Origin of the sequence: Haloferax sp. KTX1 (genome assembly GCF_902410085.1) — an archaeon.
Taxonomy (GTDB): domain Archaea; phylum Halobacteriota; class Halobacteria; order Halobacteriales; family Haloferacaceae; genus Haloferax; species Haloferax massiliensis.
Genome location: NZ_CABPRH010000013.1, coordinates 1 through 56,137, shown reverse-complemented (window position 1 = coordinate 56,137; position 56,137 = coordinate 1). Strand labels below are relative to the sequence as shown.

The window sequence follows — 56,137 nt, the reverse complement described above, 5'->3', positions numbered from 1 at the left end:
CTCCGCGGCCTCGCTCACGTCGCGCATCACGTCGATGGCCTCGTCGGCGGCGTCCTCGCCCTCGGCGGCGCGCATGGCGGCGTCGGCGCTGGTCCGCTCGACCTCCTCCGCGGTCGCCGCGATCTCCTCGACGGTCGCGCTCATCTCGGACACCTCGGCGGCGACCGTCGCCATGTCCTCGGCCTGCGCCCGCGCCGTGGTCTCGATGTCGTCGGTTCGCTCCGTGACCTCCTCGGAGCTCCGCAGGAGCGACTCGACGGGGTCGCTCACGTCGGCTTCGACCTCGTCGGCGAGCGCCCGCCGGCGCTCGGCGGCCTCGCGCGCCGCCCGACTGTACGACTGGATGTACGTCTCCATCGCCACCTGCTGGTCGAGAGACAGGAGCTTCAACACGGGGAGGATGCGCTCGACGACCTCGTCGACGGCGGCTTCGACCCGGTCGTCGCCGCCGCGGAGACCGCTCGAAACGCCGGACGCGCCGCCGAGAAGTCCCGAGAGCAGGCCGCCGTCGCCGTCGCCTTCGAACTCGGTGTCGGCGTCGCCGCCGGTGAACTCGGCTTTCACCTCGTCCGCGACGGCACCGATGATGCCCTCGTAGTAGACCGAGTACGCGCCGAGATAGAACTTCGGCCCGAGGTCTATCATATCGTGTAACTTCCCGATGCGCGCCCGCTTTGCGAAGTAGTCCTCGTCGTACTCGCCGCGGCCGAGTTCGCGGAGATACGCCGCCTGGTCGGTCCGCAGCATCTCCGTGGTCTTCGTCGAGCGACCGAAGAACTTCGTCGTCGCGTGCTCGCCGAGGTGGTCGTAGAACGCCGCCGCGAACTCGTCCGCGAACTCGTCCAAGAGCGGTTCGAGGTCGCTCAATCGTCGCTCGTCCGCCGCCGAGAGCCGAACGAACGATTTCCGGCGGTCGATTTCCGCCGCGTCGATATCCAACCGCGAGAGGAGCCTGTCGCCGTTCACGCGCGCTCGCGCGCTCGCGTCGACTGGTCCCGAGGAGTTCGTCATATACGTTCCTCAGCGGTCACCGATATTTCAACCCTCTCCGCTGAATATCACTGATGATACCAAAATGATTGCAGAGGGAATCCGGCGCACGTTGGCCGGGGCGAACGTTCACGTGACTGGCGGACCGACTGGCGGTATGGACGTCGATTCGTTCCGCGAGTCAGTCGAGACGGCGAAGCGAACCCAACTCGACCGGCTCGGCTCGTCGAAGCTCCTGTTGGCGCTGACGGGGGCGGACCTCTCCGAGCCGGCGGTGCTCCGCGCCGCCGCGTACTCCGAGCACGCGGCCCGCGGGACGTTCGCGGCGTGGGCCGCAGACGAGGCCGACGACGAAGCAAGAGCCGCGTTCGAGGCCACCGCGACCCAAGAGGCCGACCACCTCGACCGCGTCCTCGACGCCCTCGACGAGGACGTCGACCTTCCCGACGAATCCGGTGTGATGCACGCGTACCTCCGCGGGCGCGAGGACGCAGTCGAGCGCGCCGCCGCCGGCATGGTCGGCCGCGGCCTCGTCTCGGTTCGCACCCACGCGCAGGTCATCGGCTTCTTCGTCAACGAGGCGGACGAACCGCGGGCCGACCTCTTTCGCGAGTTGAAAGCCGAGACCGAAGAGACGCTTGCGGCCGGGTTGGACCTCCTCGCCGACCGCTGTGCGACCGACGACGACTGGGAGCGCGCCCGAATGGTCGCCGAGTACGTCGTCCAACTGGCGTACGACGACTACGCCGACGGCCTCGCCGAACTCGGCGTCGACCCCAAACCGCTCTGCTGAGTCGCCGCCGTGACGCCCGGGCCGACGCGTGTGGCCGGCCCAACCTATTCGTGTCCCCGAGTGGTAGCCGGAGGTATGACTTCCGAGGTTCGCGGGCGCGTCGAGGCGCTGTACACCGCGCCGTCGAAGGCCGAGTCGATGGGCTCCCACGAGACCGTCTCGGTCGCGCCGGGCGGCATCGAAGGCGACCGCTACGCCGACGGCGACGGCTTCTACTCGGCGACCGACGGCTGTCCGGTGACGCTCGTCGACGCCGCGGTGCTGGACGACGCGGCGCGCGAGTACGACCTCGACCTCGCTGACGGCCAGCACCGTCGGAACGTCGTCGTCCGCGGCGTCGACCTCGCCGACCTGCTCGACGCGACGTTCGAACTCGGCGGGGCCGAACTCCGCGGGACGAAGCTCAGGCCGCCCTGCGCGCACCTCGCGGACCTCGTCGGCGACGACGACGTGAGTGACGCGCTCCGCGAGTCCCGCGGCGGCATCTGCGCGGACGTCCTCGCGCCCGGCCGGGTCGCGGTCGGCGACGACCTCCGCGTGACCGAGGCGAACCCGCGCGAGATGGGTCGCCAGCTAGCCGAGCGACTCGGCGGCGAGCGAGTCGCGGACGGGGACGAAGCCGCGACGAGCGACGAGGAACCGCACGGGAGCGGACGCGAATGAGCCGCGACGCCGACGGCGCGAACACGGGGACGCCGAACCAGGTCGAACGCGCGACAGTCGCACTCGACGCGGCGTTCGGCCCCGACGGCGACGCCCCGAGTTCGAGGTCGACGTCGGCCCCGACCGTCGCCGTCGCCCCCGGTCGGGTGAACCTCGTCGGCGGCCACACCGACTACAACGACGGGCTCTGCCTCCCGATGGCCGTCGACCGCCACGTCGCGGTCGCGGCCCGGCCGAGAAGCGACAACCGACTCCGCGTCCGCGCCGCCGACTTCGACGAGACGGCCGAACTCGGCCCCGACGACGACCCCGACGGGTGGGCCGCCTACGTCGCCGCGGTCGCTCGCGTCCTCCGCGAGGACGGCCCGGTCGCCGGCGCGGACCTCGCCATCGCCTCGGACGTTCCCACGGGCGCGGGACTCTCCTCGTCGGCCGCGCTCGAACTCGCGGTCGGTCGCGCGCTCCTCGCGGTCTCCGGGCGCGACCGCCCCGCCGCCGACCTCGCGCTGGCGTGCTGGCGGGCCGAACGCGAGGGCGTCGGCGTCGAGTGCGGCATCCTCGACCAGTTCTCGGCGGCGCTGTGCGAGGCCGACTCGGCGCTCTTTCTCGACTGCCGGAGCCGCGAGACCGAGTCGGTCCCCCTCGGCGACGGTATCGGCGTCCTCGTCATCGACACCGGCGTCTCTCACGAACTGACCGAGTCGGGCTACAACGACCGCGTCCGCGAGTGCGCGGCGGCGCTCGACTCCCTGCGCGACGTGGACCGCGGCCTCGACTCCCTGCGCGACGTGGACCGCGGCCTCGACTCCCTGCGCGACGTGGACCGCGGCCTCCTCGACGCCCACGCGGACGCGCTCGAACCGGTGTCCCGCCGCCGGGTTCGACACGTCGTGACCGAAAACGAGCGCGTCCGCCGCGCCCGCGACGCGCTCGCCGCTGGCGATCTCAGAGGCGTCGGCGACGCGATGCTCGCGGCCCACGAGAGCCTCCGCGACGACTACGAGGTGAGCTGCCCGGAACTCGACGCGGCGGTCGAACTCGCCGCCGAGACGCCGGGCGTCTACGGCGCGCGAATGACCGGCGGCGGCTTCGGCGGGAGCGCGGTCGCGTTGGTCGACGGCGACGCGCTCGACCGGGCCGAGCGCGCGATTCGAGCCGCCGCCCCCGAGCGCGTCGGCCCCGACGCCGACGTGTTCGCCTGCCGCCCGTCGGCCGGCGTTCGACTGGTCGGCGAGGAGTGAGCGCGAGCCGACGGCTCCGCGTGGTGTCTCGGGAAAAATCGGAACGCGGGTCCCGTGCGTTCTGCCGTGGTTTCGGTTCGGCTTACGCCTCGTCGAACGTAACAGACGCTACGCGTCTGCTGGCTCGACGAGTCGTTTCACTCCTCGTCGAATACTGTCGAGCGAAGCTCGACTGATTCGACGTCGGCTTACGCCTCGTCGAACAGCGTCTCGCCGTCGACCATGTGTTCTTCGACGGTGTCCATGTCCAGCGTCACGCCGAGCCCCGGCTTCTCCGGAATTTCGATGTACCCGTCCTCGATGACCGTCTCCTCGACGAGGTCGCCCCACCAGCCCAGCTCGTAGGAGTGGTACTCGACCGCCAGCGAGTTCGGAATCGCCGTGCCGACGTGCGCGGAGGCCATCGTCGCCACCGGCGACGACACGTTGTGCATCGCGACCGGCACGTAGTACTGGTTCGCCACGTCCGCGATCTTCTGCGTCTCGCGCATCCCGCCGACCTTCGGCATGTCGGGCGCGACGATATCCACGGCCTGGTTCTCGATGAGCCGGCGCAGTTCCGTCACGCGGTAGCGGTTCTCGCCGACCGTGATGGGCGTGAGCGTGGACTTCGTGACCTCCTCCTGCACGTCGAGGTTCTCCGGCGGCACGGGGTCTTCGAGCCACCACACGTCGTAGTCTTCCAACTCGGCGGCCAGTCGCTTTGCGCTGCCGCCCGAGAACGTCCAGTGGCAGTCGAACGCCACGTCCGCCTTGTCCTTGACGCGCTCTGTCACTTTCTCGACGATTTCGGCCTTGTGCCGAATCTCGCCGGGCCGCAGGTGGCGGTTCGCGCGGTCCTTCTCGAAGCCCGACGGCACGTCGAGGTCGAACTTCAGCGCGTCGTAGCCGAGTTCGTCGACCACGCGCTCCGCCTCGTCGGCGCACGCTTCGGGGTCGGCTTCCTCTTCGGTGTGGCAGTCGCAGTAGACCCGCACCTTGTCGCGGTACTTCCCGCCCAGAAGCTGGTAAGCGGGAATGTCGAGAATCTTGCCCGCGAGGTCGTGCAGCGCGATTTCGATGCCCGCGATGGCGGTGACCGTGACGCCCTCGACGGAGCCCTCGCCGGACATCTTCTGGATGAGATGCTCGTACAGGCGGTCGATGTCCAGGGGGTTCTCGCCGATGACGAACGGCTTCATGCGCTCGACGATCTCGGGCACGCCCGCGCCCCAGTAAGCCTCACCGGTGCCGACGACGCCCGCGTCAGTGTAGATACGGACGAGCGTCCACGGGAAGTTGCCGTCGACCATCGTCGTCTGCACGTCGGTAATCTCGACGTCGCGACCGCCGCCGCGCTTGGCCGTCACGCCCATCGTCTCCCCCGACAGCTCTCGCATCGTGTACTCCGCGTTCGGATCGTGTAACTCCGCGTAGTTCTTACCCATGCAGAGTAGTTTACTCGGACGTTAGTAAAGTTTTTCCGGACGAGACATGTCCCCGCTCGGGACTCGCGGGTCCGGGGTCAGACCGTCGCCCATCGGTCGAGCGAGTCGCGGAACGTCTCTCTGACGAGCGCGTCGAGGTCCGCCGGAAGGCCCAGTCGACGGAGGTCGGTGTCGGGGTCCGTCGCCGGGTCGAGATCGACGCCGCGGCGGCGGAGCGCGAGCAGTCGCCAGAGATACGCGAGTCTGAGCAGACGCATCGCGTCGGGGACGTCGGCGTCGCTTCTGACGCGGTAGGTCACCCACGCGGAGTCGGGCAGGACGTGGTGCGGGTCCGCGAGTCCGTCGGTGAGAAGCACGTCGCGGACGCGCCTCGTGAGCGCGAGGTCGACGACGCCGGCGTCGTGGACGTGGCCGATTTCCCTGCCGGCGACGACGAACTCCGTCCCCCCGAAGCGGTGCGGCGCGGTCTCGACGCCGGGCCAGCGCGAGACGCGCGCGATGATTCTGTCGATGGAGGCGGTCATTGGGAGACTGTACGCGCCCCGAGAAGATAACTACAGAGCCAGAGGACCCGAGACGCGGCGTCTCGCGGCCCGAGTTCGACACCACGTAGCCCGACGATAACCACAGGGTTTCCAGACATTCTGTTCACGGAGAGTGTCGGTCGAAAATAGACCCTCAGATCGGCGTGGTATTCGCGGATTAACAGGGGTTAGGAACGCGGATGGTCGCATCCGGTGACGGATTCGGGGCGCGCCCCCGCGGGTCGGCCCGCCCCCTATCGGGCGAAATCCGGGGCACGACGCCGAGCGGTAGACGATTCGTAACGAAGCCCTCGGAACGCAAATAACAGGTCGAACCATGTCCGTGACCCCCACCAGCGTACCAATCCCGGGAATCGACTCCGACCACCGGGAGGTCAGGCGATGAATCTCGGCCAGTTCGTCGTTGGCGTCGTCGTCCTCGTCATCGTCGTGTTCGCCCTCCTCTCCGGGGGCGTGAACACCCCCGAGACGCCCGCTCCGGCCGTCGACGCCGACAGAAGCATCGGCGCAGACGTGACCGGCCCCGACGCGGACGACACACAGACCGAGGACCCCGACCCCGGAATCGAAGCCGAACCCGCCGTCGCCGACGACGACGGGGCCGACGACTCGGGCGACGACGGGTCGGACGACGCCGAAAGCGAAGTCGGGACGTTCGAGACGGTCGAGACCGGCGACGACGACACCGACTCGGCGACGAGGACGACCAGGCCGCGCGGGAGCCCGGTCGGCGTCTCGAACTACGATGACGATGGCGACGGCTCGTCCGACGACTCGTCTTCGGACGATGCGAGCGACGACTCGAACACCGACGACAGCGCGGACGATTCGACCGACGACAGCACCGACGACTCGTCTTCGGACGATTCGAACACCGACGACTCGTCATCGAACGATTCGAACACCGACGACTCGTCATCGAACGATTCGAACACCGACGACACCGGCGACGGTTCGAACGGCGACGGCTCGGGTGACGACATCGGGGTGTGCGCGGTCTGAGCCGCCTCGATCACCCCCGAGAGCTCGTTTTACTTACCTGTAGAGACCGGACACAGCGACGACGCGACCCGCTCAGTCGACCAAGAGATTGAGGGCGTAGGCGGTTCGGAGCACCGACGCGGCGTCGCCGCGGGGGAACACGAGTTCGTCCGTCTCGCGGACGTGTTCGAGCACGCCCGGCGAGGAGTGTTCCGGGGCCGCCGCGAGTCCGCAGTCGTTTTCGGCGGCCCACCGCATCACGTCGAGGTCGGACTTCGAATCGCCCATCACGAGGACGAACGGGTCGTCCACCCCGAGCACGTCGAGGGCCGCGCGGACCCCCGCCGCCTTGTTCAGGTCGACCGCGGAGAGCTCCGCGGCGTCGGCGTGGTAGTACGCGACCGTCACGCGTTCGAGGGTCCGTTCGACGTCCTCGGGAATCTCCGTGTCCGAGTCGGGAAGCGCGTCGCGGTCGTCGAGCACGTCGCGTATCTCCGGGTCGCGGTCCGCGAAGTACGCCCGCGCCCAGTCGGGGCCGTCGGGGTCGTCGGTGAGCGCCTCGCCGAGGAGGTCGAGCAGGTAGACGAGCGCGCCGTCGATGACCGCCTCGGCGTCGTCGCTCCCGGTCTCGAAGTTCGGCTTGAGCGTGACGTTGAACTCGTTGCCCTGCAGGTGGACGCCCCCGCGGAGCGCGTCGGGCAGGTCGCTGATGACCCGTCCGCGGACCGACTCGAAGACCGACTGCACCGAGTCGTCGAGGGTCTCGTAGAGGAGGCGCTTCGTCTCGGAGCCGTGGCCGGGGGTGAAGACGCCGGTGCCGGCCTCGTAGACGATGCTCACGTCCCCCGAGTGGACGAGTTCGTTGCCGAGTCCCTGAATGGCGAAGCCCTTGACGTTCTCCAAGGTCTGGCCGGTGCAGATGACGATGGGGACGCCTCGCTCGTGGAACCGGGTGAGGAGGTGCAGCACCTCGCGGGGAATCTCGTTGTCCGTCTGGCCCGCGGAGCGCAGCGTCTCGTCCACGTCGAGGACGAGCGCGTTCACCGCCCGCCCGTACTTCGTGTAGAGGTCGAGCGCGGTGAACGCCTGGTCCCGCGTCGCGCGCGCGGCGAGTTCGGCGTAGCGGTCGCCGTCCGAAAGCGCCCGGCGGATGCGGTCTTTCTTCGCCGAGAGTTCGTCGTCGACCGCCTGCCAGTGCGACAGCGCCACCGGCGAGCCGAGCGGCGGCAAGAGGTCGACGAAGTCCTGTGCGTCCCGGACCGCGTCCGCGTCGAAGTTCCCGTACAGTCTGTACAGGAGGTCGTACCGCTCCATGACTCGGGGTCGTCACCCAACCGCATTAAACCCGCGTGGGAGGCGGGTCGCGCTGTGGCGTCTCGCCGGCGGGGAGACGCGCCGCCGACGGTCGGTCTGCCCCGCAACTCTGATACCGACCCGCCGACGACGTGTGCACATGGCACATTGGACCGACAGCATCGTCGGCGACCGGATGACGGTGGACCGCGAGTTCAACGAGCAGGTGATGAACTCCCGGTTCAACAGTCAGGAGTGGGGATTGATCATGACGGCGACGGAGTTCGAAATCGAGAACGCGGACGACCCCGAGGCGGCGCGCATCGTCGCCGACACGGAGAAGGTCCCGCAGATTATCCCCGAACTCGACAACATCCGCAGTCAGATGGGCGGGATGGGCGGCGGCGGAGACGACTCGTCGTCCGCCGGCGGCATCGTCGACTCCATCAAGGGCGCGCTCGGGATGGGCGGCGGCGGCAAGAAGGGCGAACAGGAGAAACTGGAGGCCGCGGAGCGACTCACACAGGAGTACGCGGACGCGCTCCAGGACCACCTCGAAAAGAAGGGCAAGTGGAATCAGGTCCGGGTCAGCTACCTCGAATAACGGGCCGTTCGACCGGCTGCGGCGACGGCGCTCACGTGGGGGCCGAGGGTGACATTCGGTTTGAAGGCCACAATTAGTAACAGGCCGGGGCGCGACTGCCTCGCTAGATGAGACCGTCAACGCTGGTCTTCGCGTTCGGTGGACTCCTGTTCGTGCTTCCGATTCCCGGCACGTTTATCGCCGGCGCACTGGTTCTCCTCGCGGGAGCGGTCGCGCGGTGGCTCGGGTTGTAACGGGTCACAGAGAACCGACCGCACAGACGCCCGAGCGGCGGTGCCGAGGTCAGTACTCGTCGCCGGCGTGGAACAGCGTCCGCTCGCTCGCCTCGTAGATGTTCATCAGCTCGTTGATGAGTTCGTCGTACTCCTCGTCTTCCTCGCGGAGCGCGTCGAGTCGGGCGACCGTCTCGTCGTCGAGGTGAATCTGCGGCATACCTACACCCACGCCGCGTGACACCTTAAGCGACGTGGGGAACCGGGATTGACCCCTCTCGACCCCGAGAGCGCCGCCGCTGGGGGAAGCGTCCCGAAACGAAAAAACCGGCGGTGTGCCGGGTGGAGACGACGGCCGGTGCCGGTCCGCGACGCGGACGCGACGAGCGCTCGACGGCGAGCGAGTCACCGCCCGCGCGGCGTTACTTGAACAGCGACTGGCCGGCGCTGCCGGAGACCTCGGTCAGGTCGGCGTGCACGTCGGCGATGCGCTCGCGGATGTCGCGGCCGGCGACGCGGGGGTCGAACACGTCCTTGTTCGGCGACCAGTCGGTCTCGTTGAAGAACGTGTCGCGGGCGTCCACGACGCCCTCGGGCGGGACGATGGCGTTGGGTTCCTCGGTGTAGCGGTCGTAGGCGGTGCGCGTGTACTCGTACTGGTAGCGGGTGTCCTTGTTGACCTTGCAGATGCCGTGTTTGAGCATCTCCTGCAGTTGGTCGGGCTGGACGCCCGAGGAGCCGTGAAGCACGAGCGGCGTGTCGAGGCCGTGGTCGCGCAGGGCCTGTCGGATGTCGTTTGCGAGGTCCGGGCGGAGTTCGAGGTCCTTGCCCTTGGCGACGCCGTGCTGCGTGCCGACGGAGATGGCGAGCAGGTCCGCACCCGTCTTGTCGACGAACTCGACGGCCTGCTCGGGGTCCGTGTAGAACGCCTCCTCGGCCTCGATTTCGTCCTCGACGCCCTTGATCTGGCCGAGTTCGGCCTCGATGAGGACGTCGGAGTCCGCTGCCTCGACCATCTCGACGACCTCGCGGCTCGTGGCGACGTTCTCGTCGAACGGCTCGTGGGAGGCGTCGATCATGATGGACGACGGGATGTCGAGTTCGATCTGCTGTTCGATGAACTCGATGTCCGTCTGGTGGTCCATGTTGAGGAAGACGCCGATGTCGTACCGCTCGGCGATGGTCTCGATGTAGTTCCCCATGGCTTTCAGGCCCGCGACGGCGTCGCCGTCGCCCGCGAAGCGACAGGCCCCGCCGCTCATCTGCAACAGGAGGTCCGAGTCCATCCGGTCGGCCCCCTCCATGAGACCCATCATAATGTTCGGCTCCGCGATGTTACTCGCGATGAGGCCGAATCCTTCGTCGAGCGCCTCGTCGTACACTGTGGCGAGTTCCTCCCCGCCGTAGAACGGCATTATGCGTTCACCTCGGTTTCGTCAACGACTGCGAGACTAATAATGTATGGGAAGTGAGTTTCGATTCTGCACGTTTTCGTTTGTTCGCGTTCGAGTTAATTTTCATCGGCGGACGGAGCGCCGCCGCTCGGAGACGGGAGAAAAACGGGAAACCGTCGGCGGGAGTTACGAGAACAGCTTCTTCAGGCGGGCGAACAGCCCCTTCTCGGGGTCGCCGCCGCGGCGCACGGGTTCGTCCGGTTCCGCGTCGTCGCCGGACGACTCGTCGGTGTCGGATTCGGCGTCGGCGTCCTCGCCGTCGTCGCCGCTTCCGAACGTGACCGAGCCGGTCTTCCCGGCCTCGGCGAGTTCGACGGCCTTCTCCACGACGGCCTCGGCGTTGTTCACGCCGTCTTTGACCGTCCCCTTGAGGACGAGTTTGCCGTCGAATCGGTCGCGGCTGACCGAGGTGTCCGAGGTGATGATGACCGCGTCCGCCTCGGCGATGGCGTCCGCGGACAGTTCGTCCTGCGTGCCCATCGCGCCCTGGACCTCGACGTCGATGTCGTGGCCGAGGCGCTCGCCGGCCTGCAGGAGGTTCTCGGCCGCCATCTGGCTGTGTGCGATTCCGGTCGGACAGGATGTGACTGCGACGAGTTTCATAGCTCTAGTGTAAGGATTTCCGCGACTTCAGCCTTGGTGTCGGCCTGCAGGACGCGCTCCGCGAGTGCGCGGGCGTCCGCGGTATCGGTGTCCGCGACGGCCGCCTTGACCTGCGGCACCGTCACGGCGCTCATGCTCAGTTCGTCGAGGCCGAGGCCGACGAGCAGTTCGGTGAGGTCCGGGTCGCCGGCCATCTCGCCGCACATGCCGACCCAGCAGTCCTCGCCCTCGGCGGCCGAGACGGTGGCGTCGATGGCGCGGAGGACCGCCGGCTGGCGGTAGTCGCCGAGCTCGGAGACGCGCTCGTTGCCGCGCTCGGCGGCCATCACGTACTGCGCGAGGTCGTTCGTCCCGATGCTGAAGAAGTCGACGTGCGGCGCGAACCGGTCGGCCATGAACGCCGCGGCGGGCGTCTCGACCATGATGCCGAACTCGGGAAGCTCGTTTGCGACGCCCTCGGCGTCGAGGTCGGCGGCGACCGACTCGAACCGCTCGCGGCCGGCGCGAAGCTCCTCGACCGTCGAGACGAGCGGGAGCATCACAGACAGGTTCGCCCCGTCGGCGCTGGCCGCCGCGCGAAGCAGCGCGCGGACCTGCGTCTCGAAGAGGTCGGCGTCCGGGCCGAGCGACCGGCGGATGCCGCGCTCGCCGAGGAACGGGTTCTCCTCGTCCGGCAGGTCGAGGTACGGGACCGGCTTGTCGCCGCCGATGTCGAGGGTGCGGACGACGACGCGGCCGCCGTCGAACGATTCGAGCGCCTCGACGTACGCCTCGTACTGCTCGTCTTCGTCCGGCGGCGACTCGCGGTCGAGAAACAGGAACTCGGTGCGGAACAGGCCGACGCCGTCGGCCCCGCGGTCGACCGCGGGGCCGAGGTCCGCCAGCGTGCCGATGTTGGCGGCGACCTCGATGTCGACGCCGTCGGCGGTCTCGACCGACTCGTGTCGGATATCGACGTCTGCGGCGGCCGCGGCGGCCTCCTTGCGCTCGTCGGTCGGGTCGACCACGAGGTCGCCCGACTCGCCGTCGACGACGACTTCGGTGCCGTCCTCGACGGACTGGAGCTCCTCGCCCACGCCGACGATGGCCGGCAGGGCGAGCGAGCGCGCGAAGATGGCCGCGTGGGAGGTGCGGCCGCCCGTCACGGTGACGAAGCCGGCGACGCGCTCCGGGTCGAGCTGCGCCGTGTCGCTCGGCGTGAGTCGCTCCGCGACGACGACGCTCCCCTCCGGCAGGGACGAGAGGTCGACGCGCTCGCCGTCCGAGAGGACGCGCACGAGTCGGTCGCGCACGTCGCGGAGGTCGTCGGCGCGCTCGCCCATGCGACCGCCCATGTTCTCGAACTGCTCGACGAACTCGGAGAACGTCTCCTGCACGGCGTGTTCGGCCGGGAGCCCGCCCTCGATGGCGTCGGTGACGCCGTCGGTTATCTGCGGGTCGTTGAGGAACTGGACGTGCGCGTCGAACACCGCGGCCTCCTCCTCGCCGACGCGCTCGGCGGTCCGCTCGCGCTCGGCTTCGAGTTCGTCCTCGGCGGCCGCGCGGGCGTCCTCGAAGCGCGCCAGTTCGGCGTCTTCGTCCACGTCTTCCGGGGCCGGCGGTTCGGGGAGGTCGGCGTCCGGTCGGTACCAGACGACGGTGCCGACGCCCGAAAGCGGTGTCACGCCGATGCCGGAGAGGGTTCGTTCGGTCATGGCTTACTGTTTGGCTTCGGGCGTCGAAAGGATATCCTCTAGGGCGTCGAGTGCCGCTTCCGCGTCGTCACCCTCGGCGACGAGTCGGACGGACTCGTCGTGGCCGACGCCGAGGCCGGTGACCGCGAGCATGCTGGCGGCGGGGACGAGGTCGTCCTCGTCGGCGCGGCCGAGCCGGACGTCGGCGTCGAACTCGTTCGCGGTCTCGACGAACTGCGAGGCCGGGCGGGCGTGAAGCCCGTCTTCGGGGACGACCGTGACGGTCCGCTCCATCACTCGACCACCTCGGCGAGCACGTCCTGAACGGTCTGTTTGCTCTCGGCTTCGAGGAGCTTCTCGCGGACGTCCTCGTGCATGAGGGATCGCGAGAGGGCGCTCAGAATCTGCAGGTGGTCCTCGCCGCCCGCCGCGGGGACGAGAATCATGAACAGGAGCTTCGCCGGCTTGTCGTCCATGGCGTCGAAGTCGATGCCCTCGGTCGAGCGCGCGAAGGCGACCGTCGGCTTCGAGACCGCGTCGGTCTTCGCGTGCGGGATGCCGATGCCGAAGCCGACGCCGGTCGTCGCCTCTTCCTCGCGTTCGAGGAGGGCGTCGAGCGCGGCGTCGCGGTCGTCGACGCGGCCGGCGTCGACCGCGAGGTCGAGGAGGAACTCGATGGCTCCCTCCTTCGTCGCCGGCGGCTCTTCGAGCGAGATCAGTTCGAGCGGTGTGATGGTGCTGATGTCAGTGACGTCCATTGTATTGTGCTTCGTTCGGGTCTGGAAAGATTAGTTCGGTGTGGTCAGTCGTCGGAGCTCTGGGCCGCCATCTTGGCGTCGAAGTTCGGCTTGATGGCCGTCGCGATGACGGCGGTCACGATGGAGCCGAGCAGGATGCACGCGATGAACATGAACGGCTGGTTCGACAGCGGAACCACGAAGATGCCGCCGTGGGGAGCCGGCATGTTCACGCCGAGCGCCATCGAGGCCGCGCCGGCGACGGCGCTGCCGGCGACGACGCTCGGGATGACGCGGGCCGGGTCGGCGGCCGCGTACGGAATCGCGCCCTCAGTGATAAAGGAGAAGCCGAGGAGCACGCCGCTCTTGGCGTTCTCGTACATCTCGGCCGCGTACTTCTGCGGCGCGATGAAGTTCGACAGCGCGAGGCCGATGGGCGGGACCATACCCGCGATCATGACCGCGGCCATCGGCGCGGTGACGCCCTCGGAGATGAGGCCGACGGAGAACACGTAGGCGACCTTGTTGATGGGACCGCCCATGTCGGCCGCCATCATCGCCCCGAGGATGGCCCCGAGCACGATGGCTTGGCCGCCGCCCTGCATGTTGCTCAGGAACGCGGTGAGCCCCGCGTTCGCGATGGAGATCGGAACGCCCAGCACGAACAGCATGACGGGCGTGAGCACCGCGGTGGTCGCCACCGGGATGAGGAGCACGGGCATCATCGGCGCGATGAACTCGGGCACGTCGCGCTGCTTGAACCAGCGCGCGACGATGCCGGCGAGGAACCCGGCGACGATAGCGCCGAGGTAGCCCGCGCCGGCGGAGCCGCCCTGAAGGCCGATGACGTCACCGGCGGCCTGCAGGACGTTGCCCTGCTGGATGATGTACGACAGGATGAACCCCGGTGCGAGGCCCGGTCGGTCGGCGATGGCGTACGCGATGTACGCGCCGAGGACCGGAACCATCAGCGTCAGCCCAGCGACGCCGATCTGCGCGAGGAACCAGCCGGCGGTCCCCGTGCTGTTGAATACGTCTTGTACGTTGTTCGAAAGCGAGGCTACCGCGTAGCCCAGCGCCAGGAAGATTCCGCCGATAGTCACGAACGGAATCATGAACGATACCCCAGTCATCAGGTCCTCCTTCACCGAAGTGAGGTAGGACCGAACCGCGTCTTCTGCGTCGTTTGCCATAGTGTTGCCACCCCTACGAAAGAACGTACGCAAATGTGCTCAAAAACCCTTTCGAATATGAACGTTACTGAGCGTTTTGGTCGTTAACAAACGTTCATACGAGAATCACCGACTCCGAACGGTCGTCACCTCGACGCGCGTTTCGTTCGTCAGCACGTCTTCGAGGTGCGGGACGCGGGTGCCGGCGACGCCGACGACGCGCGCGGCCGTCAGGACGCCCATTCGGAGGGCGTCGGCGTCCGAAAGCCCGTGTTCGCGCGCGGCGAGGAAGCCGGACATGACCGCGTCGCCCGCGCCGACCGTGTCCACGACCTCCACGTCGAGCGCGGGCGCAGACAGGACTTCGTCGTCGGTGACGAGGAGCGCGCCGTCCGCGCCGAGCGACGCCAGCACGTACTCGAATCCGCGCGCGTGAAGCTCCTCGGCCGCCTCGACGGCGTCGGATTCGGTCTCGACCGTTCTGCCGGTCGCCGCCGCGAGTTCCGAGCGATTGGGTTTGCAGACGTAGTAGTCGGCGTCCAGTTCGGCGAGGTACTCGCCGCCCATGTCCACCGCGATTTTCCAGTCGCCCGCGCGGGCGAGCCTGTCGACGTCGGAGAGCGACATCCCCGGCGGGAGGCTGCCGCCGACGAGGAGCGTGTCCGGCTCGTTCGCCTGTGCGGTTTCGACGAGTTCGTCCACGTCGGCTGCGCGAATCTGCGGGCCGTTGTGATTGAGTTTGTACTCGCCGTCCTCCGCGAGGACGGTCGTGTTCAGACGGGTGTCGGCGTCGATGGTGACGAAGTCCGAGGCGATGCCGTCGGCGTCGAGCCGGTCGCGGACGAACTTCCCGAAGTGGCCGCCGAGGAAGCCGGAGGCGGTCGCGTCGGCGTCGAGCGCAGAGACGTACTTGGCGACGTTGATGCCCTTGCCGCCGGCGGTGAACACCGCGTCGTCGGTCCGGTGGACGACGCCGGGCTGAAGCGGTTCGTCGAAGTGAATCGTGTGGTCGACTGCTGGGTTCGGGGTGACTGTGAGAATCATCGTGCAACTCCGTCGACGACGGTGACGCCCGCGCTCTCTATCTCCTCGCGCGAGTCGGCGTCGAGTTCGCCGTCGGTGATAAACAGGTCAATCTGTTCGAGCGATGCGAACTGAACGAAGCTCCGTCGGCCGAGCTTCGAGAGGTCCGCGACGAGGACGACCTTCGCGGCCTTCTCGACCATCAGTTCCTTCATCCGCGCCTCGTCCTCGTTCGGGGTCGTGAGGCCGGATTCGACGTCGAACCCGTTCGTGCCGAGGAACAGCAGGTCGAAGTTCGTCCGCTCCATGAACGACTCCGCGGTCGGCCCCACGAGCGCCTTCGTCCGCCGGCGGAGCGTCCCGCCGGTGAGTTTGACCTCGTTGTCCTCCTCGTTCAGTTCGATGGCGAGCCGCGGCGAGTTGGTGACGCCGAGTATCGTCCCGTCCTTCGGGACCTTCCGCGCCACCTCCATCGTGGTCGTCCCGGCGTCGAAGAACACGACCTGCCCCTCGGCCAGTTCCTCGACCGCGCGGTCCGCGATCGCGCGTTTGCCTTCGAGATTCTGTACTTCCTTCTGCCCGTAGGTCTGCTCGCGCCCGACGGAAGTCACGGGGACGGCCCCGCCGTGCGACCGCTCGATGAGCCCACGGTCTTCGAGTTCGCGCAGGTCGCGCCGTATCGTGGCCTTCGAGTAGCCGAGGTGTTCTGACAGCGACTCGACCGACCGGCCGTCCGAGTCGGAGACGAGTTCGACGATGCGGCGTTTGCGCTCTGCTGGTAACATCGGTGGCGATTCCTCGTTACGAGGAAGATAGGTCGGGGAGTAGTGTTAATTGTTTATGTTGGATTCCGCCCGTATCTGTTCGAAATGGACGGATTCCACACAGGAACGAAAACGGGGTGTTCGTGGGTGAGAAAACGATCAGAAACGAAAACGAGCGCGTTCGAAACGAACGTCGAATCGCCGGTTCGGCGCGTCGCCGACGCTCAGAGGCGGGCGAGGACCGCGGCGGTCACGTCCTCCGTGGAGGCGTCGCCGCCGAGGTCGGGCGTGCGCGGCCCGTCGGCGAGGACGCCCTCGACGGCCGACCGAACGCGGTCGGCTTCGCCCTCGTAGTCGAGGTAGTCGAGCAGCATCGCCGCGGACAGAATCGTCGCGGCCGGGTTGGCGATGCCCTCGCCGGCGATGTCGGGCGCGGAGCCGTGAACCGGTTCGAACAGCGCGGCGTCCGGGCCGATGTTCGCCGAGGGGAGCAGTCCGAGGCCGCCGACGAGGCCGGCGGCGAGGTCCGACAGCACGTCGCCCGCGAGGTTCGGACAGACGACGGTGTCGAACTGCGTCGGGTCCAGACAGACGCGCGTCGCGAAGGCGTCCATCAGGACCTCCTCGGCCTCGACGCCGCGCTCGTCGGCGACGGAGACGACGGCGTCGCGGAAGCGACCGTCCGTCTCGCGCATCACGTTCGCCTTGTGGGCGACCTGGAAACTGCCGCCCTCGCCGCCGACGTAGTCGCAGGCGTACTCGGCGAGTCGCTCGGACGCCGAGGTGGTGACGACGCGCGTGAGCGTCGAGAGGTCCTCGGAGAGGCGGTCCTCGTGACCCGAGTAGACGCCCTCGGTGTTCTCGCGGAGGAACACGAGGTCCGTCTCCGGACGCAGGGCGTCCACACCGGGGTAGGCCTTCGCCGGGCGGACGTTGACGAAGGAGTCCACCGCGGTCCGAAGCGGCAGGATGACGTCCGCCGCGGTCTCGCCGGCCGCGCCGAACAGCGTCGCGTCCGCCTCGGCCGCGAGGTCGTAGGTCTCCTGCGGGAGCGCCTCGCCCGTGGCTTCCTTCACGTGGTCGCCGGCGTCGGCCTCGACGAACTCGAAGTCGCCGACGGCCTTCAGCACGTCAACCGCCGCGGGAATGACCTCCGCGCCGATTCCGTCGCCGGGGATGACGACGATTTCCTCAGTCATCGACGTAGGGCAGGGCGGCGGCTTTCTCGGCGACCGCGTCGGCGTTCGACTTCATGAGCGCCGTCGTGTCCCAGACACCCTCGGTGAGCGCCTTCCGCTGTGCGTCGTCGACGGTCACGTCCACGGTGGTGTCGCCGTAGGTGACCGTCTCGTTTTCCACGTCAACGTCGATATCGGCGTCCGGGTGCTCGTCGACCCAGTCCTGCAGTTCGGTGACCGTCTCGTGGTCGGCGGTGACCGTCGGGATACCGAGCGCGAGGCAGTTGCCCGCGAAAATCTCGGCGAACGACTCGCCGATGATGGCGTCGATGCCCCAGCGCATGAGCGCCTGCGGGGCGTGCTCCCGAGAGGAGCCACAGCCGAAGTTGGCGTTGACGACCATGATGGCGGCGTCCTGGAACTGCGGCTCGTTCAGCGGGTGGTCCTTGGGTTCGTCGTTCTCGTCGTAGCGCTGGTCGAAGAACGCGAACTCGCCGAGGCCGTCGAACGTGACGACCTTCATGAACCGCGCCGGAATGATCTGGTCGGTGTCGATGTCGTTGCCGCGGATGGGCACGCCGGAGCCGGACGCGGAGTCGATTTCGGGGATTTCGTCGGTCATGCGGTGGTCACCTCCTTCAGTTCGCGCACGTCAGTCACGTGCCCGGTGATGGCCGCCGCGGCGACCATGCGCGGATTCATCAGGACGGTGCGGCCGTCTTTCGACCCCTGCCGACCGATGAAGTTGCGGTTCGACGAGGACGCGGAGGCCTCGTCGCCCTCCAGTTGGTCCTCGTTCATGCCGAGACACATCGAACAGCCCGCCTCGCGCCACTCGAAGCCGGCGTCTTTGAATATCTCGTCGAGGCCCTCCGCCTCCGCGGCGGCCTTGACGCGCTGACTGCCGGGGACGACCATGGCGCGGACGCCGTCCGCGACCTGTCGGCCCTTCACGACCTCCGCCGCGCGGCGCAGGTCGGGCATGCGGGCGTTCGTACACGAGCCGAGGAACGCCACGTCGATTTCGTAGCCTTCCATCGTCTCGCCGGGCGTGACGCCCATGTGTTCCTGCGCCATCCGGGCGGTGTCCTGCTTCTCCTCGGGCAGGTCCTCCGGGGCCGGAATCGGCTGGGTGATGCCGACGCCCTGTCCGGGCGTGGTCCCCCACGTCACGACGGGTTCGAGTTCGGAGCCGTCGATGGTGACGACGTCGTCGTACTCGGCGTCCTCGTCGGAGCGGATGGACTCCCAGTACGGCTTGAGTTCGTCGAACCGCTCGGGGTTCTCCTGGAAGTACTCGGTCTCCTTCAGCCAGTCGTAGGTGGTCTCGTCGGGGTTGACGTAGCCCGCGCGAGCGCCGCCCTCGATGGACATGTTACAGATACTCATCCGACCCTCCATGTCGAGGTTCTCGATGGCCTCGCCGGCGTACTCGTAGACGTAGCCGACGCCGCCCTCGGTGCCGAGGCGACGGATGATTTCGAGGATGACGTCCTTGGCCTCGACGCCGGGGCCGAGTTCGCCCGTAACCTCGATCTTCCGGACCTTCTTTTTCTCCATCGCGACCGTCTGGGTCGCCAGCACGTCGCGAATCTGGCTCGTGCCGATACCGAACGCGAGCGCGCCGAACGCGCCGTGGGTCGAGGTGTGACTGTCGCCGCAGACGATAGTCATGCCGGGCTGGGTGAGTCCCTTCTCGGGCCCGATGACGTGGACGATGCCCTGCTCGCCCGACGTCGGGTCCGAGAAGTTGATGCCCGCGTCGCGGACGTTCTGTTCGAGTTCGGCCATCATCTCCTCGGCGGCGTCGTCGCGGAACGGCCGCGACTGGTCCGACGTGGGGACGATGTGGTCGACCGTCGCGTGCGTCCGGTTCGGGTAGGCGACTTCGAGGTCGCGCTCCTGCAGCATGCCGAACGCCTGCGGGCTCGTCACCTCGTGGATGAGGTGGAGGCCGCAGAACAGCTGGGTCTGGCCGGTCGGAAGCTCCGAGACCGTGTGTTCCTCCCAGACCTTGTCGTACAGCGTTCCCTCACTCATGGCGGTCACCCGGTACGACGCTGTCGTCGCGGCCGCGCTCCCAGACCTGGTTCGCGCCCTCGCCGTTGCGGGGCGTGTGGTCGACGTCGCCCATCGTTTGGGTCTCGGTCGCGTCCCCGTCCGTCGCCGCGGGCGTCGCGTCGCTCCGACCGCCGTCGGTGACGGCCGGGCCGCGCTCGTAGACCGTGGTGAACGTCTCGCCCGTATAGGGGTTCGTGTGGCTGATGTCTCGCATCGAGTCTGTCGTGTCGTCGCGTGTCATTGGTGTCGTGTTCAGTCGTCCGCCGGCGCTTCGGCTTTCTCCGCGTCCGCCTCGTCTTCCTCGTCGGCCCACGCGAACAGGTCGCGAAGCGGCGCGCCGACCTGTTCGATGTGGTGGTTCTCCTCTGCGTCCTTGAGCTGGGAGTACGACGGGCGACCCGCCTGGTTCTCCAGGATCCACTCGCGGGCGAAGGTGCCGTCCTGAACCTCCTCCAGAATCTCCTCCATGTTCTCGCGGGCGTGCTCGTCGACGACGCGGTCGCCGCGGGTCAGCCCGCCGAACTCGGCGGTGTCGGAGACCGAGTCCCACATCTCGCCGAGCCCGCCTTCGTACATCAGGTCGACGATGAGCTTCAGTTCGTTCAGGCACTCGAAGTAGGCCATCTCGGGGGAGTAGCCCGCGTCGACGAGCGTCTCGTAGCCCTGCTTGACCAGCGAGGTGACGCCGCCGCAGAGGACGGCCTGCTCGCCGAACAGGTCGGTCTCGGTCTCCTCCTGGAACGTCGTCTCGATGACGCCAGCGCGGGTGCAGCCGAGGCCGTGTGCGTACGCCAGCGCCTCTTCCTTGGCGTCGCCCGTCACGTCCTGATAGACGGCGATGAGACCCGGCGTCCCCTCGTTCGCCTCGTAGTTACGGCGGACGAGGTGGCCCGGCGACTTCGGCGCGACCATCGTCACGTCGACGTCTTCCGGGGGTCGAATCTGGTTGTAGTGGATGTTGAAGCCGTGGGCGAACTGGAGCGTGTCGCCCGCGTCGAGGGAGTCGCGAATCTCCTCGAACACCGCCGGCTGGACGGTGTCGGGGACGAGCACGGAGACGATGTCCCCCTCGGCGGCCGCCGCGGCCGGCTCTTTGACGCGGAGGCCGTCGGCTTCCGCGGCGTCGCGGGACGAGGAGTTCGCGCGGAGGCCGACGACCACGTCGACCCCGCTGTCGGCGAGGTTCTGCGCGTGGGCGTGGCCCTGACTGCCGTAGCCGATGACGGCTACGGTCTTGTCGTCGATCTGGGAGCGGTCGGCGTCGTCGTCGTAGTAAACTTCCGTGGTGAGTTCGGTCATTGGGTGTTGGTGTTCGGTTTGGTGGGTTCGCCGGAGGTTCCGGGTTCCTCTCCGGGGACGGTCTTCTTCGAGCCGTGGGCGAGCGCGGTCTGGCCGGTTCGGGCGATTTCGATGATGCCGAACCGCCGGAACGCGTCGACGGCGTCGTCTATCTTGCGCTCGTCACCGGTGAGTTGGACCGTGATGGTCTCCGACCCGGCGTCGAGGGTGTGGCCGTCGTACATCTCCGTGATTGCGTGGACCTTGTCGGGGTCCTCGCCGCGGACCTTCAGGAGGACGAGTTCCGCGCGAACGGCGTCGTCGTCCAGCTCGCCGACGGAGATGACGGGCTTGAGCTTCGCGAGCTGTTTTTCTATCTGGTCGATGCCCGGTTCGGGCTCCTCGACGACCATCGTGATTCGGGAGTGGCCGTCGACCGTCGTCGGGCCGACGGTGAGGCTCTCGATGTTGAACTGACGGCGGGCGGCGAGGCCGGCGACCCGCGAGAGCACACCGGGTTCGTCCTCGACGATAGCCGAAAAGACCGCGCGCCGCGGTTCGTGTTCCGATTCCGCTTCGGGGTCGATGCGGATGCCCTGCGCGTTGCGGCGGCCGTCGGGGTGTGGCCGCTCGTCGGGCGCGGGGCCCTGCAGTCCTGTCCGATTGTCGCTCATAACTGGTCCTCCGAGAGTGCGAATTTGCCGTTCGCGCCGCCCGAGGAGACCATCGGGTAGACGTTCTCCGCCGGGTCGACGTGGAAGTCGATGACCGAGGGGCCGTCGTACGCGAGCGCTTCCTCGATGGCGTCGGGAACCTCCTCGTAGGAGTCGACGGTCCAGCCGCGCGCGCCGAACGCCTCGGCGAGCTTGTCGAACTGGGGACACCAGTCGTAGCCGGCGGCCATGCGTCGGCCCTCGAAGAAGGCGTCCTGCCACTGGCGGACCATCCCGATGTACTCGTTGTTCAGGATGGCGACGGTGATGTCGAGGTTCTCGCGGACGGCGACAGAAAGCTCCTGAATCGTCATCAGGAACGAGGCGTCGCCGTCGACGCAGACGACCGTCTCGTCGTCGTCGGCCGCGACCCGCGCGCCGATTGCGGCGGGCAGGCCGTAGCCCATCGTGCCGAGGCCGTGGGACGAAACCCACCGCCGCGGCTCGGTGAACGTCCAGTACTGGGCGGCCCACATCTGGTGTTGGCCGACGCCGCTCGTGACGATGGTCTCGTCGGGTGTGGCCTCGTCCAGCGCCTCGACGACGAACTGCGGCTTCAGCGGCTCGTTGTCCGGGGCCGCGTAGTCCATCGGGTAGTCGTCTTTCCACGCGAGACACTGGTCAACCCACTCGGGTGCGTCGGGACCCTCGTCGAGTTCGGCGTCGACGCGCTCGATGGCGCGGCCGGCGTCGCCGACGACCGGGTAGTCCGCGTGGACGTTCTTCGAGATTTCCGCCGGGTCGATGTCGATGTGGACGATTTCGGCCTCGGGCGCGAACGTGTCGATGCCGCCGGTCAGGCGGTCGTCGAACCGCGTGCCGACCGCGATGAGACAGTCGGTGTGCGTGATGGCCATGTTGGCGTAGCCGGTGCCGTGCATCCCCGCCCACGACAGGCAGAGTTCGTGGTCCTCCGGCATCGCGCCGATTCCCGGCATCGTGGTGACGACCGGAATCCGGTGCTCGGTCGCGAACTGCCGGGCGACCTCCGTCGCGTCGCCCTTGACCACGCCGCCGCCAAACAGCAAGAGCGGTTTCTCGGCGCGCTCGATTGCGCGCGCGGCCGCCTCGACCTGCGAGTCGGCGGGGTCGGTGCGGGCGCGGCACGTCTCGGGCGGCTGCGCCGCCCCCGGCTCGCTGTCGGTCTCGTTGAGCGAGACGTCCTTCGGGAGGTCGACGAGCGTCGGACCGGGGCGACCCTCGGCGGCGAGCGCGAACGCTTCGCCGACGGTGTCGCCGACGGTGTCGGGCGACGAGGCGAAGTAGTTGTGCTTCGTGATGGGCGCGGTGACGCCCGTGGTGTCGGTCTCCTGGAACGCGTCGGAACCGACCATGTCGGACGGGACCTGCCCCGTGAGCGCGAGCACCGCGTCGGAGTCCATGTTCGCGTCGGCGATGCCGGTCACGAGGTTCGTCGCGCCCGGACCGGACGTGGCGAGACAGACGCCGGGGTCGCCGCGAACGACGCCGTACGCGTCGGCGGCGTGCGCCGCGCCCTGCTCGTGGGCCATCGTCACGTGACGGATGTCGGAGTGGTACAGCGCGTCGTAGATGGGCATTATCGCCCCGCCCTGCACGCCGAAGGCGGTTTCGACGCCGGCGTTTTCGAGGGCGCGGACGACTGCCGTCGAACCCGTGGTAACCTCGGTCGGCGTCTCGGTCGAGTCGTCGGCGGCGTCGGTCGCGTCGGGGTCGGTCGTGGCTGCGGTTCGTTCGCTCATGTGTGGGCTCCGTGGTGTGTGGTCGGTCGTCGATACGAGTTGTCTGGTGACTGCGTGTGGTGCTGGTGCGCCATTGTGGGGACTGCGGACGTGTCTGAAAACGGTGCGGATACGCGGGACGGAGAGATGGTGTGGTAGGGGGCTATGCCCCTACAATAATGAGCGACCGAATCGCGCCGACGGCGGCGTCGCTGGCCCCGGCGTCCGGGGTCGAGCGAACCGCGTGTGCGTCGTGCGAGGTCATCGTATGCAACACGTCCGTCCCGTCGATAATAATGCTTTCGCGGCGGGCAACGATTGCACGCCGGTCGGGAGGTCGAACGCGTGCAGGGCGGTCGCCCCGTAGGGCCACAGCCCGGCACCATCAGGCGCGGACCTCCTCCTCCGTATCGTCCTCGTGGGTGATACCCACGTCGCGGGCGAACACCTCAAGCGTCGCGTCGTCGACGCGTTCTTTCTCCGCGCCGTGGTCTTTGACGCGGCGGGTGACCTCCCGGACCTCGGCGTCCGAGGGGTCGAACCCGATGTCCGCGAGGCGCTTGCGTACCGAGTGCGTCCCCGTGTGCTTGCCGAGTACGAACTCGCGGGTCGCGCCGACCATCTCCGGGGTCATGACGCCCGGTTCGAAGGTGTCGGCGTTCTCGATGACGCCGGCGGCGTGGATGCCGCTCTCGTGAGAGAAGGCGTTGCGGCCGACGACCGGCTTGTTCGCCGGGACCGGGATGTCGGACGCCGCCTCGACGACGCGAGCCAGCTCGGTTATCTTCGTCGTGTCGATGCCGGTGTCGACGCCGTAGAGGGATTCGGCGGCCATGACGACCTCCTCGTAGGCGGCGTTGCCGGCGCGCTCGCCGATGCCGTTGACCGACACCTGCGCCTGCGCCGCCCCGGCCTCGAAGCCGGCCATCGCGTTCGCCGACGCCAGTCCGAAGTCGTCGTGCGCGTGCACGTCGATTCTCGCGTCGGTGTGTTCTCTGACCGTCGCCACCATGCGGGCGAAGCGAGTCGGCGTCGCCACGCCGCAGGTGTCCGGCAGGTTGATCCAATCGACGCCCGCCTCGGAGACGGCCTCGACGACTTCGATGAGGAAGTCCTCGTCCGTCCGGGTGGCGTCCATCGGCGAGAACATTACTTCAACGCCCGCGTCGCGGACGTGTTCGACACTGCGGACGGCCCGCTCGACGGCTTCCTCGCGGGAAGCGTGCATCGAGTCGGCCAACTGGACGTCGCTGGTGCTCACGAACGTGTGCACCATGTCCACGCCGGAATCCAGCGCGGCTTCGATATCCTTGTCGACGACGCGGGCCAACCCGCACGTCGTCGCGTCCGTCGAAGCAGCGATATCTGCCACTGCCTCGAACTCCGCCTCCGAGTTCACCGGGAACCCGGCCTCGATGACGTGGGTACCCATGTCGTCGAGGGTCTCGGCGATGTCGCGCTTCTCCTCGTAGCTGAACGAGGTTCGCGGTGACTGTTCGCCGTCGCGGAGCGTCGTGTCGAAGATTCGTACGTCTTCGATTTCAGATTGTTGGGCTAATGTGCCCTGGAAGAACTCGACCCGCCGGGGAACCCGACGAATCCTCCGTGTCTTTGTGAGACATCGTGTCAGTCACGTGCCCGAACTCCTATTTAAATGTTTCTCCCCGACAGTATCACGAACGTTCAGGGAGTGTTGCGTGACAACCACTCTCGGAGGTAATCGCAGTACCTAAACGCCCTTATATCATACCATGACATATAGTGACTTGATATGTGCGCTCGCTGTTCGATGGCTCCGGAATGATAATACAACTAAATAGAATTTAGAAACAAAATTTAGTACCCGGTGCGCGCACCGACGACTGGACAAACGTGGATCGAAACGCGACTGTCGTGTGCAACGTGATAACAATGGTCTCTTTGCGTGCTCGGCGGCGGACTCACGCCCCGACCGAACCCTTTTCTCGTCGCTCGACAACCGGGCGGGTATGGGCGATTTCAATCTCAACTTGCAGACGGCCGAAGAACACCTCGACGAGGACGACGCCGAGGGCGACGTGGTCCTCGGCGTCCTCGACGGGTCGACCCCACCGGAGGAGTGGGTCCAGTCCGTCGCCCGCGGCAACGTCCTCTTTCTCGCCATCGAAGGCGACCTCAACAAGCTCGCGTCGGGCTTCGCACGCGACGTCAAAGACATGGACGGCCAGCTGATGCACTTCCGGAAGTTCCTCGTCGTCTCCCCGCCGGGCGTGGACATCAACACGGACGACCTCTGACCGGGCGGCCCGTTTCGCGGTCGTCGCGGCCGACCGGCGGCCGGCGACGAACAGCACGACAACCGGGTGCATCGGCCGCGGGGAGAGTCCTTATGCGCCGCGAGCCCCACGATACTGACATGCCGATGAAAGGTCGCGGCACGTCCGACCTCCGCGAGATCGACCGATGGGACCACGGCGTCGGCTGGCTCGCACACCCCGACGAGACCATGCAGCGCGCCAGCCACGCCGTCGCCGTCGACGGCGACGTGTGGGTGTTCGACCCCGTCGATGCCCCCGGCGTCGACGACCTGTTCGACGAGTTCGGCGACGTGGCCGGCGTCGTCGTCGGCCTCGACCGGCACAAGCGCGACTCGGCGACCATCGCCAACCGCCACGAGGTCCCCGTCTACGTCGCCTCGTGGATGACCGGCGTCGCCGACGAACTCGACGCGACCGTCGAGCGCTTCGGGGCCGATCTCGCCGACTCTGGCTTCGAGGCGTTCCGCCTCGTCGACCGCTCTCTCCCACCGTGGCAGGAAGTCGGCTTCTACCACGACGACTACGACCTGCTCGTCGTCCCCGAGTCGGTCGGCACGGTGGGCTACTTCTGCGCCCGCGGCGAGCATCTCGGCGTCCACCCGATGCTCCGGCCGGTCCCGCCGCGCCGCGTGCTCTCGCGCTACGACCCCGAGCGGCTGCTCGTCGGTCACGGTGCTGGCGTGCCCGTGAACGCGGGCGACGAGCTTCGAACCGCGCTCGGAAACGCCCGACGAAACCTCCCGAGCGCCTACGCCCGGGCGTTCACCTCGATGCTCTCAAACTGATGCCTGATTACACTCCCCCAAGCGACGACGAACAGCGCTCCAGCGAAGAACCGACCGCCGACCCCACTGCTGACAACGCGGGCGAGGAGTCGGAACGACGGCGAGTTCACGTCACGCGAGGACTCGTAGACGTCCTCCTCGAAATGGGCGAAGAGGCCGAGCCGAAGCCCGCGAACGTCGTTCTCGCGCCCACGCCCGCCGGCGAGTTCGACGAGGACCTCGGGCTCGACCCGGAGACGCCGGTTCTCACCCACTTCTACATGTCCGAAGCCGGCCAGTCCGTGAGCGCCGTCTTCGGCATGGACCTCGGCACGCCCGCCGGGCGCGGCCGCGCCCGCTTTCTCACCCATCCGCAGGGTCCGTTCGAGCTCACGGAGCGCGACGACCTCGCGGCCGTGGTGCTCCTCGCCGTCCCCCCGTGGGAGCGGCGGACGCTCGCCGCCTTCGACCGCGCCGGACGGAAGTTGGAACTCGTCGTGCTCGACGCCGAACCGCCGCAGGAAGAACTCGACTGACCCGACCGTCCCCGGCTGACTACCGCAGGTAACCGAGGTCGGTCAGCTGTTCCGCTATCTCTTGGAACTCCGACTCGGAGAGGTCCCCACCGGAGCGCTCGTGTTGGATGACGATGCTGCGCAGGAGGAACCGAACGAGGTCGCTCGTGCTCGAAAAGGTGGTTCCCTCGATGGTGTCGTCGACGCGAGCGGCCAACTCCTTCGGGATCGAGACCGTCGTGTACTCGGTCATGGCTCGACCGTGGCACCGGGCGGGGTTAACCCCAACGGTGGCGACTGCGACCGTCCGTCCGGTTTCCCGGCGCTCACCGGCGATGTCCCCGAAGGTCGGGGGTTTTTCCATGCGGGACATCGTATACACGTTCGATGGCCGCGAGACCGCCGCAGAACGATACGTCGGAGCCGGACTCAATCGAATTCGGTATCGCCGCACTCGCCGATGACGTCGACACCGCAGATATCGACTACCCGGCAGACGCAAGCGAGATCGTGCGAGCGCTCGACGACGTCGCCGTGCCGATTGACGCCGCGGGCAATACGGTCGCGATAAGCGACGCCCTCGCCGCCGCTCCGAAGGACCGATTCGACTCTCGTCGCGACCTCTTGGAGACGCTCCACCCGGTGTTCGAGGAGTTTCGCGCCAAAGCGTCAAAGAGCCTGATGGGTCGGCTTCGTTCGCTCGTCCCGTTCTGAGGGCGGTCTCGGTCGGTTCACCCGGTCCAGACAGCCGGCGCGGGCCGACGCTCACTGCAGTTCTTCGATGCGCTTCATCTGCTCGCGATGCAGCGACAGGATGAGGTCCGACAGTACGCCGAACATCAGCAGCTGCACGCCGAAGAGGATGCCCGCCGCGGAGACGACCGCGATGACCTCGTGCGAGATCGAGCGAACGACCCAGTCGTAGGCGACGTACAGGGCGAGACCGACTCCGGTCGCGGTCGACGCGAATCCGACGCTGCCGAAGTAGAACAGCGGGTTGTTGGTCTTGGCGCGGCGGTACAGTTCGAGAAAGATGATACCGCCGTCGCGGATCGGTTTGAGGTTCGTGTCCGAGCCGTCGGGCCGCGGGTAGTAGGTGGTGGGGACGACCGTCGTCTTGACGCCGCGTTTCGCGCACTCGACGGCCATCTCCGTCTCGACGCCAAAGCCATCGGAGGTGAGCGTCATGTCGAGGAACGACTCGCGAGTGAACGCCCGGTAGCCACTGAGGATGTCGCGGAAGTCCTGACCGTGAATGAACGCGAACGCCCGGTTGATGATGCGGTTTCCGACCCTGTTGAGTCGCGTCATCGCACCCGGCCGCATGTCGGCGAAGCGGTCACCGATGACGTGCTCGTACCCCTCGGCGAGCGGGTCAAGCATCTCGGTGGCGTCCGTCGCTTCGTAGGTGCCGTCGCCGTCGAGCATCAGGATGTATGTCGCTTTGATGTGGTCCTCGACGGCTTCTCTGACTGCTTGACCTTTGCCCGACCCGGATTGGACGACGACGTGTGCGCCAGCCTCTTCTGCGAGCTCCCGCGTTCCGTCCGTAGACCCACCGTCGATGACGAGCACGTTGGTGTATCCCTCGTCTCGATAGTCGGAGACGACATCGGCGATTGTTTCCGCCTCGTTGTAGGTGGGGACGAGGACACAGACGGAGTCGGGGGTGGGCATTGTTACTGTGGTGGTGGAGGACTTCTCAAAAGGGTTTTCTCTTTACTATCACGGACGCGACTACGTTGTACACCTGAACGCTTTACGGGAAATTCGAGGCGAAAGCCCCGTCCTTCAGGGCGTCACCAGAACGCGTCGCGTTCTGGTTGCCCGCCAGATGTAATCTGGCGACGGGGATGAATCCGACCCACAGTATTCAACCGCCGACAATGGCATAGACGGGGTTCCAACGCAATCATTAAGCCGTCTGACCATGATAGTATGTATAGATAGTAAAGAGTACCCATCACGCGAAATACGAACTCTACTACCACATAGTGTTCGTGCCGAAGTCGGGCGGAATCGAAGATTCCGCTGACCTCGCGGAACAGGGTTCCGATCAGTATCAGCGTTCGCACCTGACGGGAAAGACGAAGGAACGTCTCGAAACCATCTTCGCGGAAATCTGTGAGGACAAAGACCTCGAACTGGCCGAGTGCGAGGTCATGCCCGACCACGTACACCTGTTCATCGGGAGTCCGCCGAAGAACGCCCCGTCACTCATCGTCAACTGGGTCAAGGGCATCTCCGCGCGGAAGTACAACCAACGCTACGACGACCGCGTGAAGTGGACTCGTTCGTACTACGTCGGAACAGCGGGAAGCGCATCGAAGGGCACTGTCGAACAGTACATCGCTGAACAGGAAGGTGGCGACAAATGAAGCACGTCAACACCTTCGAGGTCGTTCCACAGACCGAGAACGACAAAGAGTGCCTCCTACGGCTACTCGGCGCCTCCACTTCCTTGTGGAACGAACTCACCTACGAACGCCGTCAGAACTACTTCGGTGACGGCGACGTGTGGGACACATCGGAATACCGAGGACGCTACAACGGCGTCGTCGGAAGTGCGACCGTCCAACAGGTCACGCGCAAGAACAGCGAAGCGTGGCAGTCATTCTTCGCCCTCAAGGAGAAAAGCGAGTACGCCAACCCACCGTCGTACTGGGGCAACAGTACACGATAGAGTGGGGCAAGCGGTCGCGTCTCGAAATCCCTGTCGGGCAAGAACTAAAAGACGAATACGGACTCGGCTACCACGAACGACTCCGCCTCGAAGTCCGAGGTAACCCGAAGTGGGACGGCAAACAGGGTCGTCTGGAACTTGCGTACGGCGAAGTGAGCGACACGTTCAGGGCTCTCCAACCAGTCACCGTATCTGATTCTCGACTGGATTCACCACTGGCTTCGCATGAAGCCGCCCTCGACGTTGGCGCGAACAATCTCGTCGCCTGTTCCACGACCACTGGGAACCAGTACCTCTACGACGGACGGAAGTTGTTCGGACGTTTCCGCGAGACGACAGACGAAATCCCCCGCCTACAGTCGAAATTCCCCGAGAGACGGAATCTCTCGGAATCACGGAAGACGGAGTCTTCCGGACGACTCCGTGAAGGACGATACAGTTCCAAGCGGATTCGACGGCTGTACCGACAGCGGACGAACCGTCGTGACCACGCACAGAACGCGCTGGTGCGCGACCTTGTTGAACGGCTGTACGACGAGGGCGTGGCGACAGTGTATGTGGGCGACTTGACCAACGTGCTGGAAACGTACTGGTCGGTCAGAGTGAACGAGAAGACGCACAATTTCTGGGCGTTCAAGAAGTTCATCCACCGTCTCGCGTACGTCTGTGAGGAGTACGGCATCTCTCTCGAAGCCGAGTCGGAAGCGTGGACGAGTCAGACGTGCCCCGAGTGTGGCGACCACGAAAAGACAGTTCGCCACGAGGATACGCTGACGTGTCCGTGCGGGTTCGAGGGACACGCCGACCTCACGGCGTCAGAGACGTTCCTTCGAGAAAACAACGATTGCGAACTCAGGCCGATGGCACGGCCCGTGCGATTTGAGTGGGACGACCACGATTTGTCGGGGAAACCATACCCTCACGAACGTCCCAAAGAAGTGCGTACAAACCCGCAAGTTGCCACCGTGGGTCGGTAGCCGAACCCCCAACGGAGGAATCCTCGCGCTTTAGCGCGGGGAGGATGTAAATCACGCGGGCAGTACTGGAGCCCTAGCTAGATCAAAATCTCTCGTGCGTGTGGGTCGAAGCTGCTTGGTACTCGTACACCCTTGTACTTATTTGCCTATCCTCTACACCCTTTTTGTTTTTAAGTGTCTTCGGCTCGACCCGGTACACCCTCCGATATTAGGGGTGTACACACTCGCCCGTTTTCCGCAAGGGTGTATTCGTGTCGTCGTTCGCGCGGGTGTGAATTTGGTGCCGAGGCCCTGTCGACAACTGACCTCATTCTATCAATCCCCCCGCGTGTTTTCGTGCCGTAGCGCCGCTCCGACTGTGGTTTCTTGTTTCCTCACAGGTCTGTGCTCGTCGACGTACTCACAGGATCTTCGAATCGTGGCGCCTATCCTTTCTCTCTCATCACCGGTACACCTCACCGTGCAGGTGGTGTATTGTCTGTTTTCGTATCTTCGCAGAAAGTCTCCTCGCCCATCATCGGCACTCACACTTGCTTCGACCAGCGCAGTTCACGTTCACTCAACAATCACCGACTCGCCCATATTTGCGAATTTGGTGTCCTGTGTATCCAGTCTGTCTCCCCCTGAAGTGTTGGTCCATTCGATGGAGCTCACTTAGGTCGGTCTGGCTCTGTTGAAACCCTCTTCACGTCTGGGGATTTGCTGAGAGGTTCGTTTCTAACCGGATCGACGAAATCCGGTGGAAAGAGTAGCTCTTTGGGATGTCAACGCGGAAGGATTTCAAGAGCCGTCGGTCTCTAATTAAATCAGAGCCTTGGGATGACGATAACGAAGGTGTCCTTCCGGGAAATTGTGTGGGGTGTACTTCAGTCGGTATTGCACCTAATGTAGAGGTAGTCACTACCGATATGAACTCTGGAGGACGGTAGCAAAGCGAGAGACCCGTGTTATTTTTATCACTCTCGTTCAACCGGGGGTATGCGCACTCTCGCTCGCCGTCTGGTGAAAGGGGCGGTGTTCCTTTTTTCGCTCACGGGGATCCCGTATCTGCTCTACGGATTGCTCTACTACGTGGTTGATCCGGAGGGCTCTCCGGCGAACAAGCAGGACGCGGAACCGACAGTCAGCATCGTGCTGCCGACGTACAACGAGGAACGAATCATCGAAAACAAACTCGACGACATCTACGCGCTCGACTACCCGATGGAGAAAGTCGAAGTTGTCATCGTGGATTCGAGCGACGACTCGACGCGAGACATCATCCGTGACTGGTTCGAGCGTCGCGACGCGCCGACGCTGAACCTCATCGAAGAAGACGAGCGTCGTGGTCTCGCCCCTGCGCTCAACGACGCCTACGCCGCCGCAAAAAACGAGATGGTGGTCAAGACCGATTGCGACTCGAAAGTCGCACCCGATGCGCTCCGTGTCGCGGCCGCCAACCTCGCCGACCCTCACGTCGGCGCGGTCACCGGCCGAAACGCAGACGTCCTGGGAGGCAGCGGCGTCGAAGAGGGGTACCGTGGAATCCAAGCGACCATCCAAACGCTCGAATCACATCTCGATTCGACGCTCATCTTCCACGGGCCGTTCTCCGCGTTCGAAAACGACGAAATCGTTCCCATTGACCCGGACTCCATCGCCGACGACACCGAACTGGCACTGCTGATTCGTCGGAACGGCAAACGCGTCGTCTTCGACCCCGACATCCGCTACAAGGAGGCGTCGCACTCTGCGTTCTCGAAGCGGCGAACGCAGAAAGACCGTCGTGCGATGGGCTTGGTTCGACTCCTCGCCCAGCACCGCGACGCATTGGGTCGGTACGGAATGTACGGGGCTGTCGTTCTCCCGTTCAACTGGTGGTTTATGATCGTTTCGCCGTGGTTGCTCACTGGCGTGCTGTCGGTGACGACGCTCGTCGGGTTCGCCCTCGGTGGCCCCCTTGGACTCGTTGTACCCGGTGCCGTCGCCGCGTTCGTCGCTCTCGGGTCACGCGATAAACTCGGGTCGCTCCAGCCCGCCTACGCACTCTTCGATACGCAGGTGTCGCTGCTCTTTGCGAGTGTGAAACTGCTGCGCGGGGAAGGGAGTGCGATTTGGGAAGTCGACGAAGAACTGCGAGACCAGTACGAATGAAGATATTGCAGGTGACGCCGCGGTATCCGCCGCAATCCGGAGGTGTGGAGACACACGTAGCAGAAATTTCAGAGCGCCTCGTCGATCGTGGGCACGAGGTTACTGTCCTCACGGCTGACGCTGGCGGGGACGGGTTTCGACGCGAGCGCCGAAACGGCGTTCGTATTAAGCGCTACCGTGGGGTCGCACCGGACGGTGCCATGCATATTTGCCCGCAGATCATGCGGGCAGTTCGGAACGCGGACGCCGATGTCGTCCACGCACACAATTATCACTCGTTCCCGCTGTTTTTCGCGGCGCTGGGTGTCGGTGAGCGACGGTTCGTCGTGACGACGCACTACCACGGTGGCAGCGCGAGTTCGGTTCGGGAGAGACTGCTGTCGCTTTACAGGCCGTTCGGCAGGTGGGCAGTCAGACGTGCCGACGCTGTCATCGCCGTCAGCGAGTGGGAACGCGAACAATTGGCAAGGGACTTCGACGTCGATGCGACGGTGATACCGAACGGACTCGACGTCGAGCGGTTCACGTCGGCCACGCCGTTCGATCGGGAACGACCGTATCTCCTCACAGTTGGACGGTTAGAGGAGTACAAAGGTGTCCAGCACGTGATTCGTGCGATGACTGACCTCCCCGAATTCGACCTGCTCGTCGCAGGATGTGGGAATTATGCAAAACAGTTAGCACGAATTGTAAAACAGGAAGGTGTCGAAGATAGAGTTCACTTTCTTGGCTACGTTGACGACACCGAATTGCGAGAGATCTATGCAGGTGCGGAAGTTTTCGTAACGTTGAGTGAGTTCGAAGCGTACGGAATGACAGTTGCGGAAGCCCTCTCGACTGGAACCCCCTGCGTGGTTCGAGAGCGAGGCGCACTCATTGACTGGATCAAGAGAGAGGGTGTCACGTCAGTCAAAGATGTCAGGCCCGAATCGATTGTTAATGCAATCCGTGCGATAATGTCTGTTGAATTCTGCCCGTCGGGAATTTATGAATGGGATACAGTAGTAGAACGTATTGAAGACCAATATGTTGCGTGATTGATTATATGTGATGTTCACGCTGTTCTATGGACATGTACTATCGGCACTAATGTTTAATAGGATGATTGAAACTATTGGAATCAAGCCAGAGCAGTGTTCATAGTCGGTTACTCGCCAATTATATATAATCTGAATAGGAAGGTGAACACAAATGAGAGTTGGGATTGTTACTGATGCTTTTCCTCCCGAAATTGGAGGGATACAGATTTTCGCTGATCAATTCGTTACGCGACTCACACAAGCGCCCGAAGTAGAACATGTTGATGTTCTTGCTTTCACACCAGGTGATGACGAAGAACACAAAAATTTGTCAATACGTCGCGTTAATACGGAGAACACACCGAAGAAACTAGTCTTTGGACTCTCATGGGCACGCAAAAATTCATTTGATGTCATCCACGCACTAACACTCTACCAAAGCGGACTGATAGCAGCTCTGTCTAACAAATTACTCGATTCAACGAGGACATTCTCTACAGTATACGGACTAGACGCACTCAGTCTAGAAGGGCATCCTATATTGGGCCCAGTACACCGATACATGTTCAATAATCTTGACGAAATCCTATTTTTTAGTGACTCTACACGTGATAAGACTCACAAAAAATATCAGATGGAATTCGACAGTCGCCGTATCTACCCAGGGACGCCTTGGTTTACAGAGAATGAAGTAGACGACTCCAACCCAATAGCCGACATCGAAATTCCAGATGAGAACCTCGTAGTCCTAACGGTGGCACGGTTGGTAAAGCGGAAAGGCATAGCAGACCTCGTGAGGGCAGTCTCAGGGATGTCGAACGTGACACTGCTAGTTGCGGGTGATGGGGTGGAGCGCCAAACATTAGAGCAACAAGTACCCCCAGAAGCCGAAGAACAAATATTCTTCTTAGGCCAAGTGGACCATAGTCAACTATCATCGCTGTACGAACAGTCTGACGTCTTCTGTTTACCGTCAATTTATCTTCGCGATGAAGGTGATATCGAAGGATTGGGATTGGTGTTTCTAGAAGCCCAGAAGTTCGGGGTCCCAGTGATTGGCACCCGTAGTGGTGGTATTCCTGAAGCACTCTCAGAGGGTCAAACCGGATATCTTGTAGATGAACGTTCACCTGAACAAATTAGAGACCGTATCGCTGAACTGCGTGACGATCCCGAGAAATATCGTGAACTTTCCAGAAATGCGACTGCTTTCGTTGAAGAGCGGTTCTCCTGGAACCGCTGTATCCGAGAACACATCGCTGCGTATCAAGAATGACACGAAGTTATCTAAAGAAGAACACTCGTAAAATAGGACATCACGGAGCATGAACGTCACGATTTCTGTTCCCGGTACGTTCTGGGCGTTCCGAATCGCTCGCGAATTAACTGCGCGTGGAGAGACAGTGCAAGTATTCACGACGACCCCACAGTATAGGCTCCCAAGCGAACTCCCATCTGAACAGGTTCACCCGATACGATATCCCGGCATTATCAAGAAGGTCGGGTATCTTCTTCCTGATAATGGCTGGTTTGCTCGACATACCCACTGGAACCGCCCGATTCAGCGTTTAGGTGATTATTCCTTTGATAAAGCAGTTGCTCGACGACTCTCTCCCGTTGGTCGAGATAACCGAGATATATTTCTGGGATTTGCAGGTGCGTGCCACGACTCACTCGTCCAAGCTAACAGATATGGATACGTGACCGGTGTTGAACGAAGTTCTTCACACATTAGAACGCAACGTCGTCTAATAAACGAGGAGTATGACAGGTATGGTGTTGAAGGACAACCGATTTCCATTTCGCATGTAGAACGCGAAGAGATGGAGTACGATGCTGCTGATTTCATTATCACTCCCTCAAAATTCTCTTACAATACGTTAGTTGAACACGGAGTGCCTGCCGAGAAGATTTGTATTATTCCGTTTGGTGCAAATACCAACTTCGATGTGCCGGATCGGCAAGAGAGCAATCATCCATTCACGTTCCTGTTCACCGGCCATGTTTCACTCCGTAAAGGTGCTCAGTACTTGCTTGACGCTTGGGAGGAACAATCACTACCGAATGCGCAACTTCTCATTGCAGGACATATCGAAGATGCTCTCAAGGACCGAGTTGAAGACTTTTCAGACGACGATTCAGTCGAATTTCTCGGCTGGGTTGACAATCTTGAAGAATTGTACCGGAAAGCGTCAGTCTTCGTTTTCCCTTCCATCGAAGAAGGAAGTGCACGAGTCACATACGAGGCCATGTCTTGGGGACTTCCAGTAGTTACGACGTTCAACTCGGGTTGGGTAGGAACTGACAGTGTACACGGTGTTGAGATTCCGATTCGAGACCCAGACGCATTGGTAAATGCGATGACTCGCCTCTATGAAGACTCAACCTTACGACAACGGATGAGTACCCAAGCTCGTGATCTAATCGAATCAAAGTACACATGGGATCACTATGCTGAACGTGTGCACAAGACGTACCGAACAGTTGTGCAAGAGAAAAGTAATCCGCGGGAGAATTAGACAAAACTATACCTTCACGACTGATAAAAATCGAATGATTGGATTAGGTAGTAGTACTTATTGAATGAGGAGTTTCCAACGACAGTAGCAATTATTTTTTACTGGTCGGCATAAATCAAGTAGAGATGAGTGTATATGACTGGATCATTGATTCCGCCCAGTCAATCCGAACCAATGGTACCCAGGGAATAACTGAATCAATCTATGAACTTCGACTTGGGCTTATCCGACGAGTGAGCAGGCTAAACTACAATCCAACCTCAATCTGGGATCAAGAATGGGATATACTAATCGTACTTGATGCGTGCCGGCTAGATCTACTCCAATCAGTCGAAGACGATTACCAATTCCTGGATGAACAATACTCCTTAACGTCTGTTGCCAGTTCTACGACTGGATGGGTTGAGAAAAGCTTTGACACAAAGTACGAAGAAGAACTTGCAGATACAGCATACGTAACAGGGAACCCAAACTCTATTCGTGCGTTCCCGTACGAATTCCCAGAGCAATGCAAGTGCGGAACGGACATTGAGCCATCATACCAAGCTGTGTTCCATGAAGGAAAAGAGACATGCCCCTCTTGTGAACAAATAATCGATGGAGAACGGCAGGTCCCCGTGAAAGTACTCCACGAAGTTTGGCGCAATAGTTGGGATAACAGTATCGGGACCATACAACCGAGACCCATTACCGATGCGGCAATAAGTACTGCTAGATCAACGGATTGTGATTCTTTGATCGTTCACTACATGCAACCACATCACCCATTTATACCCGCACCCAACCTTGACCAAGGGTCATATATCGCTCCGAACGATGAGGAACGGAAGAAGCAATCGCGAACGATTTGGGAACAGTTGCGAACGGGCGACGTAGACAAAGAGACCACGTGGCGTGAATACCGAAACAATCTACAATATGTATTAGATGACGTCAAGATCTTATTAGAAAACGTTGATGCAGAGGTTGCTGTCATCACCGCAGACCACGGCAATGCGATTGGAGAGTACGGAATCTACGGCCATCCACCGGGAACACCAATAAATCCAATAGTTACAGTACCATGGTACAAAACCATCGCAACCGACACTGGCCGGTATTCACCAGTTGAAACTGATAAAAATGGGGATGTTACATCACAAGAGGTTACAGACAGGCTTCGAGATCTTGGATATTTTTAGAAGTTATCATCAATTATACCACATGATGATTGTCCAACAAATCGAGTATGCCGACCACTCAAATCACTTATTCTCTGGTGCCAATTAGGATTTTAATTCCACGCGTTGGATCGTCAATAGCCTCGTGTGTGATGGAGTACCCCTTCTCATATAGTATCTCTCGTACTAGCTCTGCGGGAGCGTCGAATTGAGCATGGGTTTCGACGATAATCATTCGTGGAGAAATTTTTATATTTTCTAGAATCTCTACTTCAGACCCTTCACAGTCTAATCCAAGGACATCGCATTCATCAAGTGATTCGGGGTTGATTCGAGGTGCCTCGTGGCCGTCATCTTCGACACAAATAGCAGGACCAACGACACCGTGGAAAACCTCGAATCGAATGGATACGTCATTGATGTCAAAAACATCTTTTATTATACCTATTCGTTTTTTGCTCCCTTCATAGATATAAATCGTACCAGATTGATCGACACGTTCTGCTGCGGAAACGCTTGAAACACCGTTTCCACCTCCAATCATTGTGACTGTATCACCTACGTTTACCCCCCTTCGAATCGCTTTAATCAATTCCCGCTCATATGCAGATTTTTTTGAGGGAGTTTGCCAAGGAACTAGCGAATCGAGTGCTCTTTTCTCTTTAGCGACGGGTTCTGGCACAGAGATCTTGTTACAGGTACCTAAATCACCGGTTTTTGGCAGAAGAGGCCAAATGAATCGGTTGTATGTTCTCGCGATTACACCACCGATCGTATGGATGAAAACAAATGAAAGAATACGACGGATTAAGGCTTTTGTCCCATAGGTCTGTCTAATTTCAGTAGAACGCGTTAAGTATCTCATCTTGTATCACTTAGCGTTTATCGATTCATAATGTTAACTATCTAAATTTCAGATTTGGAAACACATTGTGCGCTGCCTTTTTGTATATATTAGATTGTATCTGGAGTATGGGTAGAGAAGTCGACAACGTATTATTGATTATTTTAGACACGGTTCGTAATCAGTCAACGTATCCAGAAAAATCAGATGTCACACCCACGATAGAAAGGTTAGCTTCACGTGGAAAGCGGTACTCTCACGCAATCTCACCATATCCCTGGTCACTTGCCTCTCACGCTTCAATGTACACTGGTAAGTACGCAAGTGAACACGGTGCTACACACACCGATCGGCATCTCTCCTCTGACGTACCGGTCTTAGCGGAACAACTACTTAATGCCGGTTTTAAAACTGGGGTATTCACCGGTAATTTATATCTGACTGAGATTTTTGGTATGAGGCGTGGTTTCGAAGAGTCGGATTTTATGCGTGGAAGAGGATCGAAACTGTTCGAAGATGGATTTAACCCAAGGAGCTTCGTCACACAAAATCAATTTGGCAGTGTTTCAGAAAAATATCGATCGGCTTCACAAGAAATATTGAGTGGCCCCATTATGAAAAACATTTTAAATGCGATTTATTTTAAATATTTTCACGATTCGCATGAAACGGATCTTGAACGGTCAACACAATGGGACCAGAAAGCGCTGGCAAGTGCGAAATCATTTATCAAAAGCAACGCCGAAAACGACAAACGATTCTTTTGTGTCGTGAACTTACTTGGAGCACACGCTCCTTGGCCATACGATCCAGAGCGTGTTCGTTCGATAGGGATCAACCCTGAAGAGATTGCGCCTGAAGAAAAATGGGAATGGGTTGCAGAACACTCTGCAGACCAGTGGGAATTTGCAGCGAGCGATATAGAGTTCAACAAAACAGAACGGAATATCCTCCAACATTTATACCACTCTTGGGTCCGAGAGGTGGATGGACTTGCAGGTGAGTTAATCGACACAATCATCGACGCTGGCGTGGACGACGAGACACTCTGCATAATAACGTCTGATCATGGGGAAATGATCGCTGAAGACGGCGTTCTGGGACACAACGTCGTACTTAATGAACCCGTCGTGCGTGTTCCCCTTGTCCTTGATGGTCCGTCTATTGAATCGTCTATTATCGAACAGCCTGTAAGTTTGAAAGACATCTATGGAACGATACTTCAATGGACAGGCGTAGACACCGACCAGCCAAACTTGGAAGGGACCAATGGAGTAGTGTTATCAGAAACGTACGGGGCAGACCCAAATCGGGTTAGGCGAGTCTGCGAGTCGTACCCTGAACGTGAACATGTGCAACAGTTCTTTCAGAAACGCCAAGCACTCTTCACCGAGACCGGATTCGTCGAGAAACGGTACGGGGATGAAGGGGTCTATGGGGACGTTGACCTTCTTGAAAACCTCGAGTCTTTCTTGTCTGAGCTATCGGTGGCCAGTAATTCAGAACAAGAGGCTGAACTCGACCAAGATATCCAAGAAAGATTGCGACACCTTGGGTACGCCGAGTAGGTAGTGAATCTCGACATACTCGATCTCAGTTATTCACACAGTCTCGTGTTCGCTGAATTGGTGAGGACCACAATACGATTATGGAACCAGTACCCGTGCAACTCCAACGACTCGTCGTCTGACGCCCCCACTAATCAGAAATACCACTAGGAGGTACGAAATAATTCCGAGCAACACTAATCCGATGAGAACAATGTACGACATATCAGATACAGTTGTTTTGGCACCGTAGACAACGCTGGCCATAACAATCGAAGCGACTGCTTCAGCACCTACTTCTTGGCTGGGAAGTTCCGAATACGATATCTCCACAACATCAAATAGGTGATACGAGAGATAGAGAAGCTGTAACGACATTCCGATAAAACTAGCGGCAACCGCACCAATGATACCGATTGTTGGTACGAGCAGTAGATCTAAAACCAGATTGACTGTCATAAGAATCGCACCCCCACGAAAAGTGATGTCAGGACGGTCCATACTGCTTAACACCGTACTTGCCGTTGATCTTAGGCCCTCTGGGATGCGTGTTGCCACTGCTCCAAGTGCAACCAACGTCGCAGAGGCAAACTCTGCCGTATAGAACGTGACAATTGTTGGCCGTGCAAGAACTGCAAATCCCGCAAGAGCAGGAAGCCCAAAAAATAACCCAAGAACAATTGAATCAGCAAGTATGACACGTATCCGTTCTAGGTTTCCTTCTGTATCTTGCTTGCTGATCTCGGGCATCACTGATCGGCTAATCGCACTGGACACAACCATAACGGGGAGCGAGAATCGGAACCCAATACCATAAATGCCTGTTGCTGCTCGTCCAACGAGAATAGTGATAATGATTATATCGATATTATCGTAAAATTTTTGAACAAAATTATTCAAAAAGCTATATCGTGCGAACTTTATTAGACTTTGAAAATGGTATTTCGAAGGACGAACGAAGATAAATCTCTTTGAAACAAGAAAGATTGCCAATATCGCCGCGAGAATTGCTCCGGCTGAATACCCTATCATTAGTGCGACGGCACCAAAACCGATCGAGACCAGAGATATTTGGACGAGTACCTGTCCAACTGAGTTCAAAAAGTTGACTCCTCCTGTTCGTCCGACTTGGAAATCGCTTGCGAGGAGGGCATTCATTGTATCTCTAGCTTGGTACGCGAATAATGTCAATAATAGTATTATCACTGACAAACCCCCAAAATCGAAGAAATCGATGATAAGAGGAGAGGCGATAACGACGAGAAGAGAAAGACAGACAACGAGCGACAGCGAAAGGAGTATACCAGCCGAAGCAAACTCCTTTGCTTCGTCTCCTTCGCTAGCCCGTTTGACAATAGCCTCGTTTAAACCACCATTTCCTAGAAGGATGAGGAACGCAACACCTGTTTCGAAGGCGTAGAATGTTCCAAGTGCGGTCTGTGGATCAGCAAGAGCACGCGCAAAATAGACACTCGCAAACCAAGCGACTACGAGCGAACCCATCTGAGCAACTAACCAACCGATACCAGAACGAGCGGTTCCCATCTACTCCAATTTCAAAGCGTAGCAGGTAAATAGTTCTCGTATCGCGCACAACGCGTTCAGTAATTGTTTGACCTCCCATTGAAGAAGGCAACAATAAGATGTACTGAACGTAGGTAGTAATCAATTTAATACAAGGCCATTCGAATACAGACATAAGAGACCATGCTAGAGTTCTTAGTTGTGAACGGTCGCAGAACGAAGGGGTTCAGGACTCTCTTTACGTGACCAGCGAAATATGCGCATCTGTTGTCGTACCGACTTACGAGCGGCCGTCGAAACTCGAATCACTGCTAGAGTCAGTCTGTAGCCAAACGGTTGACTACTATGAAGTGATTGTTGTCGACGACGGATCGAAATTGCCTCGCCAACACGCAATTTTAAATCAGTTTGAGGGGCAGAAAGATGTACACGTAATCCGGCAAGAGAATGGAGGTCCTGCAACCGCTCGAAATCGCGGATGGCAACACGCAACAGGGGAGTTTATTCTCTTTACAGACGATGATTGCATCGTCCCACGGAAGTGGGTTGAGACCTTAGTGGAGGGGTTTGAAGATGGTGTTGCAGCAGTAGGTGGAGACTTAGTCCCCTCAAAAAAATTGATGAAATCAAATATGTTCGCCCGTGCGCATCGTTTTCGTGACGAGATGGCGTACCAACAACCGAAACAACCGACCCGTGGACGGGGTGACTTGGCCGTCGGTGGCACGGCGAACGTGGCGTATCGTCAGTCGGTTCTCGATGAGATGAATGGCTTCGACGAGTCATTTCCACTTGCAGCTGGAGAAGACGCCGATCTACAACGCCGGGTCGTAGATGCCGGATACGACATGAAATTTGTTCCAATATCAGTAAGGCACAACGACGACTATAACTGGAGTTCTTTCGTCAATAGAGCTATACGGTCTGGGGAGGGTACTCATCACTTCAATCAAAAATACAACATAAATCGGTCAGTCCTTCGAATTCTACTCGGGATGGTTGGTTCACTCGGTTATTTTCCAATTGCTGTGCGGCGGTCTGGAAAAGTAGATGTGGCTATCTTGTACGTTCTTGAACGCGTGTTTAGTCGGTTTGGAGAGCTAAAAAGTGCAATTAATTCTTAAACAGGTACATTAATGTTCACTAATAGCGGTCCGATATACTTTGCGAATTCTGTCGATGACAACATCTGGTGAATATTTCTCGTTAACGTACTCTCTGTTCTCGTCTCCTAACTCAAGTCGCTCCAATGCTAGAGAGATTGCTTCAGCAAGTGCAGTCGCATCTTTAGGGGGACAGCGTAGTTCGGCCTGTGGAACAATTTCGGAAGGTCCTCCGACGTTAGTGGCGACGACAGGGAGACCTGCTTGCATCGCCTCTAATAATGTTCGACCGAACGGTTCTGGCCAGACGCCTGGATGGACAAAGACATCAGAATTTGCATAGTACTTTTGGAGTTGTTCGTACGGAACTTGCCCTGTGAATTCGACGCGGGAATTAACGCTCATTTCGTGAGCCAAGGTATGGAGTTTTTTTTGCTGTTCTCCGGTTCCAACCACCCGCAAAATAATGTCGGATGGGAGCTCAGCCATTGCCTCAATAAGATACCGTACTCCTTTTTCCTTGATTAGGCTACCGACGAACAATAGTTGATACACCTCAGAATCTGATTTTTCTTTGGGGACATCAAACGATGGGTCAAGCATGTTGGGGACGACATCGATCGAGACATCGTTGAAACCGTTCTCGTGGTAAATATTTCGTGACGCGTCACTGAGGGTTATGAACCGGTCGATACGCTTCGTTTCAGTTCGAAGTATGCGACCCGTAGTACTCATCGCCAGTAGTTCGTAAAGACGACGTGGTGGGTCCGCGACCATGCCAAAGGAGGATTTTGGAAGTAAATCGTAGGAATTCAGCGTTGCTACGCTGGGCACGTCCAGTTGCATCGAAACACGGCCTACAGAAGGGTTCAATGCGAGGTTGTATGAATGAAGGACATCAAAGGACTCCAGTTGCTTCAGTTTTCTGCGCAATGGCACGTACGCAAGAGCATTCGAAATTTCAAAGATTTGATGCGGGAGTTTACTGAATCGGTGTACTGTAACACCATCAACACATGTTGAATCGTTACCGTCGAAGCTGAAGACTTCAACAGACTCAACATGGGACGAGAGTGTATTCGCAAGAAGTTGGACGCTAATTTCTCCGCCACCGTGTATCACTGGAGGATAGCGAGGTGTGACTATACCGACACGCACAATCTGTTTGTTTGCGCAAATCAACAAAAAGATTTTGTTGAAGTAGCTGGTGGTACAGACTTCTTCAAGACGAAAATTGGATATTCACTATACGCTGATGCCGGGGTCCACGCCTGTGTTGGTGAGGGAGGCGGCACTGCATTCTTTGGTGAGATTGACGAACTCTGATTTACTAGTCAAACAATTGTCGTCTACAAGGACAGTCCCAAGCGTGTGAGAAGACTCGGAAGGACAGAATACCGGTGAGGATTTCCATCAACTGGATTGCGAATCGTGTTAGACGGCACTGTCTAGTTAGTGACCACCTCGACTGGCTCGTCCATCGAACGCTTGATGCGCTCGGTGGGAGTTATAGTATTGCGTAAATTGTATGAACTACTCGCGGACGCTCCCATGACTGCCCACCCACGAATTATGGAAGCGGTCAACTCGCATTTTGAGGGTGTAAAATATTTTTCGGTGAGGTTTCGCTCGACATAGTCAAGCCGACCGCTCAACCCTAATCGAGAGGGCACTCTGATAGCCGTAGCCATCAACGAGAAACACAGCGTCTGAGAGATCGTGTTTCTCCGAGAGTCGATGGAGAAATGCAGCAGCCGGATCGGTACCATGTCGTCCAAACAACTCGACGTCAAGAATCAGCTTTGTCTCGATATCTACTGCGGCGTACAACCAAGACCACTCGCCATTGATTTTGACAGCGGTCTCATCAACCGCAACCCGCTTCGACTTCGCCTCAGGCGGGTTGTGACTGCTGTCAGCAAGCCGATGTACCACTTCCAAACAGCTTGATGAAACCGTTCAACGCCGGTAATCGAAGAACTTCTTTTGCCACTCTGAGTGAACAGCCGGTCGCGTGGAACTGGACGGCGAACGCCCTGACAGGCGTCGCTGCCCGCTCACGCTCCCAAGTTTCTTCTAAATCCGTCGCAAAGAACTCACTGAGCAGGTCTGCGAACTTCATCCCGAACACACTCAACGACCTGCTCGTTCCTCAAACTGGCTTAACTAGATAGTGCCTGTTAGATTCATATCAATTTGGGATTACAAATTGATCAAGTTCGAGAGATGGTGTCTAGCATGGAGGCGCTAGACTTTAGACAGAGGACAGAAACTTCATTTTCATGAAAGCCATCATTCCAGCAGCAGGGCAAGGGACACGGCTCTACCCCCAAACGCATACCAAACCAAAAGGGATGGTTCGGTTAGCTGGAAAACCGATTCTCGGACACATCCTCCAGAACATCTCTGAAACCGAGATTAACGAAGTTATCATTGTCGTCGGTGGAACAATGAAAGAACAGATAATTGAGTACGCTAGAACGGCGTTTTCCGACCAGTTCTCGCTCGAATTCGTTGAGCAAGAGAACGCCAAAGGTCTCGGTCACAGTATCTATCAGGCCGAATCTGTCGCACGTGGAGACGAGTTACTCATTGCACTTGGAGACATGCTTTTCGAAAACGGCTTTTATACATTTATTGAGGCCCACAACGAACTTCCGGAGAGCGATGGCAGTATCGGCGTTAAGACAGTAGCCGAGCCGAGCCATTACGGGGTCGTTGAGATGAACAACAACGAAGTCAGCCGACTCGTCGAGAAACCAGACGACCCACCATCGAACTTCGCGATCAGTGGTGTATATATTATCGAGAATTCGGACGCAATGTTCGATGCCCTTAGACATCTTATTGACAACAACTTGGTAGGTGCTGGAAACGAGTTCCAGTTAACCGATGCACTTCAGCGGATGGTCGAACAGGGGTATAACCTCCGCACGTTCGAAGTCGAAGACTGGTACGACTGTGGCCGCCCTGAGACGCTTCTGAAGGCCAACCGCGTCCTCCTCGAACGAGCTGATGCAGACAGTGAGGAAAAACTCAGTGACTCCGTAGTTATCCCACCTATCGACGCTGGTGAAAGCATCACTGTTGAGGCAAGTGTCGTCGGCCCATATGTGAGTATCGACGACGGTGCGACGATAGAACAGAGTATCGTCGCCAACAGTATTGTTGGAAAAGACGCCGTCTTACAGGGCGTCAATATTGACGAGAGTATCATTGGTAGTAACGCAGACGTTCAGAGCGAGGCGAACAACCTCAACGTCGGTGATAACAGCAGTATAAATTTCTAACCGATGTCGGAAAGGAGAAGTGCATCAGAAAAGCAATCACAAGCAATGGAGCACGCAGTTGTAACCGGCGGTGCCGGGTTTCTTGGAAGTCATCTCGTAGATAGTCTCCTTGAAGATAGGTATCGAGTCACGGTCCTCGACAATTATGGGAGCGGGCGCCCTGAGAACCTATCACATGTAGAGTCATCGCAGTTGACTGTCCAAAAACACGACGTCCGAGATACATTCCCGGAGTTCGACGACGTAGACATCGTCTATCACATGGCGTCACGCGCAAGTCCAGACGACTTCGCGTCACACGCTGTTGAGATTGCGATGACCAATAGCTTGGGGACCAAACATGCGTTGGAGTGTGCTCGTGAACACAACGCCTGTGCACTCATCGCATCAACGAGCGAGGTGTACGGCAATCCCGAAGAACACCCTCAATCAGAGACGTACAACGGTAATGTCAATATCAGAGGTCCACGGGCACCATATGATGAGTCGAAACGATTCTCCGAGGCTCTCGCAGTCGCATATGGACAGAGATATAGTATGGATATTCGGACAGTTAGAATATTTAACACCTACGGGCCTCGAATGGATCCTCATGATGGTCGCGTGATTCCGAACTTTCTGTCGCAGGCAATCCGTGGCGACGACTTGACTATCTACGGTGATGGCAGCCAGACCCGGAGTTTTTGTTACGTTACAGACCTCATCAAAGGTATCCGTGGGTTCGCAGACGCGTCAACTTCTGTCGCATCAGGAGAAGTAATCAACATCGGAAATACCCATGAGATAACGATTGAGCAGCTAGCAGAGACAATACTTGATAATGTAGACACGGACTCCGACATGACGTATCAACCACTCCCAGAGGACGATCCAGAGATACGTAAACCAGATATTACTAAAGCCAAACAGATGCTCTCGTGGAGACCCAAGGTGTCATTAGTGGAGGGGCTGAAAAATACGATTGATGAGTTTGATCCAGATCAATAAATAGCGGAACTACGAAAGGCAATTATCCACACAGAATGGATTCTATATGTCTCTTGGTACACATGAATATCTCTGTGATTCATACTTAAGTCACCACAGATCACGTCGTATGACTATTTCCATCCCCATTCGTCTTATAAACAACCACATGTGTCAGATATCTCTATATACTTGGTCGGTTCGGTTACCACTTGTGTTCAAAAACGAGCTGATTTTAGTAAAGGCATCACAACACTAGTTCATGACTCACGTGCTTGTTACAGGCGGCGCGGGCTTCATTGGAAGCCATCTCGTCGATGAACTGGTGAGTTTTGGGTACGATGTAACCGTTGTCGACAATCTCACCGAACAGGTTCACGTCGGTAAACCGGACTACCTCAACGACGAAGTAGAGTATATCTGGGGTGACATTCGAGACAGAGAGTTGATGACGGAGTTGCTGGAAGACGCCGACGTCCTGAACCATCAAGCCAGTGCAGTCGGGGTAGGACAGTCGATGTACGAGATTGAGAAGTACGTAGAGGTCAACACGTTAGCGACGGCACGTATCCTCGATATTATCGTCAACGAAGAGATTGACTTGGAGAAAGTCATCGTCGCATCCTCGATGTCCTCGTATGGAGAAGGTGCGTACCGATGTTCCGAAGAAGACGAGATTCGGTACCCTCCGCTCCGCGATGCCGAGCAGATGAAAGCCGGGGAGTGGGAACACGTCTGTTCCGAGTGCGGTGCTGAACTGGAACCGATTCCGACGCCAGAATCGAAACCACGCGAGAGCACGAGTGTCTATGCGATCTCGAAGAGAGACCAAGAAGAACTAACACTCTCTGTCTGCAGAGCCTACGATATTCCTGCTGTCGCGCTTCGTTACTTCAATATCTACGGAAGTCGTCAGTCGCTGGACAACCCGTACACTGGCGTCTGTGCTATTTTCTCCAGTCGTATCAAGAACAACAACCCACCGCTCATCTTCGAAGATGGCCAGCAGACGCGTGACTTCATCCACGTGAGCGACGTAGCACGTGCGAACCGCCTGGCGATGGAATCCGACGCCTCCGACGTCGCTCTCAACATCGGGACCGGTGACCCGAAGACGATTCACAGCATTGCACAGACTCTCATCGAACTGTACGGGAAAGATGGTGAACTAGAACCAGAGATTGCCAACGACTTCCGCCAGGGAGACATCCGACACTGCTTCCCAGATACGGCGCTCGCGGCCGAAGAAATCGGATTCGAAGCCGAAGTCGGATTTAAACAAGGGATGCGAGAACTCGTCGAGTGGGGTCGAACGCAGGATGCCGAAGATCGCTTCGAAGAGGCCCAAACTGAACTGGAAGAGAAGGGCCTCGTCGGAGAAGATTGAGTCACCCAAAGACACGTTAACGAGACACATAGTAGGGTCGAGGAGTAACTGATTTCGCCTTCTATTCTCAGACGTTACACATGAGCAACCCTGAGAACGTCCTCGTCACGGGCGGCGCGGGCTTCGTTGGCAGTCACGCAGTCGAATACTACGCAGAACAGGGAGCCAACGTCACCGCACTCGACAACCTAAGCCGAATCGAGACCCTCGAAAAGGCAGACGAGAGTCGGAACACCGCAGCATACAACTGGGAGTTCATCAAGGAAAACTACCCCGACGTCAATCTCGTCGAAGCTGACATCCGCGACGCCGATACGCTCGAATCCATCGTCGAAGGGCACGACGCGATTGTTCACACCGCTGGCCAAGTTGCAGTCACGGCTTCGCTGACCGACCCACGGACGGATTTCGAAGTGAATGCCGAAGGAACGTTCAATGTCCTCGAAGCTGCACGGAAAGCAGACAGCGACCCTGCGGTGGTGCTCGCCTCGACGAACAAAGTGTACGGAAACAACGTCAACGACATCCCTGTCCACGAAGAAGAGAGTCGTTACTGGTACGATGACCCAGACTTCGATCAGGGAATTCCCGAGTCCCTTTCTATCGACGGGTGCGAACACACACCATACGGCGTCTCAAAACTCGCAGCTGACCTCTACGTGCAGGACTATACAAAGCGAAACGAAGTACAAGCAGCAGCGTTCCGCATGAGTTGTATCTATGGGACACGCCAGTTCGGAAATGAAGATCAGGGATGGGTCGCTCACTTTGCAATTAGTACGCTCAACGACGAACCGCTGACCATCTTCGGAGACGGAAAGCAGGTTCGTGATGTCCTCTATGTGAAAGATCTCGTTCGCGCCTATGACGCATTTCTCTCAGATCCTGACGGCAAGTCTGCGGTCTACAACATGGGTGGCGGCACGGAGAACACTACGAGTCTCCTCGAATTCCTCGACCTCCTCGAAGAAAAGTCGGACAAGCGTACCGACATCTCCTTCGACGAGTGGCGTGAAGGAGATCAAAAAGTGTACGTCTCGGACACGTCCCGAGCACGGGATGAACTCGACTGGGAACCAAGAGTCGACTTCGAGGAAGGAATCGAGCGGTACGTCGACTGGTACGAGAGTCGGTGATCGTCAGGTAATCGTGTGACGAAACGTGGATTTCTTGAGAGTATGTAACGTGCCTAGAGGGGAGGTTTTGAAGACCGACTTTCACAAGACTTATGCGCGTTTTCCGAATCCATCGAATCAATGAGCGTAGACTCTGAACGTACAGAGGGCCTCGATTCTCAGTCGGTCCTCGAACTGTTCAAAGACTGGTATCACGTTCCCGCCCTCCTCGTGATATTAGTCACTATGTTGGCTATTCGTCTCCGGTCGTACAGCAATTTCATCAGAGATGGTGATGTCCTTTTCTCAGGAAACGACGCGTGGTACCACCTCCGCGAAGTTTCGTACACGGTTCGCAATTGGCCCTCCACAATGCCGTTCGACCCGTGGACGAATTTCCCGTTCGGGACGAGTGTCGGTCAGTTCGGCACTATCTACGACCAAATAATTGCGACGGTCGCACTCATCATTGGGCTCGGGAGCCCCTCCGCGGATTTAATCGCGAAGACGCTCCTCGTGGCTCCGGCAGTCTTTGGTACGCTCGTCGCCATTCCAACGTTCTTGATCGGCCGCAGACTTGGCGGACGCCTTGGTGGCCTTTTGGGAGTCCTCATCCTGATGCTCCTACCCGGGACTTTCCTTCAACGTGGTCTCGTCGGATTCGCAGACCACAACATCGCCGAGCCGTTCTTCCAAGGCTTCGCAGTCCTCGCGGTTATGATTGCTCTTCGTGTCGCAGACCGGGAAAAGCCCGTCTGGGAGCTCGTTGAGGCCCGCGACTTAGACGCCCTCCGCGATCCCCTCAAGTGGTCCGCGCTTGCTGGCGTCGCCATGGCGGTCTACATGTGGTCGTGGCCGCCAGGCATCCTCCTCGTTGGCATCTTTGGTCTCTTTTTGATCCTTGCGATGGTTTCTGACTTCGTTCGTGGGCAGTCTCCCGAACATGTCGCATTCGTCGGTGTCGTCTCGACGCTCGTCACCGGTGTCTTGATGTTCGTCCCACTGTCCGATACTTCGTTCAGTATTACCCAATTCAGTCTCATTCAACCGCTGTTCTCGTTCGGTATCGCTCTCGGTGCTGGCTTCCTTGCCGCACTCGCTCGCTGGTGGGAGTCGAACGATGTCGATGGCCGAGGATACCCCATTGCTGTTGCTGTCATCGGCCTCGTTGCTATGGCTCTACTAGCTGTCATTCTCCCTGATGCTTTCAGCCAGATCACAACTAACTTCCTCCGCACGGTCGGCTTCAGCGCCGGTGCAGCCACTCGGACCATCGGAGAGGCACAACCGTTCCTCGCAGCGAACATACTCCAGTCGAGCGGGCAGACTGCTGTCGGTCGTATCATGTCCGAGTACGGCTTCACCTTCTTTACAGGAGCTCTCGCGGCAGTGTGGCTCGTCTCGAAACCACTCGTCCAGGGTGGAAACTCGCGGAAGATTGGATACGTCACCGGCAGCCTGATTCTCATCGGTGTACTCTTCTTGGTACCAGCGCTTCCGGCAGGGCTCGGCAGTGCCCTCGGCGTCGAATCGTCGCTCGTCAGTCTCGCCATCGTCACCGCACTCATCGTGGGCGCGTTGATGCAAGCCGACTACGAGAGCGAACATCTGTTCATCCTCGTGTGGGCAGCGATCATCACTTCGGCAGCGTTCACGCAGGTTCGTTTCAACTACTACCTCGCGGTGGTCGTCGCGGTGATGAACGCCTACCTCCTCCGAGAAGTTCTCGGAATCGACTTCATCGGCCTCGCGACCGCCGATCGCCTCTCGGACATCTCATATGGACAGGTCGCGGCAGTCGTGATTGCCGTTCTCCTCATCCTCACACCCGTCCTGATTATCCCGATCCAACTCGGTAACGGCGGCGTGTCTCAGAACGCCATGCAAGCGTCTCAAACCGGTCCAGGAACCGTCACGGAGTGGGACGGAAGCCTCACCTGGATGCAGAACAACACGCCTGAGGAAGGAGAGTTCGGTGGCGCATCGAACCGGATGGAGTACTACGAGACGTACGAGCGCGCAGACGACTTCGACTATCCGGACGGTTCGTACGGCGTCATGTCCTGGTGGGATTACGGTCACTGGATTACCGTCCTCGGCGAACGCATCCCGAACGCGAACCCGTTCCAGGAAGGTGCGACGGAGGCAGCGAACTTCCTCCTCGCCGACGACGAACAGCAGGCCGAATCGGTTCTCAGCTCGATGGGTGACGACGGCGAAGGCGACCAGACCCGCTACGTCATGGTCGACTGGCAGATGGCTTCGACCGACTCGAAGTTCAGTGCGCCGACCGTCTTCTACGACGAGTCGAACGTCTCCACGTCGGACTTCTACAGTCCGATGTACCGGCTGCAAGAGCAGAACGGGCAGACGACTATCGCCGCCGCATCGAACGTCAAGGACCAGCGTTACTACGAGAGCCTGATGGTTCGGCTCTACGCGTACCACGGCAGCGCCCGCGAGGCGTCGCCCATCGTCGTCGATTGGGAAGAGCGCACGTCCGCCGACGGCTCGGCGACGTTCAGAGTGACGCCCTCGGACGGGCAGGCGGTCAGGGTGTTCGACAACATGACCGCGGCAGAGGAGTACGTCGCGAACGACCCGACCTCACAGATCGGCGGTCTCGGCACGTTCCCCGAGGAGCGCGTTGCCGCGCTCGAACACTACCGCCTCGTGAAGTCCTCGAACAGTTCGGCGCTCCGCTCGGGAGCTTACCAGAACTCCATCGTCAGGGAGGGCAACACCTACGGCATCCAGCCGCAGGCGCTCGTCCCCAACAACCCCTCGTGGGTCAAGACGTTCGAGCGCGTCCCCGGCGCGACGGTCGAAGGCAGCGGTGCCCCGGCCAACGCGACGGTAACCGCGCGCGTCCAGATGCGCGACCTGACGACGGGCACGAACTTCACCTACACGCAGCAGGCGCAGACCGACGCCGACGGTGAGTTCACGATGACGCTCCCGTACTCCACGACCGGCTACGATGAGTACGGCCCGAACAACGGCTACACGAACGTCAGCGTCCGCGCGACGGGCGGCTACGCGTTCACCGGGCCGACCTCGGTCGCCGGAAACAGCACTATCGTCACCTACCAGGCGGAGAACGTCGCCGTCGAGGAGGGCCTCGTCAACGGTGCCGAAGACGGTGCCGTGCAGGTCACCCTCGAACGGAACGAAGAGGAACTCGACCTGACCGGGAACTCCTCGTCAGACGACTCGCAGACGAACGAGTCGGCGTCGACCTCGGCGTCAGTCGACGCCGGTGCGGTCACGGTCGCCCCGTAACGAAACGAACGGCGGCGCTGACGGCTTTTTCTTCTTCGAGGCCGAGATTCGGAGAGTGATTCGTGGGGACCTTAGACGAGCGACTCGTAGTCGATTCCCTCGCGTCGAGTGACGATGCGGCGACCGTCGATGACGACGGGCGAGCGCATGGCGTCGAACTCGTCGTCGAGCGCCGCGAACTCGTCCCAGTCGGTCGCGACGAGCGCCGCATCGGCGCCCGCGAGCGCGTCTGCGGCCGAGTCGGCGTACTCGATGTCGGGGAACCGCTCGCGCATGTTTTCGGTTGCGACGGGGTCGTACCCGACGACGTCGGCTCCGGCGTCGAGGAGCGAACCGATGAGTAACGTCGCCCGCGACTTCCGGATGTCGTCGGTGCCGGGCTTGAACGCGAGCCCGAGGACGGCGACGCGCTTGCCGTCGGGGTCGAATCGCTCGCGGAGGAGGTCGAGCATTCGCTCCGGTTGGCCGTCGTTGACATCGACGGCGGCCTGCAAAAGGCGCGGTTCGTAGCCCCGACCGCGGGCGGCGGCGATGATCGCGGCCGTGTCCTTCGGGAAGCACGACCCGCCCCAACCGAGACCCGCACCGAGGAACGCCGAGCCGATACGGGCGTCGAGACCGATGGTCTCCAACACCTCCGCGGAGTCGACGCCGAACTCCTTGCAGATGTTCGCGAGGTCGTTGGCGAGGCTGATCTTCGACGCGAGGAAGGCGTTGTTGGCGTACTTTATCATCTCGGCTTCGCTGATGCCGGTCTCGACGACCGGCGGGTTCCCGGCGCGTTCGACGAGCGGGGCGAAAATCTCGGCGAGTCGCTCGTGCGCTCGGTCGGTCTGTGCGCCGAGGACAATTTTGTCCGGGGCGAGGAAGTCGTCGACGGCGGTTCCCTCGCGGAGGAATTCGGGATTCATCGCGATATCGAACCCCTCGCCGACGCGTTTCCCGGACGCCTCCTCGATTCGCGGTCCGATGACGTCGACCGTCGTCGTCGGGACGACCGTACTTTTGGTGACGACGAGATGCGCGCCGTCTTTCCGCGCCAGCGTCTCGCCGAGCGACGTCGCCGCGGCCTTCATCGCGCCGAGGTCGATACTGCCGTCGTCGTTCGACGGGGTCGGGAGGGCGAGAAACGTCGCATCCGTGTCGAGAACCTCGTCGTAGTCGGTCGTCGCCCGGAGTCGGTCTCCCGCGTGCCGTTCGACGAGGTCGGCCAGACCGGGCTCGTGAATCGGGCACCGGCCCTCGTTCAACGCCCGAACGATATCGTCGTCGATGTCGACGTTGACGACGTGGTGGCCGAGCTCCGCGAAGCAGGCCGCGACCGTCGTGCCGACGTACCCGCTGCCGATGATGCTGAGCTTCATTGACAGAGTTGTGAGCGCCGTGAGCTTTGATTCTTTCCGAGTACGGCTCACTCCCGAGCGCACCGGAATCTCGAACGGTGGACTGATATCCTCCCCGAGAGAGCATCCGACAACGCAATGTCGAGGAACTCAGACGGGTCGACGGCCCGTTTCTCGTGGCTTCTCATCTACCTGAAAGGCGTCTGTATGGGGGCCGCCGACGCCGTGCCGGGCGTCTCGGGCGGTACTATCGCGCTCATCACTGGCATCTACGAACGGCTCATCGGCGCGGTGACGGCCATCACGCCCGGTCGCATCAAACGCGTCCTCGGCGTCGTCGTCCCCGGACGCAGAGCCGACGCCATCGACGCGATGCGCGAAGTCGATATCGGCTTTCTGCTCGCGCTCGGCGCGGGTATCGCCACCGCCATCGTGACCGTGATGCGCGTGCTCCACATCGCGCTCAACGAGGCACCGGTCCCGACGTACGGCTTTTTCTTCGGGCTCATCGCCGCGTCGGCGGTGGTCCTGTACGCACAGGTGTCGCTCGACGGCCCGCGTCAAATCGCGGCCGCCGTCTCCGGCTTCCTCATCGCGTTCGTCGCCTCCGGCGGCGGTGCCGGGGTGGCCGGACACTCGCTCCCAGCCATCGCGTTCGCCGGCGGCATCGCCGTCAGCGCGATGATTCTGCCCGGCGTCTCGGGGTCGCTCCTCCTGTTGATTCTCGGCCAGTACGAGTACATGACCGCGGCGCTCAACACGTTCCTCGACAGCCTCATCGACGTCGCCGGCGGCGCGCCGCTGTCTGTCGTCATCGAACCGGGGACGGTCGTCGTCACGTTCATGCTCGGGGCCGTCGTCGGCCTGTTCAGCATCGCACACGTCGTCCGCTGGGCGCTCGAACACCACCGACGGGCGACGCTCGCGTTCCTCGTGAGCCTCATCGTCGGGGCGCTGCGCGCGCCGGTGGTGAAGAGCACGGAGGAACTCGTCGCCGCGGGGGAGTCGTGGACGACCGGACTGTACGCCACGTTCGCCGTGGCGGCCGTCGTCGGCGCGGCAGTGGTCCTGCTCGTCGACCGCTACACGGACGTCATCGAGTCCTGAACGGGAGCGCGGTCGCCAGCACCACGACGGGGCGACGACTCCCGTGAGAAGGAAGTCGGACGGTTACGGGCGGACCCGGACTCTGCGGCTCGCGCGAACGACACTCACTCGCGGGCGACGGCGATGTTTCGAACCGACCCGCCGCAGTCCGGGCACGACGACAGGTGAGTCTCGCTGACGGTTCGCGTTCGACAGGAGCGACACTCGTAGTAGCCCTCCGTCGAACGATAGTCGTCGATGACTGAGTTATTTAGTACCATGAGTTGTAGTACCACGGATGCGGTGGTAAGCGTTGTCCTGATATTCACCAAATTACTCTAGGATGTTAATATTATCCGGCGTGAGGCGTCTAGAACGAGAAACAAATGGAGGACAGGAACCAATACTGTTCAGTTCTATCTGAGGCGGCGGCGCGGTTCGCTGACGGGGCAGCGTCAGCGCCGGGCGACGCAGACGAACGTCTCGCGTCGCGTCTCGCCGTGAGAGACGGTGAAGCCGGTCGATTCGAGCGCCGAGACGGCGTCGCCGAGGCCGAACCGCTCGTCGCGCGGCGGGCCGTCCTCACCCGAGCCGGCTGTGGACCAATCGACCACGACCACGATGCCGCCGGGGCGGACGACGCGGGCGAGTTCCGCGAGGGCGTCGTCGGTGGCGAACTCGTGGTACGTCATCGTCGAGAAGGCGGCATCGAGGTGGTCGTCGTCGAGCGGGAGCGACGCCACGTCGGCCGTGACGAACTCGACGTTGTCGGGCGCGCCCTTCTCGCGGTAGTAGTCGTGCATGACCTCCTGTACGTCCACGGCGTAGAGCGTGCCGACGAAGGGGGCGACCTCGTCGGTGAAAAAGCCGGTCCCGCTCCCGAGGTCGGCGACGACGCGGTCGGGGCCGACGCCGAGGTGCGACAGCAGTTCCTCCCGCGAGACGAAGCGGAATCGCGCGGGGTCGTCGAGCTTCGCCGCCCTGTCGGCGTCGAAGGTGTGAAAGCCCATGCGAACACCTCCGCGCCCCGTCCCGTAAGTCCCATCGGTTCCGGGCGATGCGTGTTCGTCCCGCGCACAACCGACTCGTCGAGGTCGGGTCGGAGCCGCGGGCAGGCGTTCGAGGGACCGACCGCGAAACTGCCGACGGCGATGGGCTTTTTTGCCCGGAAATCGGTCTCACACGTATGGAACCCCAACTTCGACGGCCGACGCGACGCGTCTGCGAGCGCTGTGGTCGGGTGGAACGCTGGGACGACGACGCCGCGACGTGGCTCGTCGCCGAAGCGGACGGCGAAAAACAGGTCGGAAGCGCCTACTGTATCCACGAGTGGGATATCAACGGGCGCTTCGCACCCTTCGAGGAACCGGCCTGAGACGCCGTTTGACTCCGTTACCGGGGCGTTCGGGGTAGTCGCAGTCGACGGACGGAGCGACCGCACCGCGGTCGTCTGAGTGGTCGGGCGACAGTGTCGGCGG

General features: G+C 60.7%; 55 protein-coding genes and 2 pseudogenes (1 of these 57 cut by a window edge). 27 read left to right on the top strand and 30 right to left on the bottom strand.

Annotation, left to right across the window (positions count from 1 at the left end):
- Positions 1-1,011, bottom strand: the 5' portion of a protein-coding gene (locus tag FY251_RS17435) for a globin-coupled sensor protein (RefSeq protein ID WP_148416317.1). It extends 723 nt beyond the left edge of the window; only the first 1,011 of its 1,734 coding nucleotides appear in the window; the start codon lies at positions 1,009-1,011; its stop codon lies beyond the left edge, outside the window.
- 136 nt (positions 1,012-1,147) lie between these two features.
- Between FY251_RS17435 and FY251_RS17430 the strand changes: the two genes are divergently transcribed.
- The 3 genes from FY251_RS17430 to galK all read left to right on the top strand — a co-directional run bounded on the left by FY251_RS17430 (position 1,148) and on the right by galK (position 3,687).
- Positions 1,148-1,783 carry a rubrerythrin family protein gene (locus tag FY251_RS17430; protein ID WP_148416316.1) on the top strand — a complete coding sequence of 212 codons (636 nt, stop codon included), beginning with the start codon at positions 1,148-1,150 and terminating at the stop codon, positions 1,781-1,783.
- 75 nt (positions 1,784-1,858) lie between these two features.
- The gene (locus tag FY251_RS17425; protein ID WP_148416315.1) at positions 1,859-2,446 is read left to right on the top strand and encodes an MOSC domain-containing protein; all 588 of its coding nucleotides are present in this window, start codon (positions 1,859-1,861) and stop codon (positions 2,444-2,446) included.
- Positions 2,443-3,687: a galactokinase gene (gene galK, locus FY251_RS17420; RefSeq protein ID WP_148416314.1), complete on the top strand. Its 1,245-nt coding sequence runs from the start codon at positions 2,443-2,445 to the stop codon at positions 3,685-3,687. The genes FY251_RS17425 and galK overlap by 4 nt, the downstream gene beginning before the upstream one ends.
- 188 nt (positions 3,688-3,875) lie before the next feature.
- Here galK and FY251_RS17415 read toward each other — a convergent pair whose 3' ends face one another.
- Together FY251_RS17415 and FY251_RS17410 are read right to left on the bottom strand one after the other, a co-directional pair.
- Positions 3,876-5,114 carry a mandelate racemase/muconate lactonizing enzyme family protein gene (locus FY251_RS17415; protein WP_148416313.1) on the bottom strand — a complete coding sequence of 413 codons (1,239 nt, stop codon included), beginning with the start codon at positions 5,112-5,114 and terminating at the stop codon, positions 3,876-3,878.
- 77 nt (positions 5,115-5,191) lie between these two features.
- A complete protein-coding gene (locus tag FY251_RS17410) occupies positions 5,192-5,638 on the bottom strand; it encodes a luciferase family protein (protein WP_089777893.1) in 447 nt (148 codons plus the stop codon).
- 402 nt (positions 5,639-6,040) lie between these two features.
- Between FY251_RS17410 and FY251_RS17405 the strand changes: the two genes are divergently transcribed.
- Positions 6,041-6,661 carry a hypothetical protein gene (locus FY251_RS17405; RefSeq protein ID WP_148416312.1) on the top strand — a complete coding sequence of 207 codons (621 nt, stop codon included), beginning with the start codon at positions 6,041-6,043 and terminating at the stop codon, positions 6,659-6,661.
- A gap of 72 nt (positions 6,662-6,733) precedes the next feature.
- On the opposite strand, the gene FY251_RS17400 is transcribed toward FY251_RS17405, so the two are convergent.
- The gene (locus FY251_RS17400; RefSeq protein ID WP_148416311.1) at positions 6,734-7,954 is read right to left on the bottom strand and encodes an HAD family hydrolase; all 1,221 of its coding nucleotides are present in this window, start codon (positions 7,952-7,954) and stop codon (positions 6,734-6,736) included.
- A 139-nt stretch (positions 7,955-8,093) separates the two neighbouring features.
- Between FY251_RS17400 and FY251_RS17395 the strand changes: the two genes are divergently transcribed.
- Together FY251_RS17395 and FY251_RS23165 are read left to right on the top strand one after the other, a co-directional pair.
- Complete coding sequence (locus FY251_RS17395; protein ID WP_148416310.1) at positions 8,094-8,537, top strand: DUF5799 family protein; 444 nt, start codon at positions 8,094-8,096, stop codon at positions 8,535-8,537.
- A gap of 107 nt (positions 8,538-8,644) precedes the next feature.
- Positions 8,645-8,770, top strand: coding sequence for a hypothetical protein (locus FY251_RS23165; protein ID WP_255516734.1), 126 nt, complete (start codon positions 8,645-8,647; stop codon positions 8,768-8,770).
- A 49-nt stretch (positions 8,771-8,819) separates the two neighbouring features.
- Here FY251_RS23165 and FY251_RS22665 read toward each other — a convergent pair whose 3' ends face one another.
- The 17 genes from FY251_RS22665 to FY251_RS17315 all read right to left on the bottom strand — a co-directional run bounded on the left by FY251_RS22665 (position 8,820) and on the right by FY251_RS17315 (position 24,735).
- The gene (locus FY251_RS22665; RefSeq protein WP_004970780.1) at positions 8,820-8,969 is read right to left on the bottom strand and encodes a hypothetical protein; all 150 of its coding nucleotides are present in this window, start codon (positions 8,967-8,969) and stop codon (positions 8,820-8,822) included.
- 202 nt (positions 8,970-9,171) lie between these two features.
- A complete protein-coding gene (fba, locus tag FY251_RS17390) occupies positions 9,172-10,164 on the bottom strand; it encodes a class II fructose-bisphosphate aldolase (protein ID WP_148416309.1) in 993 nt (330 codons plus the stop codon).
- Between the two features lie 165 nt (positions 10,165-10,329).
- Positions 10,330-10,806 carry a fructose PTS transporter subunit IIB gene (gene ptfB, locus FY251_RS17385; protein ID WP_148416308.1) on the bottom strand — a complete coding sequence of 159 codons (477 nt, stop codon included), beginning with the start codon at positions 10,804-10,806 and terminating at the stop codon, positions 10,330-10,332.
- Entirely contained in the window at positions 10,803-12,500 is a 1,698-nt protein-coding gene (gene ptsP / locus FY251_RS17380) for a phosphoenolpyruvate--protein phosphotransferase (protein WP_148416307.1), read from the bottom strand. Before ptsP ends, ptfB begins: the two co-directional genes overlap by 4 nt.
- Positions 12,501-12,503: 3 nt before the next feature.
- On the bottom strand, positions 12,504-12,773 hold the full coding sequence (gene ptsH1, locus FY251_RS17375; RefSeq protein ID WP_148416306.1) for a phosphocarrier protein HPr: 270 nt from the start codon (positions 12,771-12,773) through the stop codon (positions 12,504-12,506).
- Complete coding sequence (ptfA, locus tag FY251_RS17370) at positions 12,773-13,237, bottom strand: fructose PTS transporter subunit IIA (RefSeq protein ID WP_004970773.1); 465 nt, start codon at positions 13,235-13,237, stop codon at positions 12,773-12,775. The genes ptsH1 and ptfA overlap by 1 nt, the downstream gene beginning before the upstream one ends.
- 44 nt (positions 13,238-13,281) lie before the next feature.
- Entirely contained in the window at positions 13,282-14,409 is a 1,128-nt protein-coding gene (ptfC, locus tag FY251_RS17365) for a fructose PTS transporter subunit IIC (RefSeq protein ID WP_148416305.1), read from the bottom strand.
- Between the two features lie 105 nt (positions 14,410-14,514).
- Positions 14,515-15,432 carry a 1-phosphofructokinase gene (gene pfkB, locus FY251_RS17360; protein WP_148416304.1) on the bottom strand — a complete coding sequence of 306 codons (918 nt, stop codon included), beginning with the start codon at positions 15,430-15,432 and terminating at the stop codon, positions 14,515-14,517.
- A complete protein-coding gene (gene glpR, locus FY251_RS17355) occupies positions 15,429-16,196 on the bottom strand; it encodes an HTH-type transcriptional regulator GlpR (RefSeq protein ID WP_089777873.1) in 768 nt (255 codons plus the stop codon). The genes pfkB and glpR overlap by 4 nt, the downstream gene beginning before the upstream one ends.
- Positions 16,197-16,399: 203 nt before the next feature.
- Entirely contained in the window at positions 16,400-17,374 is a 975-nt protein-coding gene (leuB, locus tag FY251_RS17350; RefSeq protein ID WP_148416303.1) for a 3-isopropylmalate dehydrogenase, read from the bottom strand.
- Positions 17,367-17,975 (bottom strand): 3-isopropylmalate dehydratase small subunit, encoded by a 609-nt coding sequence (leuD, locus tag FY251_RS17345; protein ID WP_148416302.1) that lies wholly within the window; start codon positions 17,973-17,975, stop codon positions 17,367-17,369. Before leuD ends, leuB begins: the two co-directional genes overlap by 8 nt.
- Positions 17,972-19,393: a 3-isopropylmalate dehydratase large subunit gene (gene leuC / locus FY251_RS17340; RefSeq protein ID WP_148416301.1), complete on the bottom strand. Its 1,422-nt coding sequence runs from the start codon at positions 19,391-19,393 to the stop codon at positions 17,972-17,974. Before leuC ends, leuD begins: the two co-directional genes overlap by 4 nt.
- A complete protein-coding gene (locus tag FY251_RS17335; RefSeq protein ID WP_148416300.1) occupies positions 19,386-19,655 on the bottom strand; it encodes a hypothetical protein in 270 nt (89 codons plus the stop codon). The genes leuC and FY251_RS17335 overlap by 8 nt, the downstream gene beginning before the upstream one ends.
- 11 nt (positions 19,656-19,666) lie before the next feature.
- Positions 19,667-20,713 (bottom strand): ketol-acid reductoisomerase, encoded by a 1,047-nt coding sequence (gene ilvC, locus FY251_RS17330; RefSeq protein ID WP_148416299.1) that lies wholly within the window; start codon positions 20,711-20,713, stop codon positions 19,667-19,669.
- Positions 20,710-21,366, bottom strand: coding sequence for an acetolactate synthase small subunit (gene ilvN, locus FY251_RS17325; protein WP_148416298.1), 657 nt, complete (start codon positions 21,364-21,366; stop codon positions 20,710-20,712). The genes ilvC and ilvN overlap by 4 nt, the downstream gene beginning before the upstream one ends.
- On the bottom strand, positions 21,363-23,126 hold the full coding sequence (gene ilvB / locus FY251_RS17320) for a biosynthetic-type acetolactate synthase large subunit (protein WP_148416297.1): 1,764 nt from the start codon (positions 23,124-23,126) through the stop codon (positions 21,363-21,365). The genes ilvN and ilvB overlap by 4 nt, the downstream gene beginning before the upstream one ends.
- A gap of 364 nt (positions 23,127-23,490) precedes the next feature.
- Complete coding sequence (locus tag FY251_RS17315) at positions 23,491-24,735, bottom strand: LeuA family protein (protein WP_226908746.1); 1,245 nt, start codon at positions 24,733-24,735, stop codon at positions 23,491-23,493.
- 358 nt (positions 24,736-25,093) lie between these two features.
- Here FY251_RS17315 and FY251_RS17310 point away from each other — a divergent pair, with 358 nt between their 5' ends.
- The 3 genes from FY251_RS17310 (at position 25,094) to FY251_RS17300 (ending at position 26,702) form a co-directional block, all read left to right on the top strand.
- Positions 25,094-25,381: a DUF5779 family protein gene (locus FY251_RS17310; protein ID WP_148416296.1), complete on the top strand. Its 288-nt coding sequence runs from the start codon at positions 25,094-25,096 to the stop codon at positions 25,379-25,381.
- A 119-nt stretch (positions 25,382-25,500) separates the two neighbouring features.
- A complete protein-coding gene (locus FY251_RS17305) occupies positions 25,501-26,187 on the top strand; it encodes a hypothetical protein (protein ID WP_148416295.1) in 687 nt (228 codons plus the stop codon).
- Positions 26,187-26,702 (top strand): hypothetical protein, encoded by a 516-nt coding sequence (locus tag FY251_RS17300; protein ID WP_148416294.1) that lies wholly within the window; start codon positions 26,187-26,189, stop codon positions 26,700-26,702. Before FY251_RS17305 ends, FY251_RS17300 begins: the two co-directional genes overlap by 1 nt.
- 19 nt (positions 26,703-26,721) lie before the next feature.
- On the opposite strand, the gene FY251_RS17295 is transcribed toward FY251_RS17300, so the two are convergent.
- Entirely contained in the window at positions 26,722-26,934 is a 213-nt protein-coding gene (locus tag FY251_RS17295) for a ribbon-helix-helix domain-containing protein (protein ID WP_042663834.1), read from the bottom strand.
- 134 nt (positions 26,935-27,068) lie between these two features.
- Here FY251_RS17295 and FY251_RS17290 point away from each other — a divergent pair, with 134 nt between their 5' ends.
- The gene (locus tag FY251_RS17290) at positions 27,069-27,395 is read left to right on the top strand and encodes a hypothetical protein (RefSeq protein ID WP_042663826.1); all 327 of its coding nucleotides are present in this window, start codon (positions 27,069-27,071) and stop codon (positions 27,393-27,395) included.
- Between the two features lie 51 nt (positions 27,396-27,446).
- On the opposite strand, the gene aglJ is transcribed toward FY251_RS17290, so the two are convergent.
- Complete coding sequence (aglJ, locus tag FY251_RS17285; protein WP_148416293.1) at positions 27,447-28,358, bottom strand: S-layer glycoprotein N-glycosyltransferase AglJ; 912 nt, start codon at positions 28,356-28,358, stop codon at positions 27,447-27,449.
- A 269-nt stretch (positions 28,359-28,627) separates the two neighbouring features.
- Here aglJ and tnpA point away from each other — a divergent pair, with 269 nt between their 5' ends.
- From tnpA to FY251_RS17250, 7 genes and pseudogenes are all read left to right on the top strand, one after another.
- On the top strand, positions 28,628-29,059 hold the full coding sequence (gene tnpA / locus FY251_RS17280) for an IS200/IS605 family transposase (protein WP_148416292.1): 432 nt from the start codon (positions 28,628-28,630) through the stop codon (positions 29,057-29,059).
- Positions 29,056-30,341: pseudogene (locus FY251_RS17275) on the top strand (RNA-guided endonuclease InsQ/TnpB family protein). Before tnpA ends, FY251_RS17275 begins: the two are co-directional and overlap by 4 nt.
- A 978-nt stretch (positions 30,342-31,319) precedes the next feature.
- Positions 31,320-32,474 (top strand): glycosyltransferase, encoded by a 1,155-nt coding sequence (locus tag FY251_RS17270; protein ID WP_148416291.1) that lies wholly within the window; start codon positions 31,320-31,322, stop codon positions 32,472-32,474.
- Positions 32,471-33,511 (top strand): glycosyltransferase family 4 protein, encoded by a 1,041-nt coding sequence (locus tag FY251_RS17265; protein WP_148416290.1) that lies wholly within the window; start codon positions 32,471-32,473, stop codon positions 33,509-33,511. Before FY251_RS17270 ends, FY251_RS17265 begins: the two co-directional genes overlap by 4 nt.
- Positions 33,512-33,665: 154 nt before the next feature.
- Entirely contained in the window at positions 33,666-34,769 is a 1,104-nt protein-coding gene (locus FY251_RS17260) for a glycosyltransferase family 4 protein (protein ID WP_148416289.1), read from the top strand.
- 49 nt (positions 34,770-34,818) lie between these two features.
- Positions 34,819-36,012, top strand: a complete 1,194-nt coding sequence (locus FY251_RS17255; RefSeq protein WP_148416288.1) for a glycosyltransferase family 4 protein — start codon at positions 34,819-34,821, stop codon at positions 36,010-36,012.
- A gap of 125 nt (positions 36,013-36,137) precedes the next feature.
- A complete protein-coding gene (locus tag FY251_RS17250; RefSeq protein WP_148416287.1) occupies positions 36,138-37,193 on the top strand; it encodes a hypothetical protein in 1,056 nt (351 codons plus the stop codon).
- 67 nt (positions 37,194-37,260) lie between these two features.
- Here the strand turns inward: FY251_RS17250 and FY251_RS17245 are convergent, their stop codons facing one another.
- The gene (locus FY251_RS17245) at positions 37,261-37,854 is read right to left on the bottom strand and encodes an FkbM family methyltransferase (RefSeq protein ID WP_187367435.1); all 594 of its coding nucleotides are present in this window, start codon (positions 37,852-37,854) and stop codon (positions 37,261-37,263) included.
- 290 nt (positions 37,855-38,144) lie between these two features.
- Between FY251_RS17245 and FY251_RS17240 the strand changes: the two genes are divergently transcribed.
- Positions 38,145-39,584, top strand: a complete 1,440-nt coding sequence (locus FY251_RS17240; protein WP_148416285.1) for a sulfatase-like hydrolase/transferase — start codon at positions 38,145-38,147, stop codon at positions 39,582-39,584.
- 78 nt (positions 39,585-39,662) lie between these two features.
- Here FY251_RS17240 and FY251_RS17235 read toward each other — a convergent pair whose 3' ends face one another.
- The gene (locus FY251_RS17235; protein ID WP_148416284.1) at positions 39,663-41,108 is read right to left on the bottom strand and encodes a lipopolysaccharide biosynthesis protein; all 1,446 of its coding nucleotides are present in this window, start codon (positions 41,106-41,108) and stop codon (positions 39,663-39,665) included.
- Positions 41,109-41,329: 221 nt separating this feature from the next.
- Between FY251_RS17235 and FY251_RS17230 the strand changes: the two genes are divergently transcribed.
- Positions 41,330-42,211, top strand: a complete 882-nt coding sequence (locus tag FY251_RS17230; protein WP_187367434.1) for a glycosyltransferase family 2 protein — start codon at positions 41,330-41,332, stop codon at positions 42,209-42,211.
- 9 nt (positions 42,212-42,220) lie between these two features.
- On the opposite strand, the gene FY251_RS17225 is transcribed toward FY251_RS17230, so the two are convergent.
- On the bottom strand, positions 42,221-43,312 hold the full coding sequence (locus FY251_RS17225) for a glycosyltransferase family 4 protein (protein ID WP_255516736.1): 1,092 nt from the start codon (positions 43,310-43,312) through the stop codon (positions 42,221-42,223).
- Between FY251_RS17225 and FY251_RS17220 the strand changes: the two genes are divergently transcribed.
- Positions 43,253-43,516: a hypothetical protein gene (locus tag FY251_RS17220; RefSeq protein ID WP_148416281.1), complete on the top strand. Its 264-nt coding sequence runs from the start codon at positions 43,253-43,255 to the stop codon at positions 43,514-43,516. The genes FY251_RS17225 and FY251_RS17220 overlap by 60 nt on opposite strands.
- Positions 43,517-43,638: 122 nt before the next feature.
- Here the strand turns inward: FY251_RS17220 and FY251_RS17215 are convergent.
- Positions 43,639-44,312, bottom strand: a pseudogene (locus tag FY251_RS17215) (IS6 family transposase).
- A 160-nt stretch (positions 44,313-44,472) separates the two neighbouring features.
- Here FY251_RS17215 and FY251_RS17210 point away from each other — a divergent pair.
- The 5 genes from FY251_RS17210 to FY251_RS17190 all read left to right on the top strand — a co-directional run bounded on the left by FY251_RS17210 (position 44,473) and on the right by FY251_RS17190 (position 52,230).
- On the top strand, positions 44,473-45,480 hold the full coding sequence (locus FY251_RS17210) for a sugar nucleotidyltransferase (protein ID WP_148416280.1): 1,008 nt from the start codon (positions 44,473-44,475) through the stop codon (positions 45,478-45,480).
- Between the two features lie 45 nt (positions 45,481-45,525).
- The gene (locus tag FY251_RS17205) at positions 45,526-46,467 is read left to right on the top strand and encodes a GDP-mannose 4,6-dehydratase (RefSeq protein WP_187367432.1); all 942 of its coding nucleotides are present in this window, start codon (positions 45,526-45,528) and stop codon (positions 46,465-46,467) included.
- A 241-nt stretch (positions 46,468-46,708) separates the two neighbouring features.
- The gene (locus tag FY251_RS17200; RefSeq protein ID WP_148416278.1) at positions 46,709-47,833 is read left to right on the top strand and encodes an NAD-dependent epimerase/dehydratase family protein; all 1,125 of its coding nucleotides are present in this window, start codon (positions 46,709-46,711) and stop codon (positions 47,831-47,833) included.
- An 80-nt stretch (positions 47,834-47,913) separates the two neighbouring features.
- Positions 47,914-48,969 carry an NAD-dependent epimerase/dehydratase family protein gene (locus tag FY251_RS17195; protein WP_148416277.1) on the top strand — a complete coding sequence of 352 codons (1,056 nt, stop codon included), beginning with the start codon at positions 47,914-47,916 and terminating at the stop codon, positions 48,967-48,969.
- A gap of 120 nt (positions 48,970-49,089) precedes the next feature.
- Positions 49,090-52,230, top strand: coding sequence for an oligosaccharyl transferase, archaeosortase A system-associated (locus FY251_RS17190; protein WP_148416276.1), 3,141 nt, complete (start codon positions 49,090-49,092; stop codon positions 52,228-52,230).
- A gap of 71 nt (positions 52,231-52,301) precedes the next feature.
- Here FY251_RS17190 and aglM read toward each other — a convergent pair whose 3' ends face one another.
- On the bottom strand, positions 52,302-53,594 hold the full coding sequence (gene aglM / locus FY251_RS17185; protein ID WP_148416275.1) for a UDP-glucose 6-dehydrogenase AglM: 1,293 nt from the start codon (positions 53,592-53,594) through the stop codon (positions 52,302-52,304).
- Between the two features lie 117 nt (positions 53,595-53,711).
- Here aglM and FY251_RS17180 point away from each other — a divergent pair, with 117 nt between their 5' ends.
- A complete protein-coding gene (locus tag FY251_RS17180; protein ID WP_148416274.1) occupies positions 53,712-54,680 on the top strand; it encodes a DUF368 domain-containing protein in 969 nt (322 codons plus the stop codon).
- A 104-nt stretch (positions 54,681-54,784) separates the two neighbouring features.
- On the opposite strand, the gene FY251_RS17175 is transcribed toward FY251_RS17180, so the two are convergent.
- Complete coding sequence (locus FY251_RS17175; RefSeq protein ID WP_128081458.1) at positions 54,785-54,940, bottom strand: rubrerythrin-like domain-containing protein; 156 nt, start codon at positions 54,938-54,940, stop codon at positions 54,785-54,787.
- A gap of 174 nt (positions 54,941-55,114) precedes the next feature.
- A complete protein-coding gene (locus FY251_RS17170; RefSeq protein ID WP_148416273.1) occupies positions 55,115-55,669 on the bottom strand; it encodes a class I SAM-dependent methyltransferase in 555 nt (184 codons plus the stop codon).
- A 176-nt stretch (positions 55,670-55,845) separates the two neighbouring features.
- Here FY251_RS17170 and FY251_RS17165 point away from each other — a divergent pair, with 176 nt between their 5' ends.
- On the top strand, positions 55,846-56,034 hold the full coding sequence (locus tag FY251_RS17165; RefSeq protein ID WP_042663830.1) for an HEWD family protein: 189 nt from the start codon (positions 55,846-55,848) through the stop codon (positions 56,032-56,034).
- Positions 56,035-56,137: the final 103 nt, after the last annotated feature.

Bases quoted from the DNA above. Each gene is read 5' to 3' on its own strand.
- FY251_RS22665 (WP_004970780.1), bottom strand. From the start codon at position 8,969: ATGCCGCAGATTCACCTCGACGACGAGACGGTCGCCCGACTCGACGCG.
- FY251_RS17190 (WP_148416276.1), top strand. From the start codon at position 49,090: ATGAGCGTAGACTCTGAACGTACAGAGGGCCTCGATTCTCAGTCGGTC.
- FY251_RS17260 (WP_148416289.1), top strand. From the start codon at position 33,666: ATGAGAGTTGGGATTGTTACTGATGCTTTTCCTCCCGAAATTGGAGGG.
- FY251_RS17250 (WP_148416287.1), top strand. From the start codon at position 36,138: ATGAGTGTATATGACTGGATCATTGATTCCGCCCAGTCAATCCGAACC.
- ptsH1 (WP_148416306.1), bottom strand. From the start codon at position 12,773: ATGGAGCGGACCGTCACGGTCGTCCCCGAAGACGGGCTTCACGCCCGC.
- FY251_RS17400 (WP_148416311.1), bottom strand. From the start codon at position 7,954: ATGGAGCGGTACGACCTCCTGTACAGACTGTACGGGAACTTCGACGCG.
- FY251_RS17300 (WP_148416294.1), top strand. From the start codon at position 26,187: ATGCCTGATTACACTCCCCCAAGCGACGACGAACAGCGCTCCAGCGAA.
- FY251_RS17335 (WP_148416300.1), bottom strand. From the start codon at position 19,655: ATGACACGCGACGACACGACAGACTCGATGCGAGACATCAGCCACACG.
- FY251_RS17235 (WP_148416284.1), bottom strand. From the start codon at position 41,108: ATGGGAACCGCTCGTTCTGGTATCGGTTGGTTAGTTGCTCAGATGGGT.
- pfkB (WP_148416304.1), bottom strand. From the start codon at position 15,432: ATGATTCTCACAGTCACCCCGAACCCAGCAGTCGACCACACGATTCAC.
- FY251_RS17205 (WP_187367432.1), top strand. From the start codon at position 45,526: ATGGAGCACGCAGTTGTAACCGGCGGTGCCGGGTTTCTTGGAAGTCAT.
- ilvC (WP_148416299.1), bottom strand. From the start codon at position 20,713: ATGACCGAACTCACCACGGAAGTTTACTACGACGACGACGCCGACCGC.
- leuB (WP_148416303.1), bottom strand. From the start codon at position 17,374: ATGACTGAGGAAATCGTCGTCATCCCCGGCGACGGAATCGGCGCGGAG.
- FY251_RS17305 (WP_148416295.1), top strand. From the start codon at position 25,501: ATGCCGATGAAAGGTCGCGGCACGTCCGACCTCCGCGAGATCGACCGA.
- ilvB (WP_148416297.1), bottom strand. From the start codon at position 23,126: ATGAGCGAACGAACCGCAGCCACGACCGACCCCGACGCGACCGACGCC.
- FY251_RS17410 (WP_089777893.1), bottom strand. From the start codon at position 5,638: ATGACCGCCTCCATCGACAGAATCATCGCGCGCGTCTCGCGCTGGCCC.
- FY251_RS17270 (WP_148416291.1), top strand. From the start codon at position 31,320: ATGCGCACTCTCGCTCGCCGTCTGGTGAAAGGGGCGGTGTTCCTTTTT.
- galK (WP_148416314.1), top strand. From the start codon at position 2,443: ATGAGCCGCGACGCCGACGGCGCGAACACGGGGACGCCGAACCAGGTC.
- ptfA (WP_004970773.1), bottom strand. From the start codon at position 13,237: ATGGACGTCACTGACATCAGCACCATCACACCGCTCGAACTGATCTCG.
- aglM (WP_148416275.1), bottom strand. From the start codon at position 53,594: ATGAAGCTCAGCATCATCGGCAGCGGGTACGTCGGCACGACGGTCGCG.
- aglJ (WP_148416293.1), bottom strand. From the start codon at position 28,358: ATGCCCACCCCCGACTCCGTCTGTGTCCTCGTCCCCACCTACAACGAG.
- FY251_RS17180 (WP_148416274.1), top strand. From the start codon at position 53,712: ATGTCGAGGAACTCAGACGGGTCGACGGCCCGTTTCTCGTGGCTTCTC.
- FY251_RS23165 (WP_255516734.1), top strand. From the start codon at position 8,645: ATGAGACCGTCAACGCTGGTCTTCGCGTTCGGTGGACTCCTGTTCGTG.
- FY251_RS17200 (WP_148416278.1), top strand. From the start codon at position 46,709: ATGACTCACGTGCTTGTTACAGGCGGCGCGGGCTTCATTGGAAGCCAT.
- FY251_RS17415 (WP_148416313.1), bottom strand. From the start codon at position 5,114: ATGGGTAAGAACTACGCGGAGTTACACGATCCGAACGCGGAGTACACG.
- ptsP (WP_148416307.1), bottom strand. From the start codon at position 12,500: ATGACCGAACGAACCCTCTCCGGCATCGGCGTGACACCGCTTTCGGGC.
- FY251_RS17425 (WP_148416315.1), top strand. From the start codon at position 1,859: ATGACTTCCGAGGTTCGCGGGCGCGTCGAGGCGCTGTACACCGCGCCG.
- ptfC (WP_148416305.1), bottom strand. From the start codon at position 14,409: ATGGCAAACGACGCAGAAGACGCGGTTCGGTCCTACCTCACTTCGGTG.
- FY251_RS17430 (WP_148416316.1), top strand. From the start codon at position 1,148: ATGGACGTCGATTCGTTCCGCGAGTCAGTCGAGACGGCGAAGCGAACC.
- FY251_RS17175 (WP_128081458.1), bottom strand. From the start codon at position 54,940: ATGGTACTAAATAACTCAGTCATCGACGACTATCGTTCGACGGAGGGC.
- FY251_RS17295 (WP_042663834.1), bottom strand. From the start codon at position 26,934: ATGACCGAGTACACGACGGTCTCGATCCCGAAGGAGTTGGCCGCTCGC.
- FY251_RS17405 (WP_148416312.1), top strand. From the start codon at position 6,041: ATGAATCTCGGCCAGTTCGTCGTTGGCGTCGTCGTCCTCGTCATCGTC.
- FY251_RS17290 (WP_042663826.1), top strand. From the start codon at position 27,069: ATGGCCGCGAGACCGCCGCAGAACGATACGTCGGAGCCGGACTCAATC.
- ptfB (WP_148416308.1), bottom strand. From the start codon at position 10,806: ATGAAACTCGTCGCAGTCACATCCTGTCCGACCGGAATCGCACACAGC.
- FY251_RS17310 (WP_148416296.1), top strand. From the start codon at position 25,094: ATGGGCGATTTCAATCTCAACTTGCAGACGGCCGAAGAACACCTCGAC.
- FY251_RS17220 (WP_148416281.1), top strand. From the start codon at position 43,253: ATGGGACGAGAGTGTATTCGCAAGAAGTTGGACGCTAATTTCTCCGCC.
- FY251_RS17265 (WP_148416290.1), top strand. From the start codon at position 32,471: ATGAAGATATTGCAGGTGACGCCGCGGTATCCGCCGCAATCCGGAGGT.
- leuC (WP_148416301.1), bottom strand. From the start codon at position 19,393: ATGAGTGAGGGAACGCTGTACGACAAGGTCTGGGAGGAACACACGGTC.
- glpR (WP_089777873.1), bottom strand. From the start codon at position 16,196: ATGTTACCAGCAGAGCGCAAACGCCGCATCGTCGAACTCGTCTCCGAC.
- FY251_RS17210 (WP_148416280.1), top strand. From the start codon at position 44,473: ATGAAAGCCATCATTCCAGCAGCAGGGCAAGGGACACGGCTCTACCCC.
- ilvN (WP_148416298.1), bottom strand. From the start codon at position 21,366: ATGAGCGACAATCGGACAGGACTGCAGGGCCCCGCGCCCGACGAGCGG.
- FY251_RS17255 (WP_148416288.1), top strand. From the start codon at position 34,819: ATGAACGTCACGATTTCTGTTCCCGGTACGTTCTGGGCGTTCCGAATC.
- fba (WP_148416309.1), bottom strand. From the start codon at position 10,164: ATGCCGTTCTACGGCGGGGAGGAACTCGCCACAGTGTACGACGAGGCG.
- leuD (WP_148416302.1), bottom strand. From the start codon at position 17,975: ATGACCGACGAAATCCCCGAAATCGACTCCGCGTCCGGCTCCGGCGTG.
- FY251_RS17240 (WP_148416285.1), top strand. From the start codon at position 38,145: ATGGGTAGAGAAGTCGACAACGTATTATTGATTATTTTAGACACGGTT.
- FY251_RS17195 (WP_148416277.1), top strand. From the start codon at position 47,914: ATGAGCAACCCTGAGAACGTCCTCGTCACGGGCGGCGCGGGCTTCGTT.
- FY251_RS17165 (WP_042663830.1), top strand. From the start codon at position 55,846: ATGGAACCCCAACTTCGACGGCCGACGCGACGCGTCTGCGAGCGCTGT.
- FY251_RS17395 (WP_148416310.1), top strand. From the start codon at position 8,094: ATGGCACATTGGACCGACAGCATCGTCGGCGACCGGATGACGGTGGAC.
- FY251_RS17170 (WP_148416273.1), bottom strand. From the start codon at position 55,669: ATGGGCTTTCACACCTTCGACGCCGACAGGGCGGCGAAGCTCGACGAC.